General features: G+C 62.1%; 47 protein-coding genes and 1 tRNA gene (2 of these 48 running past the window's edge). 28 read left to right on the forward strand and 20 right to left on the reverse strand.

The window, feature by feature from the left end; genetic code table 11:
* On the forward strand, positions 1–394 hold the 3' portion of the coding sequence (gene plsY / locus ABCR88_RS29975) for a glycerol-3-phosphate 1-O-acyltransferase PlsY (protein ID WP_019094979.1). It extends 176 nt beyond the left edge of the window; 394 of the gene's 570 nt are visible here — the last part of the coding sequence; its start codon lies off the left edge, out of view; it ends in the stop codon at positions 392–394.
* A 45-nt stretch (positions 395–439) separates the two neighbouring features.
* On the opposite strand, the gene tsaD is transcribed toward plsY, so the two are convergent.
* Complete coding sequence (gene tsaD / locus ABCR88_RS29980; protein WP_011063838.1) at positions 440–1,465, reverse strand: tRNA (adenosine(37)-N6)-threonylcarbamoyltransferase complex transferase subunit TsaD; 1,026 nt, start codon at positions 1,463–1,465, stop codon at positions 440–442.
* A 200-nt stretch (positions 1,466–1,665) separates the two neighbouring features.
* On the opposite strand from tsaD, the gene rpsU reads away from it, so the two are divergent.
* The 5 genes from rpsU to ABCR88_RS30005 all read left to right on the forward strand — a co-directional run bounded on the left by rpsU (position 1,666) and on the right by ABCR88_RS30005 (position 10,205).
* Positions 1,666–1,881: a 30S ribosomal protein S21 gene (gene rpsU, locus ABCR88_RS29985; protein WP_002551877.1), complete on the forward strand. Its 216-nt coding sequence runs from the start codon at positions 1,666–1,668 to the stop codon at positions 1,879–1,881.
* A 483-nt stretch (positions 1,882–2,364) separates the two neighbouring features.
* Complete coding sequence (gene dnaG, locus ABCR88_RS29990) at positions 2,365–4,338, forward strand: DNA primase (RefSeq protein ID WP_350403787.1); 1,974 nt, start codon at positions 2,365–2,367, stop codon at positions 4,336–4,338.
* 67 nt (positions 4,339–4,405) lie between these two features.
* Positions 4,406–6,253 (forward strand): RNA polymerase sigma factor RpoD, encoded by a 1,848-nt coding sequence (gene rpoD / locus ABCR88_RS29995; RefSeq protein WP_011063840.1) that lies wholly within the window; start codon positions 4,406–4,408, stop codon positions 6,251–6,253.
* A gap of 116 nt (positions 6,254–6,369) precedes the next feature.
* Positions 6,370–10,113, forward strand: a complete 3,744-nt coding sequence (locus ABCR88_RS30000; protein ID WP_350403788.1) for an EAL domain-containing protein — start codon at positions 6,370–6,372, stop codon at positions 10,111–10,113.
* Positions 10,114–10,128: 15 nt separating this feature from the next.
* Positions 10,129–10,205, forward strand: a tRNA-Ile gene (locus ABCR88_RS30005).
* 681 nt (positions 10,206–10,886) lie between these two features.
* Here the strand turns inward: ABCR88_RS30005 and ABCR88_RS30010 are convergent.
* The 3 genes from ABCR88_RS30010 to ABCR88_RS30020 form a co-directional block, all read right to left on the reverse strand.
* The gene (locus ABCR88_RS30010) at positions 10,887–11,924 is read right to left on the reverse strand and encodes a fimbrial protein (RefSeq protein WP_077934877.1); all 1,038 of its coding nucleotides are present in this window, start codon (positions 11,922–11,924) and stop codon (positions 10,887–10,889) included.
* A 557-nt stretch (positions 11,925–12,481) separates the two neighbouring features.
* On the reverse strand, positions 12,482–12,787 hold the full coding sequence (locus ABCR88_RS30015) for a hypothetical protein (RefSeq protein ID WP_171820735.1): 306 nt from the start codon (positions 12,785–12,787) through the stop codon (positions 12,482–12,484).
* 219 nt (positions 12,788–13,006) lie between these two features.
* Positions 13,007–15,382, reverse strand: a complete 2,376-nt coding sequence (locus tag ABCR88_RS30020; protein ID WP_019094517.1) for a glucose/quinate/shikimate family membrane-bound PQQ-dependent dehydrogenase — start codon at positions 15,380–15,382, stop codon at positions 13,007–13,009.
* A gap of 208 nt (positions 15,383–15,590) precedes the next feature.
* Here ABCR88_RS30020 and ABCR88_RS30025 point away from each other — a divergent pair, with 208 nt between their 5' ends.
* From ABCR88_RS30025 to ABCR88_RS30070, 10 genes are all read left to right on the forward strand, one after another.
* Positions 15,591–16,052 (forward strand): Lrp/AsnC family transcriptional regulator, encoded by a 462-nt coding sequence (locus ABCR88_RS30025; RefSeq protein WP_011063845.1) that lies wholly within the window; start codon positions 15,591–15,593, stop codon positions 16,050–16,052.
* Between the two features lie 168 nt (positions 16,053–16,220).
* Complete coding sequence (locus ABCR88_RS30030) at positions 16,221–17,903, forward strand: NAD(P)/FAD-dependent oxidoreductase (RefSeq protein ID WP_041120105.1); 1,683 nt, start codon at positions 16,221–16,223, stop codon at positions 17,901–17,903.
* A 111-nt stretch (positions 17,904–18,014) separates the two neighbouring features.
* On the forward strand, positions 18,015–18,809 hold the full coding sequence (locus ABCR88_RS30035; protein ID WP_350403789.1) for a carbon-nitrogen hydrolase family protein: 795 nt from the start codon (positions 18,015–18,017) through the stop codon (positions 18,807–18,809).
* Between the two features lie 48 nt (positions 18,810–18,857).
* Positions 18,858–21,320 carry a pyrroloquinoline quinone biosynthesis protein PqqF gene (gene pqqF / locus ABCR88_RS30040; protein WP_350403790.1) on the forward strand — a complete coding sequence of 821 codons (2,463 nt, stop codon included), beginning with the start codon at positions 18,858–18,860 and terminating at the stop codon, positions 21,318–21,320.
* Positions 21,321–21,476: 156 nt separating this feature from the next.
* Positions 21,477–21,551 carry a pyrroloquinoline quinone precursor peptide PqqA gene (gene pqqA / locus ABCR88_RS30045; RefSeq protein ID WP_003194766.1) on the forward strand — a complete coding sequence of 25 codons (75 nt, stop codon included), beginning with the start codon at positions 21,477–21,479 and terminating at the stop codon, positions 21,549–21,551.
* A gap of 104 nt (positions 21,552–21,655) precedes the next feature.
* Complete coding sequence (pqqB, locus tag ABCR88_RS30050) at positions 21,656–22,567, forward strand: pyrroloquinoline quinone biosynthesis protein PqqB (protein WP_011063849.1); 912 nt, start codon at positions 21,656–21,658, stop codon at positions 22,565–22,567.
* Between the two features lie 92 nt (positions 22,568–22,659).
* On the forward strand, positions 22,660–23,412 hold the full coding sequence (pqqC, locus tag ABCR88_RS30055; protein ID WP_350403791.1) for a pyrroloquinoline-quinone synthase PqqC: 753 nt from the start codon (positions 22,660–22,662) through the stop codon (positions 23,410–23,412).
* Positions 23,409–23,684: a pyrroloquinoline quinone biosynthesis peptide chaperone PqqD gene (gene pqqD, locus ABCR88_RS30060; RefSeq protein WP_011063851.1), complete on the forward strand. Its 276-nt coding sequence runs from the start codon at positions 23,409–23,411 to the stop codon at positions 23,682–23,684. Before pqqC ends, pqqD begins: the two co-directional genes overlap by 4 nt.
* On the forward strand, positions 23,656–24,825 hold the full coding sequence (pqqE, locus tag ABCR88_RS30065) for a pyrroloquinoline quinone biosynthesis protein PqqE (protein WP_350403792.1): 1,170 nt from the start codon (positions 23,656–23,658) through the stop codon (positions 24,823–24,825). Before pqqD ends, pqqE begins: the two co-directional genes overlap by 29 nt.
* Entirely contained in the window at positions 24,791–26,623 is a 1,833-nt protein-coding gene (locus ABCR88_RS30070) for a S9 family peptidase (protein WP_350403793.1), read from the forward strand. Before pqqE ends, ABCR88_RS30070 begins: the two co-directional genes overlap by 35 nt.
* Positions 26,624–26,659: 36 nt before the next feature.
* Here the strand turns inward: ABCR88_RS30070 and ABCR88_RS30075 are convergent, their stop codons facing one another.
* The 4 genes from ABCR88_RS30075 to ABCR88_RS30090 all read right to left on the reverse strand — a co-directional run bounded on the left by ABCR88_RS30075 (position 26,660) and on the right by ABCR88_RS30090 (position 29,820).
* Positions 26,660–26,818 (reverse strand): YqaE/Pmp3 family membrane protein, encoded by a 159-nt coding sequence (locus ABCR88_RS30075; RefSeq protein WP_011063854.1) that lies wholly within the window; start codon positions 26,816–26,818, stop codon positions 26,660–26,662.
* 298 nt (positions 26,819–27,116) lie between these two features.
* Positions 27,117–27,842, reverse strand: a complete 726-nt coding sequence (locus ABCR88_RS30080; protein WP_232643814.1) for a type 1 glutamine amidotransferase — start codon at positions 27,840–27,842, stop codon at positions 27,117–27,119.
* A complete protein-coding gene (locus ABCR88_RS30085; RefSeq protein ID WP_350023301.1) occupies positions 27,842–29,125 on the reverse strand; it encodes an aminotransferase class III-fold pyridoxal phosphate-dependent enzyme in 1,284 nt (427 codons plus the stop codon). Before ABCR88_RS30085 ends, ABCR88_RS30080 begins: the two co-directional genes overlap by 1 nt.
* Positions 29,122–29,820: an MOSC domain-containing protein gene (locus ABCR88_RS30090; RefSeq protein ID WP_072443653.1), complete on the reverse strand. Its 699-nt coding sequence runs from the start codon at positions 29,818–29,820 to the stop codon at positions 29,122–29,124. Before ABCR88_RS30090 ends, ABCR88_RS30085 begins: the two co-directional genes overlap by 4 nt.
* A 102-nt stretch (positions 29,821–29,922) precedes the next feature.
* Here ABCR88_RS30090 and ABCR88_RS30095 point away from each other — a divergent pair, with 102 nt between their 5' ends.
* A complete protein-coding gene (locus ABCR88_RS30095) occupies positions 29,923–30,852 on the forward strand; it encodes a LysR family transcriptional regulator (RefSeq protein WP_152686493.1) in 930 nt (309 codons plus the stop codon).
* A gap of 237 nt (positions 30,853–31,089) precedes the next feature.
* On the opposite strand, the gene ABCR88_RS30100 is transcribed toward ABCR88_RS30095, so the two are convergent.
* From ABCR88_RS30100 to bioB, 10 genes are all read right to left on the reverse strand, one after another.
* Entirely contained in the window at positions 31,090–32,868 is a 1,779-nt protein-coding gene (locus ABCR88_RS30100; protein ID WP_350023303.1) for an acyl-CoA dehydrogenase C-terminal domain-containing protein, read from the reverse strand.
* Positions 32,869–33,051: 183 nt separating this feature from the next.
* Complete coding sequence (locus tag ABCR88_RS30105; RefSeq protein WP_350403794.1) at positions 33,052–34,848, reverse strand: acyl-CoA dehydrogenase C-terminal domain-containing protein; 1,797 nt, start codon at positions 34,846–34,848, stop codon at positions 33,052–33,054.
* A 91-nt stretch (positions 34,849–34,939) separates the two neighbouring features.
* Complete coding sequence (locus ABCR88_RS30110) at positions 34,940–36,232, reverse strand: GGDEF domain-containing protein (RefSeq protein WP_011063861.1); 1,293 nt, start codon at positions 36,230–36,232, stop codon at positions 34,940–34,942.
* 220 nt (positions 36,233–36,452) lie between these two features.
* Positions 36,453–38,258 (reverse strand): phenylacyl-CoA dehydrogenase, encoded by a 1,806-nt coding sequence (locus tag ABCR88_RS30115; protein WP_015637270.1) that lies wholly within the window; start codon positions 38,256–38,258, stop codon positions 36,453–36,455.
* Between the two features lie 296 nt (positions 38,259–38,554).
* Entirely contained in the window at positions 38,555–38,851 is a 297-nt protein-coding gene (locus ABCR88_RS30120; protein ID WP_041120120.1) for a hypothetical protein, read from the reverse strand.
* Positions 38,852–38,958: 107 nt separating this feature from the next.
* The gene (gene bioD / locus ABCR88_RS30125) at positions 38,959–39,639 is read right to left on the reverse strand and encodes a dethiobiotin synthase (protein WP_011063864.1); all 681 of its coding nucleotides are present in this window, start codon (positions 39,637–39,639) and stop codon (positions 38,959–38,961) included.
* Positions 39,636–40,448, reverse strand: coding sequence for a malonyl-ACP O-methyltransferase BioC (gene bioC / locus ABCR88_RS30130; protein ID WP_337154342.1), 813 nt, complete (start codon positions 40,446–40,448; stop codon positions 39,636–39,638). Before bioC ends, bioD begins: the two co-directional genes overlap by 4 nt.
* Positions 40,441–41,172, reverse strand: coding sequence for an alpha/beta fold hydrolase (locus tag ABCR88_RS30135; RefSeq protein WP_337154341.1), 732 nt, complete (start codon positions 41,170–41,172; stop codon positions 40,441–40,443). The genes bioC and ABCR88_RS30135 overlap by 8 nt, the downstream gene beginning before the upstream one ends.
* Entirely contained in the window at positions 41,165–42,343 is a 1,179-nt protein-coding gene (gene bioF / locus ABCR88_RS30140) for an 8-amino-7-oxononanoate synthase (RefSeq protein ID WP_011063867.1), read from the reverse strand. The genes ABCR88_RS30135 and bioF overlap by 8 nt, the downstream gene beginning before the upstream one ends.
* A 123-nt stretch (positions 42,344–42,466) precedes the next feature.
* Positions 42,467–43,522 (reverse strand): biotin synthase BioB, encoded by a 1,056-nt coding sequence (gene bioB / locus ABCR88_RS30145; protein ID WP_011063868.1) that lies wholly within the window; start codon positions 43,520–43,522, stop codon positions 42,467–42,469.
* 90 nt (positions 43,523–43,612) lie between these two features.
* On the opposite strand from bioB, the gene ABCR88_RS30150 reads away from it, so the two are divergent.
* The 5 genes from ABCR88_RS30150 (at position 43,613) to rarD (ending at position 49,432) form a co-directional block, all read left to right on the forward strand.
* Complete coding sequence (locus ABCR88_RS30150; protein ID WP_041120128.1) at positions 43,613–44,353, forward strand: ComF family protein; 741 nt, start codon at positions 43,613–43,615, stop codon at positions 44,351–44,353.
* Positions 44,354–44,418: 65 nt separating this feature from the next.
* Positions 44,419–45,183 (forward strand): TOBE domain-containing protein, encoded by a 765-nt coding sequence (locus tag ABCR88_RS30155; protein ID WP_041120130.1) that lies wholly within the window; start codon positions 44,419–44,421, stop codon positions 45,181–45,183.
* 84 nt (positions 45,184–45,267) lie between these two features.
* The gene (locus tag ABCR88_RS30160) at positions 45,268–47,172 is read left to right on the forward strand and encodes a PhoX family phosphatase (RefSeq protein WP_053160253.1); all 1,905 of its coding nucleotides are present in this window, start codon (positions 45,268–45,270) and stop codon (positions 47,170–47,172) included.
* 158 nt (positions 47,173–47,330) lie between these two features.
* Entirely contained in the window at positions 47,331–48,305 is a 975-nt protein-coding gene (locus ABCR88_RS30165; protein ID WP_011063872.1) for a serine/threonine protein kinase, read from the forward strand.
* Positions 48,306–48,544: 239 nt separating this feature from the next.
* Positions 48,545–49,432 carry an EamA family transporter RarD gene (gene rarD / locus ABCR88_RS30170; protein ID WP_011063873.1) on the forward strand — a complete coding sequence of 296 codons (888 nt, stop codon included), beginning with the start codon at positions 48,545–48,547 and terminating at the stop codon, positions 49,430–49,432.
* Between the two features lie 222 nt (positions 49,433–49,654).
* Here rarD and ABCR88_RS30175 read toward each other — a convergent pair whose 3' ends face one another.
* Complete coding sequence (locus ABCR88_RS30175) at positions 49,655–50,173, reverse strand: glycine cleavage system protein R (protein WP_011063874.1); 519 nt, start codon at positions 50,171–50,173, stop codon at positions 49,655–49,657.
* Here ABCR88_RS30175 and ABCR88_RS30180 point away from each other — a divergent pair.
* A complete protein-coding gene (locus tag ABCR88_RS30180; protein ID WP_325985306.1) occupies positions 50,172–50,474 on the forward strand; it encodes a hypothetical protein in 303 nt (100 codons plus the stop codon). The two genes, ABCR88_RS30175 and ABCR88_RS30180, sit on opposite strands and share 2 nt — an antisense overlap.
* Positions 50,475–50,727: 253 nt before the next feature.
* The gene (locus ABCR88_RS30185; RefSeq protein ID WP_011063875.1) at positions 50,728–52,905 is read left to right on the forward strand and encodes a malate synthase G; all 2,178 of its coding nucleotides are present in this window, start codon (positions 50,728–50,730) and stop codon (positions 52,903–52,905) included.
* Between the two features lie 79 nt (positions 52,906–52,984).
* On the opposite strand, the gene ABCR88_RS30190 is transcribed toward ABCR88_RS30185, so the two are convergent.
* Positions 52,985–53,431 (reverse strand): response regulator, encoded by a 447-nt coding sequence (locus ABCR88_RS30190; protein ID WP_015637278.1) that lies wholly within the window; start codon positions 53,429–53,431, stop codon positions 52,985–52,987.
* 258 nt (positions 53,432–53,689) lie between these two features.
* Between ABCR88_RS30190 and ABCR88_RS30195 the strand changes: the two genes are divergently transcribed.
* The 4 genes from ABCR88_RS30195 to ABCR88_RS30210 form a co-directional block, all read left to right on the forward strand.
* Positions 53,690–55,624: a putative nucleotidyltransferase substrate binding domain-containing protein gene (locus tag ABCR88_RS30195; protein WP_183001121.1), complete on the forward strand. Its 1,935-nt coding sequence runs from the start codon at positions 53,690–53,692 to the stop codon at positions 55,622–55,624.
* A complete protein-coding gene (locus ABCR88_RS30200) occupies positions 55,621–56,328 on the forward strand; it encodes a 3'-5' exonuclease (protein WP_041120139.1) in 708 nt (235 codons plus the stop codon). Before ABCR88_RS30195 ends, ABCR88_RS30200 begins: the two co-directional genes overlap by 4 nt.
* 269 nt (positions 56,329–56,597) lie before the next feature.
* On the forward strand, positions 56,598–57,116 hold the full coding sequence (locus tag ABCR88_RS30205; protein ID WP_011063879.1) for an RNA polymerase sigma factor: 519 nt from the start codon (positions 56,598–56,600) through the stop codon (positions 57,114–57,116).
* A protein-coding gene (locus tag ABCR88_RS30210) for a FecR family protein (protein WP_041120141.1) crosses the window boundary here: on the forward strand, positions 57,113–57,671 show its 5' portion. It continues 419 nt past the right edge of the window; 559 of the gene's 978 nt are visible here — the first part of the coding sequence; the start codon lies at positions 57,113–57,115; its stop codon lies beyond the right edge, outside the window. The genes ABCR88_RS30205 and ABCR88_RS30210 overlap by 4 nt, the downstream gene beginning before the upstream one ends.

The raw sequence follows: 57,671 nt of genomic DNA on the forward strand, positions 1-57,671 counted from the left end.
TCTGTGCAAAGGCCTGGTACCTGTGCTGATCGCCCACCTCGCGGGCTTGTCCCTGCAACAACAGGCCTGGGTGGGGCTCTATGCCGTCCTCGGCCATCTGTTTCCACTGTACTTCCGCTTCCGCGGCGGCAAGGGTGTTGCCACCGCCGCCGGCATGCTGCTGGGGCTCTACCCCCCGGCCGCGCTGCTGGCCATCGCCGCCTGGGCGCTGACCTTCTATCTCACTCGCACCAGTTCACTGGCCGCACTGATCGCCACCCCCCTGACCTTGCCACTGCTGGCCTGGCAGGAGCCGGAGGCGCTATTGCCGATGAGCGTGCTGACACTGCTGATCGTCTGGCGCCACCGCGGCAATTTACGCGACCTGTTTGCCGGGCGCGAACGGCATTTTTGAATCCCTCAGATGTAAAGGCCTCAGCCCGAGCCTCCCCGCATGAAATCAGAGAGCTGACAACTGCTCCATCGGCCAACGCGCCTGTACGCTGATCGCCAGGCTTTCCTGCTGCCCGGCCTGCAAACGCTGGCAACCGGCAAAGGCGATCATCGCTCCGTTGTCGGTGCAGAACTCGGGACGGGCGTAGAACACATTGCCCTTCATTTCAGCCAGCATCTTTTCCAGCGAAGCGCGCAATGCCTTGTTGGCACTTACACCTCCCGCAATAACCAGACGTTTGAGACCGGTCTGCTTCAAAGCACGCTTGCATTTGATGGTCAGAGTCTCCACCACCGCCTGCTGGAACGCGAGGGAGATGTCGCAACGGGTTTGTTCGCCGTCGTCTCCAGCGCTGACGCACTGCTGCCAGGTGTTCAAGGCGAAGGTTTTCAAGCCGCTGAAGCTGAAATCCAGCCCCGGGCGATCGGTCATCGGCCGCGGAAAGACAAAGCGCCCCGCTACGCCCTGAGTCGCCAGGCGCGCAATCTCGGGGCCGCCCGGATAATTCAGGCCGATCATCTTCGCCGTCTTGTCGAATGCCTCGCCTGCGGCGTCATCCAGGGTCTCGCCCAACAACTCGTATTGGCCGATACCATCGACCCGGACCAACTGGGTATGACCACCGGACACCAACAAAGCGACGAACGGGAATTGCGGAGGTTGCTCCTCCAGCATCGGCGCCAGCAGGTGGCCCTCCATATGGTGCACGCCCAGGGCTGGAATGCCCCAGGCAAAGGCCAGCGCCTGGGCGCAGGAAGCCCCCACCAGCAAGGCACCGACAAGGCCGGGGCCAGCGGTGTAGGCAATCGCGTCAATCTCGGTAGGCACGCAGTCGGCCTCGGCCAGCACCTGGCGGATCAAGGGCAGCATGCGCTTGACGTGATCCCGGGAGGCCAGCTCCGGCACCACGCCACCGTAGGCGCGATGCAGGTCGATCTGGCTGAACAGCGCGTCGGCCAGCAGGCCCCGCTCACTGTCGTATAACGCGACGCCGGTTTCGTCGCAGGACGTTTCTAATCCCAGTACTAGCATGGGTTTGCGCCTTGTAGAGGCTGAATTCGAAGGCGCGCATAATAGTCGCCACTCCCGCGCCCGACCAGCGGTTTTCGATCAGAGGCTTTGCATTCCGAGCGTTGAGGGGTTAACATCCGCAACCCTTAAAAACCGACGACCTCAGCCGCGATTTTTGCGACGAGAACGTTGACCCCGGTAATGAATGAAGGTAGCTCTGGATGCCAGCCGTCAAAGTTAAAGAGAACGAACCCTTCGACGTAGCTCTGCGTCGTTTCAAGCGCTCCTGCGAAAAAGCCGGTGTTCTGGCTGAAGTTCGTAGCCGCGAATTTTACGAGAAGCCGACTTCTGAGCGTAAGCGCAAAGCAGCTGCTGCTGTTAAGCGTCACGCCAAGAAAGTTCAGCGCGAACAGCGCCGCGCCGTACGTCTGTACTAATACACAGACGTTCGTTGCAAGCTTCTGCCAAGCCCGGCCCTCAGCCGGGCTAATGGCATTTGCGGAATACGCTTGATGCTTCACCGTCGAAGCCGCCCATGCGACCCAGACGATTCTGCTTCACCACGTCAGACCTGGCTTCTTGCCAGCGGTGCACGTCTTTTCTGACGAGCCTTCCAAGGCTACTGACGAGCACACCCTTATCTGATTCCTACAGACGATCAGCCCAAGGCGCCCTTCTCCAGCGCCCGCTTAATGAGCTATCCGAGGCCAGCCCAAAGCCACTGTCGGATTCAGCGCAACACCTTCAAATAGTCGAATACTGATTGAAACTAACGTCAGTGGACGTTCGGCAGATACACTTCCCGACTGCGATCACGCCGAAAACCAGGGTCGAGCCGCGTAACCTCACGCTTGGCCGCCACCTGAACTTTCGACAGTGTCGCCAGGGCTATCTTTGCGCGCAGTGATGACGAGAACGCCATGGCCGGGCTTATTCCCCAGAGCTTTATTGACGACCTTCTGAACCGCACCGACATCGTCGATGTCGTCAGTTCGCGCCTGCAAATCAAGAAAGCCGGCAAGAACTATACCGCCTGCTGCCCCTTCCACAAGGAAAAGACCCCCTCCTTCAGCGTCAGCCCCGACAAGCAGTTCTACTACTGCTTCGGCTGCGGCGCCGGCGGGAACGCCCTCGGCTTCATCATGGACCACGACAACCTGGACTTTCCCCAGGCCGTCGAGGAACTGGCGAAGGCGGCTGGCATGGAAATCCCCCGCGAAGAGAGCAGCCGCGCCCAGCGCAAACCTCGGCAACCCACCGACTCACCGCTGTATCCGCTGCTCACCGCCGCCGCCGACTACTACCGCCAGGCCCTGAAAAGCCATCCAGCGCGCAAGGCTGCGGTCGACTACCTGAAGGGGCGCGGCCTTACCGGCGAGATCGCCCGGGACTTCGGCCTGGGCTTCGCTCCGCCTGGCTGGGACAACCTATTCAAACACCTGAGCAGCGACACCCTGCAGCAGAAAGCCATGATCGATGCCGGCCTGCTGATCGAGAACGCCGAGACCGGCAAGCGCTATGACCGCTTTCGCGACCGGGTGATGTTCCCGATCCGCGACACTCGCGGTCGGATCATCGCCTTCGGTGGCAGGGTTCTGGGGGACGACAAGCCCAAATACCTGAACTCTCCGGAGACCCCGGTCTTTCACAAGGGCCAGGAACTCTACGGCCTGTTTGAAGCCCGCAAGAACAACCGCAACCTCGACGAAATCATTGTTGTCGAGGGCTACATGGACGTCATCGCCCTGGCCCAGCAAGGCCTGCGCAACGCCGTGGCCACCCTGGGGACCGCCACCAGCGAAGAACACCTCAAGCGCCTGTTCCGCATCGTACCCAACGTACTATTCTGCTTCGACGGTGACCAGGCTGGGCGCAAGGCCGCCTGGCGCGCCCTGGAGGCGACCCTGACCTGCTTGCAGGACGGGCGCCGCGCGCGCTTTCTGTTCCTTCCCGAAGGCGAAGATCCGGATACCCTGGTCCGCGCCGAAGGCACCGATGCCTTCCGCGCTCGAATCAACCAGCACGCACAGCCGCTGGCCGATTACTTTTTCCAGCAACTGATCGATGAAGCCGACCCGCGCTCACTGGAAGGCAAGGCCCATCTGGCGACCCTGGCCGCGCCCCTGATCGAGAAAATCCCCGGGGCCAACCTGCGCACCCTGATGCGCCAGCGCCTCAGCGAAATCACCGGCCTGACCAACGAAACGGTCAACCAACTGGCCCACAGCGCACCGCCCGAAGCGCCACCCGCCTACGACGCAGGCATCGATTACGACGCGATGCCGGATTATGCCGACTACCATGAGCCGCATCAGGAGGCGTACGCCCCACAACAAGAGTGGACGCCAAAGAAAAATGCCGGCGGCAAGAAATGGGAAAACAAACCCTGGGACAAGAACGGCAAGGGCAAGCGCCAGGGCGATCGCGACCAGCCACGCGGCCCGCGCATTCCCGCTGCAGTGGAACCGCCGACCCTTTCAGCCTTGCGCACTTTGCTGCATCACCCGCAACTGGCAGAAAAAGTTGAAGATGCCGGGCATTTTGCCGATGACGACAACACCAATACCCAGTTGCTGGTGGCTCTGATCGAAGCCGTGCAGAAAAATCCTAAGCTACGCTCTATTCATCAATTGATGGCGCGCTGGCACGGCACCCAGCAAGGGCATCTGCTCACCGCATTGGCGGAAAAAGAATGGCTGATCGACGGAGATAACCTTGAACAACAGTTTTTCGACACCATTAATAGTTTGTCAGCTCGCCAACGCGAGCGTGTTTTAGAGCAACTTCTCAGGAAATCGCGTCAAAGCGAGCTCAGCAGCGAAGAGAAAAAACAGCTGGTTGAGCTTCTAAAACGCAATGTTCCCGCATCAAACCCGACCTCAACTGGCGCGTGAGGTCATAGCTCGGGTATAATCCTCGGCTTGTTTTTTGCCCGCCAAGACCTTCAGTGGATAGGGTGTTATGTCCGGAAAAGCGCAACAGCAGTCTCGCCTCAAAGAGTTGATCAGCCGTGGACGTGAGCAGGGTTACCTGACTTACGCGGAGGTCAACGACCACCTGCCGGAGGATATTTCAGATCCGGAACAGGTGGAAGACATCATCCGCATGATCAACGACATGGGGATCAACGTATTCGAGAGTGCTCCGGATGCGGATGCCCTTTTGTTGGCCGAAGCCGATACCGACGAAGCAGCAGCTGAAGAAGCCGCCGCAGCGTTGGCGGCTGTGGAAACCGACATTGGTCGCACTACCGACCCAGTGCGCATGTATATGCGCGAAATGGGCACGGTAGAGCTGCTCACACGTGAAGGCGAAATCGAAATCGCCAAGCGTATCGAAGAGGGTATCCGTGAAGTGATGGGCGCAATCGCGCACTTCCCTGGCACGGTTGATCACATCCTCTCCGAGTACACTCGCGTCACCACCGAAGGTGGACGCCTGTCCGATGTTCTCAGCGGGTACATCGACCCGGATGACGGCATTACGCCGCCTGCCGCCGAAGTGCCGCCGCCTGTCGACACCAAGACCGCGAAAGCGGATGACGACAGCGAAGACGAAGAAGCGGAAGCGACCGAAGACGAAGAAGAAGCCGAAAGCGGTCCGGATCCGGTCATCGCCGCACAGCGCTTTGGCGCCGTCGCCGACCAGATGGAAGTCACCCGCAAGGCGCTGAAGAAACACGGCCGCGAGAACAAGCAAGCCATCGCCGAAATGCTGGCCCTGGCTGAACTGTTCATGCCGATCAAACTGGTTCCGAAGCAATTCGAAGGCCTGGTTGAACGTGTACGCAGTGCCCTGGATCGCCTGCGCCAGCAGGAACGCGCCATCATGCAGCTCTGCGTGCGTGATGCCCGCATGCCACGTGCCGACTTCCTGCGCCAGTTCCCGGGCAACGAAGTGGATGAAAGCTGGACCGACGCCCTGGCCAAAGGCAAGAGCAAGTACGCCGAAGCCATCGCCCGCCTGCAGCCGGACATCATCCGTTGCCAGCAGAAGCTGACCGCTCTTGAAGTCGAAACAGGCTTGAAGATCGCCGAGATCAAGGACATCAACCGTCGCATGTCGATCGGTGAGGCCAAGGCCCGCCGCGCGAAGAAAGAGATGGTTGAAGCCAACCTGCGTCTGGTGATCTCCATCGCCAAGAAGTACACCAACCGTGGCCTGCAGTTCCTCGACCTGATCCAGGAAGGCAACATCGGCTTGATGAAAGCCGTGGACAAGTTCGAATACCGTCGCGGCTACAAGTTCTCGACTTATGCCACCTGGTGGATCCGTCAGGCGATCACTCGCTCGATCGCCGACCAGGCCCGCACCATCCGTATTCCGGTGCACATGATCGAGACGATCAACAAGCTCAACCGTATTTCCCGGCAGATGCTGCAGGAAATGGGTCGCGAACCGACTCCGGAAGAGCTGGGCGAACGCATGGAAATGCCTGAGGACAAGATCCGCAAGGTATTGAAGATCGCCAAAGAGCCGATCTCCATGGAAACCCCGATCGGTGATGACGAAGACTCCCATCTGGGCGACTTCATCGAAGACTCGACCATGCAGTCGCCAATCGATGTCGCCACGGTTGAGAGCCTGAAGGAAGCAACTCGCGAAGTACTCTCCGGCCTCACTGCCCGTGAAGCCAAGGTACTGCGCATGCGCTTCGGCATCGACATGAATACCGACCATACCCTCGAGGAAGTCGGTAAGCAGTTCGATGTGACCCGTGAGCGGATCCGCCAGATCGAAGCCAAGGCGCTGCGCAAGCTGCGCCACCCGACGCGAAGCGAGCATCTGCGCTCCTTCCTCGACGAGTAAGCCCAAGACCCCCAGCCCAGCTGGGGGTTTTGCTTTTTGCAGTCCATCCTTCTTTCCTTCCCCGCCCCATAGCCGGTCTACACTCGAAACATTCCCCGTGCCATAACGAGACGGTTATGCCCAGACTGTCGGCCATGCTCCTGCTGGCGCTGCTCACCTGGACCGCAACGGCTGGCGCGCTGACTCTCACCGACGAAGAACGTAGCTGGCTCAAGACTCACCCGGAACTGCGCCTGGGTGTGGACGCTTCATGGCCGCCTTTCGAGTATCGGGATGAAGAAGGCCGCTATCAGGGCCTGGCCGCGGACTACATCCACCTGATCCAGGAACGCCTGCCCGTAAACCTCAAGCCCGTCGAGCCCGCCAGCTGGACCGCGGTGCTAGAGGACGCCAAGCAGGGCAAGCTGGACCTGCTGCCCGGGATCATGTCGACCCCCGAACGCCAGAGCTACATGGCCTTCACCCGGCCTTACCTGGACTTCCCCATCGTCATCCTCGCCCATGAAGGCGGCGCGCAACCCCACAACCTCAAGGAACTGTACGGTCTCAAGATAGCGGTGGTGGAAAACTACGCCCCTCACGAACTGTTGCGCACCCACCACCCGGACCTGAACCTGGTGGCCATGCCCAATGTCAGCTCGGCGCTGCAGGCCCTGGCCACCGACGAAGTGGACGCCGTGGTCGGCGACCTCGCCTCCAGTGTCTGGAGCCTGCGTCAGCTCAAGCTCGACGGTCTCTACGTCAGCGGCGAAACCCCCTATCGCTATCAGTTGGCGATGGGCGTCCCTCGGGAAAACAAGGTCCTGGTAAGCATTCTCGACAAGGTGCTCGCCGACCTCAGCCCCGAGGAAATCAGCACCATCCAGCAACACTGGGTGGGCAGCGTGCTCGACCACAGGACCTTCTGGTCGGATGTCCTGATGTATGGCCTGCCCGGTCTACTGCTGCTGGTGACCGTGCTGGCGGTGGTGATCCGTATCAACCGCCGCTTGAGCTCGGAAATTTCCCGGCGGGTCGCCCTGGAACAGGAACTGCGCAGCAGCGAATACCACTACCGCAGCCTGGTGGAAAGCCTGTCCGCGATTGCCTGGGAAGCGCGCATCAGCGACTTTACCTACAGCTATGTCTCGCCCCATGCCGAAGCCCTGCTGGGCTATCCCCTGGCCCATTGGCTGATTCCCGGTTTCTGGCGCAACATCATCCACCCCGCGGACCTGACCCGGGCCCAGGCCTTCTGCGACCACGAAGTGCAGGCCGGGCGGGATCACAGCCTCGATTACCGGGTGATCGCCGCCGACGGTCGCTGCCTCTGGGTGCGCGACATCGTCAGCCTGATCGAGCATGGCCACGAACCGGTGATGCGCGGGCTGATGATCGACATCAGCGAGACCAAGCACACCGAAGAGGCCCTGCGCCTGTCCGAACAGAAGTTCGCCTCGGTGTTCCAGCAATGTCCGGACATCCTGGTGATTGCCCGGCTGTCCGACGGCTGCCTGCTGGAAGTCAACAAGGCCTTCGAGGAGCAGATCGGCCTGAGCGCGCAAAGCGTGGTTGGCCAGACCGCCACCGAGCTCAATATCTGGGGCATCCCCGGGGTCGGGCCGGGGCTGCTGCAACGCTTGCAGGCCGGCAGCATCCGCAATCTGGAAATGCCCTTTCGCCGGCATAACGGCCAGTTGTTCACCGGCCTGATCTCCGCCGAGCCCTTCGACCTCGACACCACGCCAGCGCTGGTGGTAGTGGTACGCGACATCAGCCAACTCAAGGAGACCCAGCAACAACTGCAGACCTCCGAGGAGAAATTCGCCAAGGCCTTCCATGCCTCCCCCGATGGCCTGCTGCTGACCCGTCAGCGCGACGGGCTACTGATCGAGGTCAACGAAGGCTTCAGTCGCATCACCGGCTTCAACAGCGCCATGTCGCTGGACCGCTCGACCCTGGACCTGGGCATCTGGGTCAATCTCAATGAGCGCAAGCAGATGCTCGACCTGCTGCAGCGCGATGGTTTCGTCCGCGACTTCAACTGCCATATCAGGCGCAACGATGGCCAGATCCGCCTCTGCGAGCTGTCGAGCCGGCCACTGCCCATCGGCGGTGACGACTGCATGCTGACCATCGCCCGGGACATCACCGACCGACGCCTGATGCAGGAGAAGCTGCAACAGGCGGCGACCGTATTCGAAAGCACAGCCGAAGGCGTGATGATCACCGATACCCAGCAGCGCATCAGCGCAGTCAATCGCGCCTTCAGCGAAATCACCGGCTACAGCGAACGTGAAGCCCTGGGCCACACTCCGCGCCTACTTGCCTCGGGCCTGCATGACAGCGCCTTCTACGCCGCGATGTGGCATCAGTTGACCCTGGAGGGCCACTGGCAGGGTGAGATCTCCAACAGGCGCAAGAACGGTGAGCTTTATCCCAACTGGCTGACCATCAATGCGGTGCGCAACCGGGAAAACCAGATCACCCATTTCGTCGCGGTGTTCGCCGATATTTCCAGCCTCAAGCACGCCCAGGCGCGGCTCGACTACCAGGCTCACCACGACCCCCTGACCGGCCTGCCGAATCGCACCCTGTTCGAAAGCCGACTGCTCAGTGCTCTCAATAGCCAACAGGACAACGGCAGCCAGGGCGCGGTACTGTTCCTAGACCTGGACCGGTTCAAGCACATCAACGACAGCCTCGGCCACCCGGTGGGCGACCTGCTGCTCAAGGGCATCGCCGTGCGTCTAAAGGAACAGCTGAGGGATATCGACACCGTGGCCCGCCTGGGTGGAGACGAATTCATCATCCTGCTGCCGGGCCTGCACCAGGCCAGCGATGCCGATCACATCGCCACCAAGCTGCTGAACTGCTTTACCGCCCCCTTCCAGGCCGGCGAACACGAGTTTTTCATCAGCGCCAGCATCGGCACCAGCCTGTACCCCAAGGACGGCTGCGATGTCGCCACCCTGATCAAGAACGCCGACGCCGCCATGTATCGCTCAAAGGCCAAGGGCCGCAACCGCGTGGAGCGCTACACCCGCGACCTGACCGCCCAGGCCAGCGAACGGGTAGCCCTGGAGCACGAGCTGCGGCGAGCCATTGAGCGCAACGAGCTGTCGCTGTATTTCCAACCCAAGATCAGCCTCAGCAACCACGAGCTGGTGGGCGCCGAAGCCCTGATCCGTTGGCATCACCCCACTTTCGGCGATGTGCCCCCCGAGCACTTCATTCCCCTGGCCGAAGAAAACGGCATGATCCTGCTGATCGGCGACTGGGTACTGGAACAGGCCTGCCTGCAACTCAACAACTGGAACCGACGCTTTGAGGATTTCGGCCCCCTGTCGGTGAACCTCGCCGGCGCCCAGTTGCGCCAGCCCAACCTGCTGGGGCGCATCGAGCAACTGCTGCGCGACTATGACCTGCAGCCCGGAATGCTACAGCTGGAAATCACCGAGAACTTCATCATGAGCCAGGCCGAAGAAGCCCTGGAAGTGCTGCATCAGCTCAAGCGCCTGGGCGTGCAACTGGCCATCGACGACTTCGGCACCGGCTACTCGTCCCTCAGCTACCTCAAACGCCTGCCCCTGGACTTTCTCAAGATCGACCAGTCCTTTGTCCGCGGGCTGCCGGACGACCCCCACGACGTGGCGATTGTCCGCGCCATCATCGCCCTGGGGCGCAGCATGCAGTTCACGGTGATTGCCGAAGGTGTGGAAAACCAGGAGCAGCAGACTTTCCTCACCCTGGAAGGCTGCGAACAGATCCAGGGTTATATCGTCAGCCTGCCCCTTGAAGCCGAGGAGTTCTGTACGACCTTCCTGCGAATCCGAGTTTCCGATTTTTCGGATAGCACAGCCGAGAAACCATCGCTATAATCCGGCGCCTACTGAGGGCCTATAGCTCAGTTGGTTAGAGCAGAGGACTCATAATCCTTTGGTCCACGGTTCAAGTCCGTGTGGGCCCACCAAACAAGAAAGCCGCGCAATGCGCGGCTTTCGCTTTTCTGAATCGTTCAACAAATAGCCCCCTTTCCTTTCCACCCACACAAGCTCAGTTAACCCTGGACAGGGTTGGTATAGACCCTAGAAGCCCCTTCTGCCCTCATCGCCGACCGCCGATACATACAGTCAACTTCTACTGCCATAGCGCAACTTCATCAGTTGCACGGAGAGTTAAACCTCCACTAAAGACGTGCGGCGGATACTGGTCTGACGCGAACTGGCGGCGACCCTGACCGATCCGCCGCTCCTGAATCTGAAGCACGTCGTTCTGTGAGACGTCCAGATCCTGGCGCATGGTCAGAGCCTGCAAGCGCCAAACAGCTGGATCCGATCTAAGGACGTGAATCTATTCAAGATTGTTTGCAATACGCTCACCCCACTGGCAGGTATGAACACTCAACTCGCCGAGCATATTCATTAGCAGGCCCTGCCGCCGAGCAATGCTAATGCACTCAAATATACTCATGCGATTCCAAGCTTTAAAAAGTCAACTGACAACAAAACAATTAACATCACATTATCGACCAACTACAAGAGAGAGCCTAAATAGATATATCAATCAGCCAGAACGTTACAATCCAACAATCAAATATCAACGCAAAAATACCATCATGCATACCCATACAGCATTTACATCGCATTCACAATTAAAGCGAACTTATTATCAGCGTAAGCACCACCTGAATTCTTCCTGCTTCAATATTTTTAAAATCGCGCTCTAACCTAGCCAAAAAGTGGTGCGTTATTCTTTCTCCGCTCAGGCTATAATCACCACCTCTCATCAAATAAGATTTATTTAAATCAATCATTTTCCCCTTAGCATTTGCCACTGTGATCAATATGCCTTTGGCGCACCCCTCGCATCGGTCATTTTCCAGCCTTCCATCTGTTCGTATATTTTTCGACTGAAAATGGAAACTGGCAACGCTGTTGAATTCTTCGGCTGCGCTTTGGCTGCCACAACTCCCAAGCGTAAGATCAAATTTCTTTTCTACCATGCCGCCATCTGCAAGGTGATATGGATTCACTCCTTCGAAGTCAACTGTTTTGTTTGCGTCAACCATTCGGCAGTCTGCTACCAGCAGTTTGGCGGTTGAATAAAATGCATAGTTTCCCCAAATATTGCTATTGGTTGTACCTTTCCAGTATGAGGAGATATAGCTACTCGGAGGCAGTCGCAGCTCATGTAACCCTGGCCCGAGGGAGGTTCTCGGCTTGGTTTTAATGAACTCCACTGCTTGATCCAATGAGACCGCGTAGTACCCGCCTTTTTTTGGCTGGACCAGGAAAACTTCGTCCCAATGGTCACATGGTATGGCTCTACCATAAGCCGATCTATATCGCACTCCAACTCCATCAATCGGCGTACTGCAAATGTTCCCAGGCTCGCCTGTACCAGGACCAACTTGCAGACTAAAGCCCAACTTTCCGTAAGGTTCTTCTACAGCGTTACATGTCACGGCACCCACCAGCGCTGCGGTTCCGAGAACACCTCCAACTTCCACCTCAGAGAAAGGGCGTAAGTATCCGAGCTTAAAAGATATAGAGTTACTACCCAACTCCGCTCCGGAGTTACAGTAATTATTTCGATAATCCGCACTTACGAAACCGGAATAGATCACACAAACAAAAAATATTACAAGATAGCTCCGAAAAAAACTGTAACCGCCTAAATAGCTAATCATGACTTCATCGCCCTAGTCGCTTGAAAAACTCACCTCTTAAAATTCTATTTCATTCAAACCGACCACGATCTAAGGCAATTCTTAAAAAACACGCCTAAAGACAGATTTTCGGAGGTGGGACACACCTTGAACAAGTTAAATTCTTAGTGAGTGATACGGCACCCTGAAAACAAATAGAGCGCCCAAAAATTCGTATCTATCGACAAGATCGAATTTCCAACTGTGAAACATCCGACCGACCAAATCGCAGTTACTTAATGACGGGGAGGTAGTAGTGGGCGATAAACCTCCAGCTGCAAGCCTCCGCTCTCCGATGGACACTTTTTAAGGCAGCCACCGATGATAATCCGTATAGGTATACATTAGTAACCACACATAAATCGGATGTAGAAAGCATTCCCCCGCTCGCCGACGAGTTCTGCACTCACTTTTTTGCCCATCTCAAGATCGCGGCGCGTACCGACTGCAGAGGCGGCGGGGCGTATGTCTCGAAGCCCACCAAACACAAAATCCATGCAATGCGCAGCTCTGTGTTATTGCTTGAAAAGCAAACCTCATCAAGTCTTGTTCCGATAGCGCTCTTTCAACATGGGGCGAATTTTCAGGCGATCTTCCGGCGCCCACTCCCACACGGTTTCCAGTTCTTCGGTGACGGTTTGCACACTGATTCCCGGAAGCAGGACGACGAAGGTATTCCTTTGCAGGCAGTGCAATTCTGCACGGCCAGCGCCAGGTACATCCCCCTCCCTCTCCTGAAGGCTTTCATAGAAGGCCAGGGCCTCGACCACCGTGTGGAAATGCTCGACCGCATCCTGAAAGCCTGAAAGAGACAGCCTGTACGTCATGCCGAAATCCATATTCATTCCCACTATTTCGGGACCTGGAAAAGGCGGCTTTTTTAGCAAAATGCCCACAAACAGTATCTAAGACAGTTCTTATTTACACTCCCCTGCAGGCAACCACCAACGCCCTCCCGGAACATGCCCCTCCTTCCCCAAATCGCACGGGGCTGAAGCCCATTGCTTGCGCCCATGAAAAAGCCGCGCATTGCGCGGCTTTTTCATGGTGTTGCCAGGCTGCGCTTATTTCTTGGGCAACGCGTAAGCAATCACGTAGTCGCCACGATCCGTCGACTGCCGCGCACCGCCAGCGGTGAGCAGGATGTACTGGCGACCGGTCTTGGGCGACACGTAGGTCATGGGGCCCGACTGGCTGCCCACGGGCAGGCGCGCTTTCCAGATCTCATTGCCATTGCCGGTATCGAAGGCCCGCAGGTAGAAATCCTGGGTACCGGCGAAGAACAGCAGGCCGGATTGGGTAGCCAGGGACGCGCCCAGGGTCGGCATGCCAATCGGGATCGGCAGGTGCATGCGAATCCCCAGCGGGCCGGTGTCCTGCACGGTACCCACCGGCACTTGCCACACCAGCTTGCGGGTCTTCAGGTCGATGGCCGACATGGTACCGAACGGCGGCTTCTGGCAGGGAATGCCCGCCGCCGAGAGGAAGCGCTGGCGCATGGCGCCGAACGGCGTGCCTTCCTGGGGCACCACGCCCATCTCGATGCCACTGGCACCAGCGGCGATCTGGTCCCGGGGAATCATGTAGTTGGCCAGGCCCAGACGCATGTCGTTGACGAACATGTAGTTGCTGGTGGGGTCCACCGACACGCTGCCCCAGTTCATGCCGCCCAGGGAGCCCGGAAACTGCAACGCATGATCCAGGCCCGGCGGGGTGTACACACCCTCATGGCGCATGCCCTTGAACTGGATACGGCACATCAGCTGGTCGAAGGGGGTCGCGCCCCACATGTCGGACTCGGTCAGGGTCTGGTTGCCGATCGACGGCATTTCCACCGAGAACGGCTGGGTCGGCGAGTACCGCTCGCCCGGCACATTGCCCTGGGGCACGGGGCGCTCTTCCACCCGGGCAATCGGCTTGCCGGTCTCACGGTTGAGCAGGAATATCTCGCCCTGCTTGGTGACCTGGGCCAGCGCCGGCTGTACACCGCCCTTGTCGTCCGGAATGTCGTACAACAGCGGCTGTGCCGGCAGGTCGAAGTCCCAGAGATCGTGATGGGTGGTCTGGAAGTGCCAGCGAACCTGGCCGGTCTTCACGTCGATGGCGACGATGGAGGAGTTCCACTTGTCGTCGAACTCGGTGCGCTGGCCGCCGAAGAAATCCGGGGTGGCGTTGCCAGTGGGCAGGTACACCAGGCCCAGCTTGGCGTCATAGGACATTGCCGACCAGACGTTGGGCGTGCCACGGGTGTAGGTTTCACCCGCCGGCGGGCGCTTGGTGGTGGCCGGGTTGCCCGGGTCCCAGGCCCACATCAGCTCGCCGCTGCGCACATCGAAAGCCCGAACCACGCCCGGCGGTTCGCCGGTGGAGAAGTTGTCCGCCACCCGGCCGCCGACGATCACTACGGTGCCCGCCACCAACGGTGTCGAAGTCTGCTGGTAGTAGCCCGGCTTGATCTCACCCATGTCGGTTTTCAGATCGACCGTGCCCTGGTTGCCAAAGTCTTCACAGGGCTTGCCGGTTTCAGCGTTGATCGCGATCAGGCGCGCATCACCGGTCGGCAGGAACAGGCGCTTGGTGCAGGCCGCCGGAGCAGCAGGCGCCGAAGCATCGGCTACCGGGGTGGCAGAGGCGTCGAAATAACCCAGGCCGCGGCAGCGCTGCCAGTTTGGCGCGTAGCCCTGCGGGTCGAACTTCCAGCGCTCGGCGCCAGTGTCGGCGTCCAGGGCGAACACCTTGCCGTAGGCGGTGCAGGTGTAGACGGTATCGCCGATCTGCAGGGGTGTGTTCTGGTCTTCGGCACCAGCGCCGTTGCTTTCGGGCAGGTCACCGGTGCGGAAGGTCCAGGCCACCTGCAACTGGTCGATGTTGCCCTTGTTGATCTGGTCCAGTGCGGCGAAGCGGTTGCCCGCAGTGGTATTGCCCCAGTGGGCCCAGTCTTTCTGTTCCGTCCCGGGAGCCACCGGCTGGACCGCTGGCACCTTATCCGCCTTGACCACATGGGTCGGCACGAACATGTAGGCCAGGGTCGCGACCACACCGATCCCCAACAGCCCAGCCAGGCCATAGGCACCGCGCCCGGCATGGGCTCCGGAGGCGCGCACCAGGGTCGGGTAGATCAGCGCCACCACGAGGCCGATCACGGCGAAGGTCAGTACCCGCGAGACCAGCGGCCAGTATTCCAGGCCCGCATCCCAGACCGCCCAGATCGCCGTCAGCACCAGGGCCACCCCATACAGCCAGGCACCACGCGGGTTGCGCCGCGCGATCAGCAGCCCGGACACCAGCATCGCCAGGCCCATCAACAGGAAATAGGCACTGCCGCCCAGGCTCAGGAGGTAACCCCCGCCTGCGGCCAGGCCCAGCCCGATCAGGGCAATCAGGATACCCAGCCCCCCGAGCAACCATTTGCTGCCGGCGGCAGCCCCCGTGTTTTTCATCTTAAAAACTCTCCCATCTTCAAAACCTGACGGCGAGAATGTACTAACCAGTTACTTATGACAATCTGTCGCAGGTCATTTGTTTCAAAAAAATTCCCGACTTGCAGAGCGTAGCTGTCGCTTGCGCCATGTTCTCCGGGAGCTGCGGCGGGTGTTCACGGGAGCCTGTAACATGTGCGCTCCCCCGATAGCCGTGCTGGAGCCCACCTTGTCCGATAGCCGCCCTCCCGTTCTTGACGAAGTCGACCGTCAATTGATCGCAGCCTTGCAGATCAACGCCCGCGAAAGCGTGGCGATGCTGGCCCGGCAGTTGGGTATCGCCCGCACCACCGTGACCTCGCGCCTGGCCCGCCTGGAAAAGACCCGGGTCATTACCGGATATGGCGTGCGCCTGGGGCAGCGGGTAGTCGATGGCGGCTTGCAGGCGTATGTCGGCATCAAGGTCCAGCCGCGCTCTGGCAAGGAAGTGCTACGGCGCCTGAGCGGCATGGCGCAGGTCCAGCAACTGTGTGCGGTCAGCGGCGAATTCGACTATGTGGCCTGGCTGCGCACCGACTCACCGGAACAGCTGGACCAGTTGCTGGACCAGATCGGCAGCGTTGACGGCGTGGAGAAAACCACCACCTCGATCATCCTCAGCAGCAAGATCGATCGCGGGCACGCGCTGTAAGGCGCACCCTGCCAATCAGTCAATCTGACGCACAAATTCGTCATATCGATAAATAACCGAGCATAACGACGACAGTTTGCGTCTTATTTACGTGTTTCACCCTCTCTAGAATGGCTGCCATCTTTTCCTATACTCAGCACTCTGCTGAGCCGCCCGCCAAGGTCAGCCATGAACAAGAACAATCGCCATCCTGCAGACGGTAAGAAGCCGATCACCATTTTCGGCCCGGACTTCCCTTTCGCCTTCGACGACTGGATCGAGCATCCTGCCGGCCTGGGCAGCATTCCCCAGGCACGGCACGGCACCGAAGTGGCGATTGTCGGCGCCGGTATCGCCGGGCTGGTGGCGGCCTACGAGCTGATGAAGCTGGGCCTCAAGCCAGTGGTCTATGAAGCCTCGAAAATGGGCGGCCGCCTGCGCTCCCAGGCCTTTGAGGGAGCCGAAGGGGTCATCGCCGAGCTGGGTGGCATGCGCTTTCCGGTGTCGTCCACGGCCTTCTACCATTACGTCGACAAGCTCGGCCTTGAAACCAAGCCCTTTCCCAACCCGCTGACCCCGGCCTCGGGCAGCACCGTCATCGACCTCGAAGGCCAGACCCACTACGCCCAGAAACTCGCCGACCTGCCGGCGCTGTTCCAGGAAGTCGCCGATGCCTGGGCCGATGCCCTGGAAGATGGTTCGCGCTTCAGCGAAATCCAGCAGGCAATCCGTGACCGCGACGTGCCGCGCCTCAAGGAACTGTGGAACACCCTGGTGCCGCTGTGGGACGACCGCACCTTCTACGACTTCGTCGCCACCTCCAAGGCCTTCGCCAAGCTGTCTTTCCATCACCGTGAGGTGTTCGGCCAGGTGGGCTTCGGCACCGGCGGCTGGGATTCGGACTTCCCCAACTCGATGCTGGAAATCTTCCGCGTGGTCATGACCAACTGCGACGACCACCAGCACCTGGTGGTGGGCGGCGTCGAGCAGGTGCCCCTGGGCATCTGGCGCCACGTGCCGGAGCGTTGTGCCCACTGGCCGGCCGGTACCAGCCTCAGCTCGCTGCACCACGGCGCGCCGCGTACCGGGGTCAAGCGCATTGCCCGGGCCGCCGACGGCCGTTTCAGCGTCACCGACAACTGGGGCGACACCCGGGAATACGCCGCGGTGCTGACCACCTGCCAGAGCTGGCTGCTGACCACCCAGATCGAATGCGAGGAATCGCTGTTCTCGCAAAAGATGTGGATGGCCCTGGACCGCACCCGCTACATGCAGTCGTCGAAGACCTTCGTCATGGTCGACCGGCCGTTCTGGAAGGACAAGGATCCGCAAACCGGTCGCGACCTGATGAGCATGACCCTCACCGACCGCCTGACCCGCGGCACCTACCTGTTTGACAACGGCGACGACAAGCCGGGGGTGATCTGCCTGTCCTACTCGTGGATGAGCGATGCCCTGAAGATGCTCCCGCAGCCTGTGGAAAAACGCGTGAAGCTGGCCCTGGATGCGCTGAAGAAGATCTACCCCAAGGTGGATATCGCCAGCCGTATCATCGGCGACCCGATCACCGTCTCCTGGGAGGCCGACCCGCATTTCCTCGGCGCCTTCAAGGGCGCGCTGCCGGGCCACTACCGCTATAACCAGCGGATGTACGCGCACTTCATGCAGGACGACATGCCCGCCGAGCAGCGCGGTATCTTCATCGCTGGTGACGATGTCTCCTGGACTCCGGCCTGGGTCGAGGGTGCGGTGCAGACCTCGCTGAACGCGGTGTGGGGGATCATGAAGCACTTCGGTGGCGCTACCCACGCCGAGAACCCGGGCCCGGGGGATGTGTTCCACGAGATCGGGCCGATTGCCCTGGCCGACTGAAACCGGCAGCCGGGCAGGCGCTCGTTCCCGCAGGCTTGCCCTGCGGGGATGTCGTACGAACCTGCGACAGCGGCTACAGTGGCTGGTCTGTCAGTGAGTGGAGTGAAGACCATGCGCGTCGCCCTGTATCAGTGCCCGCCACGGCCGCTGGATGTGGCCGGCAACCTGCAACGCCTGCATCAGGTGGCCATGGAGGCCACCGATGCCGATCTGTTGGTGCTGCCGGAGATGTTTCTCAGCGGCTACAACATCGGCCTGGAAGCGGTAGGCGCTCTGGCCGAGGCCCAGGACGGCCCTTCGGCCCAGCGCATCGCCGCCATCGCCCAGGCCGCCGGCACGGCGATCCTCTATGGCTACCCGGAGCGCAGTGACGACGGCCAGATCTACAACGCCGTGCAGTTGATCGACGCCCAGGGGCAGCGCCTGTGCAACTACCGCAAGACCCACCTGTTCGGTGACCTCGACCATTCGATGTTCAGCGCCGGCGAAGATGACTTTCCGCTGGTGGAACTGGACGGCTGGAAACTCGGCTTTCTGATCTGCTACGACATCGAGTTCCCGGAGAATGCACGACGCCTGGCCCTGGCAGGCGCGGAGCTGATTCTGGTGCCGACCGCCAACATGATCCCCTACGACTTCGTCGCCGACGTGACGATCCGTGCCCGGGCCTTCGAGAACCAGTGCTACGTGGCCTATGCCAACTACTGTGGCCATGAAGAACAGATCCGCTATTGCGGCCAGAGCAGCATCGCCGCCCCCGACGGCAGCCGGATTGCCCTGGCCGGTCTCGACGAGGCCCTGATCATCGGCGCCCTGGACCGCCAACTGATGGGCGAATCCCGGGCGCTCAACCGCTACCTGTCCGATCGCCGCCCCGAGCTTTACGACGACCTGAGCAAGCGCTGATCCGGGGATATCCGCTAGCATGAGCGCTTCTCTGTTCTGGAAGTGCTCATGCCCGCGCCGAATCACCCTCTGCCCACACTGGAGACCCTGGCCAACGGCCTGCGGGTTTCCCTGCGTCATGCTCCCCATTTGAAACGCTGTGCCGCGACATTGCGCGTCGCCGCCGGCAGCCACGATGTGCCGCTGGCCTGGCCGGGCCTGGCGCACTTTCTGGAACACCTGCTGTTTCTCGGGACCGAGCGCTTTCCTGTCGAACTGGGGCTGATGGCCTATGTACGGGCCCAGGGCGGGCAACTGAACGCGCGAACCTGCGAACGTGCCACCGAGTTCTTTTTCGAGCTGCCGGCCAGCGCCTTTGCCGGTGGCCTGGAACGTCTGTGCGAGATGCTCGCTCAACCGCGCATGAGCCTGGAGGACCAACACCGGGAGCGGGAAGTCCTGCACGCGGAGTTCATCGCCTGGTCCCGGGATGCGACAGCGCAGCGTCAGTTCGCACTGTTTGACGGTCTTCATGCCGCGCACCCGCTAAGGGCCTTCCACGCCGGCAACCGCTACAGCCTGAACCTGCCCAATAACGCCTTCCAGCAGGCCTTGCAGCAGTTCCATCGCGAGTATTACCAGGCCGGGCAAATGCTCTTGAGCCTCGCCGGCCCCCAGCCACTGGAGGAGCTCCGAGCCCTGGCGGAACGCTACGGCAGTTGCCTGCCGAGCGGTCGACACCTTGAGCAGGCAGCACCTCCCGCCCTAATGGCCACGGGCAACCAGACTTACCAACAACTCAGCGGCCAGCGGCTGGACCTGCTGTTTGCTCTAGAGCGGCTGCCCGCGGGCGCGACTGCCGCTGTGGATTTTCTCTGCACCTGGCTGCAATCGGCCAAGCCCGGCGGGTTGCTGGCGGAACTCCAGCAGCGCCAACTGGCTCACAGCCTCAAGGCCACGCTCCTGTATGAGTTCGCCGGCCAGGCCCTGCTGCACCTGGAGTTCGATCTGAGCAGCGTGGCGGCATCAGCCCCGGCTCAGGTACGCGAGCTGCTGACAGAGTGGCTGGGGTTCTTCAGTGCCCAGGCCGACTGGGCACCGTTGCGCGAAGAATATGCCTTGCTGCAACAGCGCCAGCTCCAGGTTGCCAGCGCCCTGGAACTGTCTCGACGCGACAGCCGCCAAGCTGCCGATGGGCTGGATGAGTCGGGGCTGGACGCCCTCAAGCAGGTGCTCACGCAGTTGCAACCCCAGGCTGTGGAGCACTTCAGCCGCGACTGGCGCCTGCCTCCTGCCAACCCCTTTCTGCGCAGCACGATCGAGGCACCACGGGCCGGGTTGATTCGTGGGCAGACCAGCGCTCATCGCGGGCTGCGCACCTTTGCCCAGGATCGCTCCCGGGGCCGCAAGGAAAGCTCGGCCCTGAGCTTCAGCCAGGCGCTGCCAGCAGATCCTTCTGGTAGCGCCCTGACTCTGCGCTGGCAACTGGCCTCGCCTGCCCCGATGGGCTTGCATGCCCGGTTGCTGCGCAGCCTGGCGACATTGCGCGACGATGCCCGCCAGGCCGGCGTAGAGCTGAACTTCACCTCTTGTGGCAAAGACTGGCTGCTGAAACTGCACGGTTTGCCGTCCCCCATGCCCGCGGTGCTACTGCAAGCATTGAAAGCCCTGGGACGACCTGCCGAGTCGTTCTGGCAGGAGCAGGCAAGCGTCAATGCTGAAGCGCCCCTGCTGCCGATCCGCCAATTGCTCAAGGCATTCAGCGAACAGCCACAGCCCGACAGCCCGGCCCAGCCCGACCCAGAGGCCTTGCAAGCACTCTGGGCCAGCGCTCGCTGGGACGGACTGGGCCTGGCGCTGCCAGCCGCCATCCAGGAAGCCTTGAGCCGAACCCTGCAACAGATGCCCGGCACAGCGCACGCCACCCTCTGCCGGCCGGTGCCAGCAGGCACCGGCCAGCAGTGGCAGAACCTGCCCGGGAGTGCCGGCGAGCATGCCCTGCTGCTGTTCTATCCCGTGCCCAGCGCCAGCCTTGCCGATGAAGCCGCATGGCGCCTGCTCGGCCAGCTCTGCCAGACTCCGTTCTATCAGCGCCTGCGGGTGGAGCTGCAACTGGGTTATGGCGTCTTCAGTGCCGTTCGCCAGCGCAACGGCCGGACGGGTCTGTTGTTCGGCGTGCAATCCCCCGGCGCAACAGTCACCGAGATACTTCAGCACATCGCACAATTCTTTGAGCACCTGCCCGAACAACTCCAGGCACTCGACGAGCTCACTTGGAATGATCAGCGACAGGCCCTGGCTCAACAGTTGCAGCCCGCGACCCTGCCTCAGGAACAGGCCATGGAGCTGTTGTGGCAGGCAAAACTGGCCGGCCATTCGTCGGATTACCTGCCGCAGTTGCAAGGCTGCATAGAGGCCCTGACGCCCGCCATCGTGATCCAGGCCGCCCGCCAACTCAGAGAGGCTGCCGGCGGCTGCAGCGTGCTGGCCAACAGGCCGTGCCCGGGTGCACCCTGGCAAGTGGCAGAATGATCATTACCAGCGCTGCAATGAGCTTTCTTCAGAATTGCGGGCAACCTTCCGCGGGAATTTAGTAAGATAGCCTCCTAAGCATCTGAACATCTCCCGCCGGAGGTGGACTATATGTATAGGCAACACCCGTCCCACCCACCTCAAAGGAGCAATTTTATGACCTGGTCCAAACCTGCTTACACCGACCTGCGTATCGGCTTCGAAGTCACCATGTACTTCGCCAGTCGCTAATTTCTGCCTCTGGCCAGAAACGCAGCGCAACGCCTCGGCCCGTCCGGGGCGTTTTTATTTTCAGTTCTCCGTCCTTTTTTTAGTCTTGAGCCCAGGGAGCGTCCATGTTTGTCCAGATTCTAGGTTCCGCCGCCGGCGGTGGTTTTCCGCAGTGGAACTGCAACTGTGTGAACTGCGCCGGATTTCGCGACGGTAGCCTGCGGGCCCAGGCGCGCACTCAATCGTCCATCGCGATTTCCGATGACGGGGTGAACTGGGTGCTGTGCAACGCCTCTCCGGATATCCGCGCGCAGTTGCAAAGCTTCGCCCCCATGCAACCGGGCCGCGCACTGCGGGACACCGGCATCGGCGCCATCATCCTCATGGACAGCCAGATCGACCACACCACCGGCCTGCTCAGCCTGCGTGAAGGCTGCCCGCACCAGGTCTGGTGCACCGACATGGTCCATGAAGACCTGAGCACCGGTTTCCCACTGTTCAAGATGCTCAGCCACTGGAACGGCGGCCTGAGCTGGAACCGCATCGAGCTGGACCAGAGCTTCAGCATCCCCGCCTGCCCCAACCTGCGCTTCACGCCGCTGCCCCTGCGCAGCGCAGCGCCGCCCTATTCGCCACACCGTTTCGACCCGCACCCGGGGGACAACATCGGCCTGATCGTCGAAGACCTGCGCAGCGGCGGCAAACTCTTCTACGCGCCGGGCCTGGGCAAGGTCGACGCGCCACTCCTGGAGATCATGGCCGCCAGCGATGTGCTGCTGGTGGACGGCACCCTGTGGGAAGACGATGAAATGCAGCGTCGTGGCGTGGGCACCCGTACCGGCCGGGAAATGGGCCACCTGGCGCAGAACGGCCCCGGCGGCATGCTCGAAGTGCTGGAACAGTTGCCCCGCCAGCGCAAGGTGCTGATACATATCAACAACACCAACCCGATCCTCGATGAAGACTCCGCCGAACGTGCCGAACTGGTACGCCGAAAGGTGGAAGTGGCTTACGACGGAATGAGTATTGAGCTGTAGGGCGAATCGCCCACAAGCTCGCCCCACGAGCCTTGGCCCCTTTGCGCAGGAGCGGGCTTGCCCGCGAAAGGGCTGCCCCCCGGAGAACACACATGACCGACACCCCGCTGTCCGCCGCCGAATTCGAGCAGGCACTGCGCGCCAAAGGCGCCTACTACCACATCCATCACCCTTATCACGTGGCGATGTATGAAGGCCGGGCGAGCCGCGAGCAGATCCAGGGCTGGGTCGCCAACCGCTTCTATTACCAGGTGAACATCCCCATGAAGGACGCGGCGATCCTCGCCAACTGTCCGGACCGGGAGATTCGCCGCGAATGGATCCAGCGCCTGCTGGACCATGACGGCGCCCCGGGCGAGGACGGCGGCATCGAGGCCTGGCTGCGCCTGGGCCAGGCCGTGGGCCTGGACCCGGACCAGTTGCGCTCCCAGGAACTGGTGCTGCCCGGTGTGCGCTTTGCCGTGGACGCCTATGTCAATTTTGCTCGCCGGGCCAGTTGGCAGGAGGCGGCCAGCAGCTCGCTGACCGAACTATTCGCGCCGCAAATCCACCAGTCGCGCCTGGACAGCTGGCCCCAGCATTACCCATGGATCGACCCCACTGGCTACGAGTACTTCCGCACCCGCCTGGGCCAGGCCCGCCGCGATGTCGAGCACGGCCTGGCGATCACCCTACAGCACTACACCACCCGTGCTGGCCAGGAACGCATGCTGGAAATTCTCCAGTTCAAACTGGACATCCTTTGGAGCATGCTCGACGCCATGAGCATGGCCTATGAACTGAACCGCCCGCCCTATCACAGCGTCACCAATCAGCGGGTCTGGCATAAGGGGATCACCCTATGAGTTTCGACCGCAGTAAAACCCCACGCTGGCGCCCCGGCTACCGCTTCCAGTATGAACCGGCGCAAAAGGGCCACGTCCTGCTGTACCCCGAGGGCATGATCAAGCTCAACGACAGTGCCGCCCTGATTGGCGGCCTGATCGATGGCGAACGTGACGTGGCGGCGATCATCAGCGAGCTGGAAATCCAGTTCCCGGGGGTGGCCGAGCTCGGTGAAGATATCGAGCAGTTCATGGAGGTCGCCCGTGCTCAGCACTGGATCGAACTCGCCTGAACCGGCGGTTCTGCCCGGCAAACCGGAAGTTGGCCTGCCGCTGTGGCTGCTGGCCGAGCTGACCTACCGCTGCCCGCTGCAGTGCCCCTACTGCTCCAACCCCCTGGACTTCGCCGAGCAGGGCAAGGAGCTGAGCACCGAGCAGTGGATCAAGGTATTTCGCGAAGCGCGGGAAATGGGTGCAGCGCAGCTGGGTTTCTCCGGCGGCGAGCCGCTGGTGCGCCAGGACCTGGCCGAACTGATCGGCGAGGCGCGCAAGCTGGGCTTCTATACCAACCTGATCACCTCCGGCATCGGCCTCACCGAGCAGAAGATCAGCGACTTCAAGAAAGCTGGCCTGGACCATATCCAGATCAGCTTCCAGGCCAGCGACGAACAAGTGAACAACCTGCTGGCCGGTTCGAAAAAAGCCTTCGCGCAGAAGCTGGAAATGGCCCGTGCGGTCAAGGCCCACGGCTATCCGATGGTGCTGAACTTCGTCACCCACCGGCACAACATCGACAAGATCGACCGCATCATCGAGCTGTGCATCGCCCTGGAAGCCGATTTCGTCGAGCTCGCCACCTGCCAGTTCTACGGCTGGGCCCAGCTCAACCGCGTGGGCCTGCTGCCGACCAAGGAACAACTGTTGCGCGCCGAGCGCATCACCAACGAATACCGCGCCAGGCTGGAAGCCCAAGGGCATCCCTGCAAGCTGATCTTCGTCACTCCGGACTACTACGAGGAGCGCCCCAAGGCCTGCATGAATGGCTGGGGCAGCATCTTCCTCACCGTGACTCCGGACGGCACCGCACTGCCTTGCCACGGCGCGCGGCAGATGCCGGTGCAGTTCCCCAATGTGCGCGACCACAGCATGCAGCACATCTGGTACGACTCATTCGGTTTCAACCGCTTTCGCGGGTACGACTGGATGCCCGAACCCTGCCGCTCCTGCGACGAGAAGGAAAAGGACTTCGGCGGCTGTCGCTGCCAGGCCTTCATGCTCACCGGAGATGCCAGCAATGCCGATCCAGTGTGCAGCAAATCGCCACACCATGGGATGATCCTCCAGGCCCGTGAAGAATCTGAAACGGCCACCCACACCATCGAGCAACTGGCTTTTCGCAATGAACGAAACTCCCGCCTCATCGCCAAGGGTTGAGCCCTTCAGCGCCAGCCAGGCCACTACGGCCGGGGTCGATTTTGCCGAACTGCAACTGACGACCCACGGCCTGTTCTGGAATGAATATCGTCCCGAGGACGGCCGCTGCCGGATCTGGCAGTGGCATCAGGGCCAGGCCCACTGCCTGACGCCAACCGGCTTCAGCGTGCGCAGCAGGGTCTATGAATACGGTGGTGGCGCCTTCTGCCTCAGCGATGATGCCCTGCTGTTCGTCAACGAGGCGGACCAGCAGCTGTATCGCCAGCCCCTGGCCGGTGGAGCGCCCAGCGCCTTGACTCAAGGCACGTGCCGCTACGGTGACCTGCGATGCCACTCTGGCCAGGTGCTGGCCGTCGAGGAGTGCGCCGAGCAACACCAACTGGTGAGCATTGACAGCATCACCGGTCAACGCCGGCTACTGGCTGCCGGGGCCGACTTCTATGCCGCTCCTACCCTCAGCCCCAATGGGCTGCGCCTAGCCTGGATCGAGTGGGACCGGCCCCATCAACCTTGGACCAGCACCCGCCTGATGCTTGCTGAGCGCCTGGGCAACGGGACCTGGGGACATCCCCGCTGCGTGGCGGGCGATGGCGAGCCAGAGTCACTGCAACAGCCGCGCTTCGACCAGCACGATCATCTGTATTGTCTCAGCGATCGCGGCGGTTTCTGGCAACCCTGGACCGAGTCGAGCGATGGTTTGCGGCCGTTGCCCAGCACCGCCGCGGACCATGCCCCGGCGCCTTGGCAACTGGGAAGTTGCACTTGGCTGCCCCTGGGCGGCGATGCCTGGTTTGGCAGCTGGACCGAGCAGGGTTTTGGCCGCCTCGGGCTGCGTCAGGACGACGGTTTCCAGCAGGACTTTAGCGGCAACTACAGCCGCTTCCGCAGCCTGGCCCTGGACCAGCACTACCTGTACTGCATCGCGGCATCGCCTGTCAGCCCCTCGGCCGTTATCGCCATAGACCGCAAGACCCGGCAGGTCCAAGTCCTGGCAGGAGGGGTTGCCCCTCTGCCGGCGGAACACATCAGCCGCCCGCAGACCCTGTGCTACCCCAGCGGCGACGGCCAGGCCCATGGTTTCTTCTACCCGGCCATGAACGGTGTCAACCGGCCGCCCCTGGTGGTGTTCATCCACGGCGGCCCGACTTCGGCCTGTTACCCGATACTCGACCCGCGTATCCAGTTCTGGACCCAGCGCGGCTTTGCCGTGGCCGACCTGAACTACCGCGGCAGCACTGGATATGGTCGGGCCTATCGCCAGGCCCTGCACCTGCGTTGGGGCGAGGTGGATGTGCAAGACGCCTGCGCCGTGGTGGCCCACCTGGATGAGCAGGGGCTGATCGATCCGCAACAGGCATTCATACGCGGCGGCAGCTCGGGGGGCTACACCACCCTCTGCGCCCTGGCCTTCGCCAAGGTCTTCTGCGCCGGAGCCAGCCTCTACGGAGTCAGTGATCCGATCAGCCTGGCCCGCGCCACCCACAAGTTCGAAGGCGACTACCTGGACTGGCTGATCGGCGATCCTGAACGCGACAGCGAACGTTATCTGGCCCGTACTCCCCTGGCCCACGCCAGCAGCATCGGCGTGCCGGTGGTGTTTTTCCAGGGCGAGCAGGATGCGGTGGTGGTGCCCAAGCAGACCCGCGACATGCTCAAGGCACTACAGGACCAGGGCATCGCCGCCGAAGCCCACTACTACCCCGATGAGCGCCACGGCTTTCGCAAGGCCAGCAACCAGGCCCACGCCCTGGAGCAGGAGTGGCGGTTTTACCGCCGAGTGCTGCAGGCACAGCACTGATCAGCTACTGCCCGTTCCCCTGGAACGGGCAGACCATCAGCGTTTGGCGATGATGTACACCGCATGCACGATCCCCGGAATGTAGCCGCACAGGGTCAGCAGGATGTTCAACCAGAAAGCGCCGCCAAACCCCACTTGCAGGAAGACCCCCAGGGGCGGCAAGAGAATGGCGAAGATGATGCGGATCAAGTCCATGGGCAGCTCCTGATAACAATCGGCTCGAATGAGCCTTACCTGCAATCGACCTTGGCCATACGCCAGGGTTCAGAGCAATTCGAGGCCGCGCAGCCACTCGGGCGAGGATCTGGAGGCCATGTTCCTGCACCACGCTCAACAGCTTGAGGGCCATGGCGCCCGTACAACGAGCCGGTACTTGAAGGAGGTTGCAAGAACAAAGAGGGGGGTTTGAAAAAACTGGAGATAAAAAAACGCCCCGTGCGAAAAATCGGACACGGGGCGATGCGTTATACCGCGAGACGGTTCAGGAAGTCAGTCAACGTAAGGTCGCATGTGGCCCGGAAAGGTAATCCAGCACCCGGAACAGAGTGGGTGCCAGACCACTGCAATGCGGGATTCCGGCGAGAATCGCCTGTTGATCCTCGACGCTATCGGGCTCGGCGCTGTGTTCAGCGCTCAGCCAACCGTTGGGGCGCGCCTGCAAAAGTGCCTCGATGCTGTGCAAGTCGCTCTGCAACAGGCATTGCAAGCCGATGGCCCGCTCCTGCCAGATAAAGCCCTGGTGATCGCAGGCCGCCGAGCGATAGAGCGGCAACGCGCCCTTGGGCAGATCGAAGCTTTCGCCGTGCCAATGAAAGGCCATCAGACGTTCCGGCAAGGCCAGCCCCAGAGGCGAGTCCTGGGCATTGGGGTACTTTTCCACAGGCCACCAGCCAATCTCCCGCGCTGCACTGGGGCGAACCTGCGCCCCCAGCGCCTGCGCCAGGAGCTGGCCACCCAGGCCGATGCCCAGCACGCGCTTGCCGGCAGACAGGGCCTTGCGCAACAGGCGTTTTTCCGCAGCCAGCCACGGAGTCTGGGCATCGTCGTGCACACTCATGGGCCCACCCAGAGCGATCAGCAGGTCGAAACTGTCGAGCCGCGGCAAACGTGCCTGGGCATACAGATGGCAGATGTGCACGGCGCTCGCCCGCTCCAGCAGCCACTGGTTGATCCGCCCCGGCCCGGAGGCAGGCGAATGTTGCAGGATCAGTACACGCATCAGACGGCCACTCCCTTGCGACAGTGCAATTGCGCCGTGCGCACCCGGGAAAAAGCCCGAGCCAGGCGCAGGAGCATCTCGTCGATATTGCCTTTGCTGACACTCAATGCCGGGGTAAAACGCAGGCAGTCCGGTTGCGGCGCGCTGAGCAGCAAGCCTTCATGCAAGGCGGCCTTGACCACCGCGTCGGCGGACTCATCCGCCAGGGTCATGCCCCAGAACAAACCCTGCCCCCGCACTTGGCCCTGGGCATACCGGCTCGCCAGGCAGGTCAGTTCCTGCCCCAGGTACTGGCCGTTACGGCGCGCCTGCTGAAGAAAGCCATGCTCCTGCAGGCTGTCCAGAACCGCCAGGCCGGCCGAGGTCATCAGCGCATTGCCATGGTGAGTGCCATCCAGCTCGCCCGCCTCGAAACAGCAGGCCTTGCCCCGTGCCAGCAACGCCGCCAGTGGCACGCCACCGCCGAGCCCCTTGCCCAGAGCGATGATGTCGGCACGCACGCCATACAGCTGTTCGGCCAGCAGGGTCCCGCAGCGGCCGATGCCAGTCTGGACCTCATCGAGAATCAGCAGGATGCCCAGTTCACGGCACAGGCGCTCGACACCCTTGAGGTAATGCTCGGTCGCCGGAATGACACCAGCCTCACTCTGGATCGGCTCCAGCATGATCGCCACGGTTTGCGCATCCACCGCCGCGTGCAAGGCCGGCAGATCGTTGAACGGCACCTGGCTGAAACCCGGCAGCCCGGGGCCGAAACGATTACCCGGAGCGTCGCTGCCAGCCGCCGACAACGCAGCAAAGCCACGCCCATGGCAGCTCTGGCTGGCAGTGATGATGCCAGCCGCGCCGCCACGATGCAGTTGCCCCCATTTACGCGCCAGCTTGATTGCGGCCTCGCAAGCTTCAGTGCCGCTGCTCAGCAGGTAGGCCTGGTCGCTGCCGGTGCTGCGGCACAGGCGATCGGCCAGCTTGAGCATGCCACGGTTGTAGAACCCGGAACCCGGGTTGATCAGCGACTGCGCCTGCTCGGCAAGCGCGGCGACCAGGACCGACGGGCTGTGGCCAAGACTGTTGGCGGCCCCGGCCTGGGTGAAGTCCAGGTAAGTACGGTCTTCACTGTCCCATAGCCAAGAGCCCTGGCCGCGCACGAAGACCGGTTGCGGACGCTGCACACTGGGCATCAGGCACTCGTTGGAAAAGGCCGGGGCCGAAGCGTTTGCATAGGGCTCGGCGGCCAGATCTTCCAGGCTCGGCACAGTGCGGCGCAGGTTGAACAGATTCATGCCCGCAGGCCCTCCAGCGGCAGCCCCAGCAGGCGCGCGGACCAGTCTTCAACCCGGCCAGTACGCATGCGCTTGATAGCGATATCACGCCAGCGCGAGGAAAGCGCCGGGCAATCAATGAGGGTTTTCAAGCCAGCATGCTCCAGAGGTTCCTGGAAAAAACAGCGCAGGGCCCAGGCCACAGTGAGGCCGGGGTAACTGCGCTGAATCAGTTCAAAAGGTTCATCCGCTTGTACGAAACCTGGCTTGAGGACCCGGTAAAACCAGCCGCAACGACCATTGTCCTGGGCCTGTTGCGGCAGATTGGCCAGGCCCCAGCGATGGCTCAGGCGATAGCAGGGCGAACGCGGCTGGCTGACCTGCAATAGCGCACCGCCCCAGCGAAACAGATCGCCCAGGCACACCTGTTCTTCGGTGAGGCCATGGGTGGACAGGTTTTCACCGAAGGCCGGCGCGCACCAGGCGAACTGTGGGTAACGTTTGCGCCAGTGGTCATAGTGTTCAGCGGGGTAATGATGCAAGGCGCGCTCGGGACCGGTGTGAAAGCGCGGATCGCCGTGCTCATCGCTGCCCAGGCCTTGTGGCCACAACCAGAGTCGGTTGGCAACCGGGTACTTGTCAGTGTCGCTGACCAGACCCTGGCCGAGATTTTTTGCCTTGCCTATGTAAACACCATCGACGCAAACGGTATTCATCGCCCTTCGTGGCCCTGTAAGCCTTGTGAATAGGCGCTAGACTAGGCCCCTCCGGGGCTTCGGGCCATTTCGTTTTTTAAGCTTTTTCGATAAGAAATACTTATGGATTTTAAGCAGCTGCGTTATTTCGTCGCGGTGTATGAAGAAGGTCATGTGGGACGTGCCGCCGAACGGCTGTCGATCTCGCAACCGGCGCTTTCCCAGCAGATTCGCCAGCTGGAACAGAACCTCGACGTCAGCCTGTTCGAGCGCAGCAGTAAACGCCTGTTGCCGACACTGGCGGCGCATACGCTGTACAACCACGCCCTGCCCCTGCTCGACGGCTTGCAACAGGCCCGCGAAGCCTTGCGCAACTTCAAGGGCCAGGCGCTGCGCACCTTGGCGATCGGCGTACTGCAAACCGTGCATACCAGCCTGGTGCCGCAGATGCTTGAGCGTGTACGCAAGGCCCAGCCCCATCTTGTGGTGCAGATCTATGAATTGACCGGCCTGGAGATCGAAAGGCGCCTGCTCAATGGCTCGCTGGATATCGGCATCAGCTACTTGCCGCCACGCCAGCCAGGTCTGCATGGGGTACCGCTGTACGAAGATGAACTGACTCTGGTCATCCCGGAGCAGCATCCGCTGCGCGAGTTCAAGAAGGTCTCCATGAGCCAGGCAGCAGAGTTGCCGATGCTGTTGTTGGGAGAGGAGTTCCAGATCCGCCAGATCTGGCAGGCTCAACTGGCCAATCTGGGGCGGCGCCCGCAGGTGCAGGCGGAGCTGAACAACATGGCCGGCATTCTCGACAGCCTGCCCCATACACGGCTGGCCACCGTGCTTCCCGGGCGCTCCCAACAGCAGCACAGCAACAAGGAACTGTTGTGGAAGCCGCTGAGCGAACCCAGGGTGCCGCTAAAGGTGGGGTTGGTCTGCCGGGATCTGCAGCGTCAACAGGGGACGCTGGAGCTGCTGCGCAGCTTGTTGGAAGACTCGATGAATGCGCAGGAACCGCGCCTGGGGGGAACTTCCGCCGTGGAGGTGCCGGGATAAGCCCGCCAAAATAAAAAACCCGGACAAAAGAAAACCCCGCCGAAGCGGGGCTTTGCAGACTGTTTCCCTGACATCCTTTTCACTCCACCATCCTGGCGGAATCCTACGTGTCCGTGTTGTTGCTTTGCGCTTCCTGCGCGACGTCCATGTGAAGTAGATTAGCTTCAGCCGTCATCTACCGATATGGACGATCAGCAGCACGTTATGTAAGAGATGACTTACAAACGCCCTTGCTGGTTAAAACTGCTCAGCCTGCAACAGGAACAGCGATTCGCTACCGGCCTTGACCGAGGCGCTAAGCGAGTGGATACGCGGCAGCAGGCGGGCGAAGTAGAACCGCGCCGTCCCCAGTTTGCTGGCATAGAAGTCGTCTTCCTGCTCCTTGCCCAACGCAGCCTTGGCCATCAGTGCCCACATGTAGGCGTAGGCGGTGTAGCCAAATACCTGCAGGTATTCCACCGAGGCTGCCCCGATTTCGTTGGGGTTGCTGGCGGACCGGTCCAATACCCAGGCGGTCAGCTCATCCAGATTGTCCAGCGCCGCGTTCAGCGGGCGGGTGAACTCCCTCCATTGCTCATCCGCCGTAGCGGTGAAATGGCGGATCTCGTCGGCGAACAGCTTATAGAACGCACCGCCGCTCCCGACGATCTTGCGTCCCACCAGATCCAGAGCCTGGATACCGTTGGTGCCCTCGTAGATCTGGGTAATCCGCACATCGCGCACCAGTTGTTCCTGGCCCCACTCACGGATATAGCCATGGCCGCCGAAGATCTGCTGGCCATGAACCGTGGTTTCCAGACCCAGGTCGGTCAGGAAAGCCTTGGCCACCGGGGTCAGCAATGCCACCAGGCTTTCTGCCCGCTTGCGGGTATCCGGATCTTCGCTGAACTTGGCGGTATCCAACTGCATCGCCACGTAGGTGGAAAATGCCCGGCCGCCTTCGTTTGCAGCCTTCATGGTCAGCAGCATGCGCCGCACATCCGGGTGCACAATGATCGGGTCGGCTACCTTGTCCTTGGCTTGCGGGCCGGTAGGCGAGCGGCTCTGCAGGCGATCACGGGCATATTCAATAGCGTTCTGGTAGGAACGCTCGCCAGTGGCCAGCCCCTGGATACCTACCCCCAAACGCTCGTAGTTCATCATGGTGAACATGGCCGCCAGGCCCTTGTTCGGTTCACCCACCAGGTAACCGATGGCCTGATCGAAGTTCATCACGCACGTGGCCGAAGCCTGGATGCCCATCTTGTGCTCGATCGAACCACAGGTCACCGGGTTGCGCTCGCCCAGGCTGCCATCGGCATTGACCATGAACTTGGGCACCAGGAACAGGGAAATACCCTTGGGACCAGCCGGCGCATCCGGCAGTTTGGCCAGCACCAGGTGAATGATGTTTTCCGTCAGGTCATGCTCACCACCGGTAATGAAGATCTTGGTTCCGCTGATGGCATAGGAACCGTCGGCCCGAGGCTCGGCCTTGGTGCGGATAATCCCCAGATCGGTACCGGCATGGGGCTCGGTCAGGCACATGGAGCCTGCCCAGACACCGGCATACATGTTCGGCAGGTAGGTGGCTTTCAGCTCTTCGCTGGCATGGGCGTTGATCGACAGGCAGGCCCCGGCAGTCAGCATCGGGTACAGGCCAAAGGCCAGGCTCGCGGAGTTGACCATTTCCTCGACCTGGGCGGACACCGCCTTGGGCATGCCCATGCCGCCGAACTCGGGATCGCCACCCACGCCGACCCAACCACCTTCGGCATAGGTCTGATAGGCCTGTGGGAAACCTTCAGGGGTGGTCACCACGGTGTTGTCCCAGTGGCAACCTTCCTCGTCGGCACCGCGACTCAGCGGAGCAATGCTTCTGGCGGTGACTTTGCCCGCTTCCTCCAGAATCGCCTCGACCGTCTCGACATCCACAGTCTCAGCCAGAGCCGGCAATTGGGCCCAGAGTTTGGCGACCTCGAAAACTTCATTGAGGACGAAGCGCATATCGCGCAAGGGCGCTTTGTAGTCAGCCATGGCAAACCTCGCAAGAACTAAAAAAGCGGGCCGAAACGAACCCATTTAGAAAACCAGAGTGTACCCGAACAACTTTTGCGACACATAGGGTCAACTAGTGACCTTTATGTAATTTTTAGTCACAGACATTCCCAAGCACGAAAAAACCCGCGGCAGCGGGCTTTATCCGTGCCGCCCTAGCAGTTACAAGGCGAACAGCTGCGCGGGAAGCTTCATCAGGCAATCACTGCCGGCCTCGATAGCCGCCCGATGAGCCCCCGTACGGGGCAGCAGGCGCTTGAAATAGAACTCGCAAGTGATCAGCTTGGCGGTGGCGAAGTCCTGGTCGCCCTGCCCGGCGTCCAGTTGCTGCTGTGCAACCAGAGCCATGCGCAACCAGAAATAGGCCAGGACGATGTAGCCGCTGTACATCAGGTAATCCAAGGCCGCGGCCCCCACTTCGTCGGGGTTGTTCATGGCTGCCATGCCGACCTTGGTGGTCAACTCGCCCCACTGACGGTTCAAGGCATCAAGTTGCGCGACATAAGCCTGGAGCTGCGGATGCTCGGCATGCGCGCCGCAGAACTTGTGCACAATCCGGGTAAAGCCCAGCAGCAGCTTGCCCTGGCTGCCCAGCACCTTGCGGCCCAGCAGGTCCAGGGCCTGGATGCCATTGGTACCTTCATAGATCGGCGCAATGCGGCAATCACGTACCAACTGCTCCATGCCCCATTCGCGAATAAACCCATGACCGCCGAACACCTGCATGCCGTGGTTGGTCACTTCCAGCCCGGTCTCGGTCATGAAGGCCTTGCAGATCGGGGTGAGGAACGCCAGGAGGTTCTCGGCGTCCTGGCGCTGTGCTTCATCGCGGCTCAGATGCGCCACATCCAGCAACTGGGCGGTGAAGTAGGCCAGGGCCCGGTTGCCTTCGTTGAACGCCTTCATGGTCAGCAGCATGCGCCGCACATCAGGGTGGACGATGATCGGGTCCGCCGCCTTGTCCGGAGACTTGGGGCCGGTCAGCGACCGCATCTGCAAACGATCGTTGGCGTATCTGATCGCCCCCTGGAAGCTGGTTTCACCCAGACACAGGCCCTGCATTCCGGTCCCCAGGCGGGCGTGGTTCATCATGGTGAACATGCAGTTCAGGCCTTTGTTGGCCTGACCAATCAGAAAGCCCCTGGCACCGTCGAAGTTCAGTACACAGGTCGCGGACGCCTTGATCCCCATCTTGTGCTCGATGGAGCCGCAGCTCACGCCATTGCGCTCGCCGGCCTCACCTGCCGCATCCGGCAGGAACTTGGGCACGATGAACAGCGAAATACCCTTGGTTCCGGCCGGCGCGTCCGGCAGCTTGGCCAACACCAGGTGAACGATGTTCTCGCTCATGTCGTGCTCGCCGGCGGAGATGAAGATCTTGCTCCCCGTCACCGCATAGCTGCCGTCTGCCTGGGGCACCGCGCGAGTCTTGATGATGCCAAGATCAGTGCCGCAATGGGCTTCGGTCAGGCACATGGTGCCGGTCCATTGCCCGGCGGTGAGCTTGCCCAGGTACAACTGCTTCTGTTCCGCGCTGCCATGGGCATGAATAGCCGACATGGCACCGTGGGTCAGGCCTGGGTACATGCCCCAGGAGGTGTTGCTGGAGCCCACCATCTCGCTGATCACCAGCCCCAGCGAGTGGGGCAGTCCCTGGCCGCCATAGGCCGGATCGGCGGCCAACCCGTGCCAGCCGCCTTCAACGTACTGGGCGAAGGCCTGCTTGAAGCCCTTGGGCGTGGTGACCACGCCGTTATCAAAGTGGCAACCTTCCTCGTCACCGGAACGGTTCAACGGGGCCAGGACGTTTTCGCAGAATTTCGCGCCTTCCTCGAGGATGGCACTGACCATGTCCGGGCTGGCGTCAGTGGCCCCCAACGCCGCGTAACTGGCATGAAAGTCGAAGACGTGATCGATCAGAAAGCGCATGTCGCGCAAGGGGGCTTGATACTCGGGCATGGTGGTTTCTCCGGCAGCAGATCAGACCAACCTACTGCCGCCGCCCTCAGCCTGCCAATGACTGTGCAGGCGCTGAATGCGCCATCATCACTCAACCCGCAGCTGTATCCATGCGCACCGCACCGCGGCGGTTCTGCCCGAATGCAATGACACAGTTACGCCCCGCCCCCTTGGCGCTGTAGAGCGCCTGGTCTGCAGCCTTGAGCACTTCCTCCGGAGTCCGGTGCTCTGCCAGCCGCTCGGCGACGCCGATACTGATGGTCACCGAGACACTGGACGCGGCAGCGACACCGCGACGCTGGCGACCCTGCTGGTCGTCCTGAGGGCGGTTGTCCTGATTACGCAGTTGAATGTTGTAGGTGGCGATGATCTCGCGAATCATCTCCAGATGCGGCATGCATTCGTCCATGGTCTTGCCGGCGAACACCACGGCAAACTCCTCGCCTCCGTAACGGTAGGCCCGGCCGCCCCCGGTGACTTTCGAGAGCTTGCTGGCCACCAGGCGCAACACCTGGTCGCCCACATCGTGCCCGTGGGTGTCATTGAATTTCTTGAAGTGATCGACGTCGGTCATCGCCAGCACATAGTTGCGCCCCAGGCGCTGCATGCGCTCGTTAAGCGCCCGGCGTCCCGGCAGGCCGGTCAGCTCGTCGCGGAACGCCATCTGGTAGGCCTCGTGGGCTACAGCAGCAGCGATCATCAGCATCACCTGGCTGCACATGATGTTCAGGGTGAAGGGCAGGATGAAGGTCTTGGGCAGCATCCAGAACAGCCCCAGGAGCCCCACCAGCTGCGCCGCGTGCAGCGGACGCGGGCTGCGCCAGTACTGGATCGCCAGCAGCAGGAAGGCTGCGAAGAACACTGGATACGACAACTGGATCAAACTCATCCAACTGCCATGCAGGGCCGGCCAGCGAATCTCCGCCAACCAGTTCAGCAGAGCCTGCGGGTAACTCTGCTCGAGCCCCAGAGCCACACTGCCGAAGGCCAGCAGCACGGCAAAACGCGCCACCATGTCCTGGAACAGGTGCGTGCGCTCCTGCCAGGCAGCGAACAGGCCGAACAACAGCGGCAGCAACAGGCAGCAGAGATGGAACACCACCGCCGCGTCTTCCCGGACCCTGCCGTTGTCCCGGTAGTAGTCGGTCTGGGTGTCCAGCAGGAAATAGGCGATGTACACAGTGACCATCAAAAACAGTTCGCGCTGGCGCCGATACACCGCGCAATACGCCCCGCCCAGCAACAGCACCAAGGTTGGCAGCACGTTGAACAGCGAGGTGAAGAAGACGTTGAGGTCCTTGACGTAGGCGGCCGCCAGCCCCGCAAGCAGAAGCAGTAAAGACGGTACAAAGTGACTGAAACGTACAGCGAAAGAACGCGGCAAGGGTAAAACTCCGACCCGGCTGATCAATGAATGGCATTGTGCCTTCATTTGTTGAAGTTAAGCACACGCGGTGTGATGGACATCACATTGCCATCTCTTTAACGGCAGGAAATCGCTTCTGCTTAGCGATTTAGTCGGGAATTTTCATGAAGGTTCTGCGGGCATAAAAAAACCGCTCGCCCCAAGGGGCGAACGGCTTTTCGAACCACTGCGGTCGGGCTTAGTAAGCCAGGCCGAAGTCTTCTTCCTTCATGTCCATCAGGTTGTTGGCACCCGAAAGCATGGTTGCAACGTGAGTGCGGGTACGCGGCAGGATGCGCTGGAAGTAGAAACGCGCGGTCTGCAGCTTGGCGGTGTAGAACGCCTCTTCGGTGGTGCCGGCTGCCAGCTTTTCAGCCGCCAGGCGTGCCATGTCGGCCCAGAAGTAGGCCAGGCAGGCATAACCGGAGTACATCAGGTAGTCCACGGAGGCCGCGCCGACTTCTTCGCGATCTTTCATGGCAGCCATACCGACCTTCATGGTCAGCTCGCCCCATTCTTTGTTCAGTGCAGCCAGGGGTGCGACGAATTCCTTGACGGCTTCGTTGCCTTCGTTGTTCTGGCAGAACTTGTGGACGATCTTGGTAAAGCCTTTCAGAGCCTCGCCCTGAGTCATCAGCACTTTACGGCCCAGCAGGTCGAGTGCCTGGATACCGGTGGTGCCTTCGTACAGCATCGAGATACGGCTGTCGCGAACGTTCTGCTCCATGCCCCACTCGGCGATGAAGCCGTGGCCGCCATAGATCTGCACACCGTGGTTGGCGGATTCAAAACCAACTTCAGTCATGAACGCCTTGGCGATTGGAGTCATGAACGCCAGCAGTGCGTCGGCTTTCTTCTTCTCTTCTTCATCCACACCGTACTTGACGATATCGACCTGCTTGGCAGTGAAGTAGACCATTGCCCGGTTGCCTTCGGCGAAGGCCTTCATGGTAAGCAGCATACGGCGCACGTCAGGGTGCACGATGATCGGGTCGGCAGCCTTGTCCGGCGCTTTCGGGCCAGTCAGGGAGCGCATTTGCAGGCGATCGCGAGCGTACTTCAGGCCGCCCTGGAAGCCGATTTCGGCATGGGCCAGGCCTTGCAGAGCGGTACCCAGGCGCGCGGTGTTCATAAAGGTGAACATGCAGTTCAGGCCTTTGTTCGCCGGGCCGATGAGGAAACCGGTGGCCGCGTCGAAGTTCATCACGCAGGTGGCGTTACCGTGGATCCCCATCTTGTGCTCCAGGGAACCACAGCTCACGGCGTTGCGCTGACCTACGCTGCCATCAGCGTTAGGCAGGAACTTGGGCACGATGAACAGCGAAATACCCTTGGTACCGGCCGGTGCGTCCGGCAGGCGGGCCAGAACGATGTGGACGATGTTGTCGGCCATATCGTGTTCACCGGCAGAGATGAAGATCTTGGTGCCAGTGACTTTGTAGGAACCATCGGCCTGAGGTTCGGCCTTGGTGCGCAGCATGCCCAGGTCGGTGCCGCAGTGCGGCTCGGTCAGGCACATGGTGCCGGTCCATTCGCCGGACACCAGCTTGGTCAGGTAGGCCTCTTGCTGCTCGGCAGTACCGTGTTCGGAAATGGTGTTCATCGCGCCATGGGACAGGCCTGGGTACATGCCCCACGACCAGTTGGCTTCGCCAACCATTTCACTGACCGCCAGGCCCAGGGATTCAGGCAGGCCCTGACCACCGTGCTCAACGTCGTGAGCCAGGCTTGGCCAGCCGCCTTCGACGAATTGCTTGTAGGCTTCCTTGAAGCCGGTGGGGGTCTTAACGCCGGATTCACTCCAGGTGCAACCTTCCAGGTCGCCCACACGGTTCAGCGGAGCCAGCACCTGCTCACAAAACTTGGCACCTTCCTCGAGAATGGCGTCAACCATGTCTGGAGTGGCGTCCTGGCAAGCCGGGAGGCTCTGATAATGCGCCTCATAGCCGAGCAGCTCGTCACGAACGAAGCGAATATCACGCAAGGGGGCCTTGTAGTCAGGCATAGCGATAAACCTCTGCTGATGTAACCGGGAATGAACAACCGCGTTGAGTTTTTATAGCGGTCAAACAGTTGTTTGAAACATACGTTTACGCCCAAATCTTGTCAAGCGTCGCGCCAATGCCTTTCGTCATCGAAACAAAATGCATACGCAGGCGAACACCCACGGCACTGCCATGAAGTGTAGAAGCCGACGCACCGGCAATCAGTCAGGGAAAGGAATCAGCGAGAGCCGCTATCAACAGAAAAGGCATGAAAAAGCCCGGTCTCTTTGGGAGGCCGGGCTTTTGCAGAGGGTAATCAGGCGTAGGTATCGATCAGGGTGCCGAGGACTTCATCCGAGGCCTTGGCGACATTGACGCCCAGTTCTGCCTGGATCTTGCCCATGGACATCTCCACCATGCTGCTGGCCAGATCCGATTCCTGGCTGCGATCCACAGCGCGCAGGCGGTCAACCTGGACATCCGACGACTGGCTGCCGGCAGAGCGTTCAACCGCATTGCTGGCAATCTGGCCGGCGGCTTGATCGACGCGATTCTGCCCGGTCTGGATAGCGTTCAGCCCGGCGTAGAAAGCGGTGTTCCCGGAGATTTGCATGGGAGAACTCGACCTTGAGAATGAGTGACAGGTGTCATTGAAGCAGACCCGTCAAGAAAACACCCGTCAAAAACACTAATGGCAATATGCCCTGCAATAGGCAAAATCTAGTCCAGCAGATCCAGTTGCAAATGCTCGGCCACCGCCTCGGCGCTGGCCGGCTTGAGTTTCGGCACCCTGCCCAGGCACGGGGCCGGCAAGCGCTCGGCCAGGGTTGCGAGGTTTTCCTCCAGACGAGAGGTCTTTGGATCGATGATATTGGCCACCCACCCCGCCAGTTGCAGGCCGTCCTGAGCGATGGCTTCGGCCGTCAGCAACGCATGATTGATGCAACCCAGACGCACGCCCACCACCAGGATCACCGGCAACCCCAGCGCCATGGCCAGATCCGACAGATTGTCCTGGTCTGCCAGGGGGACCCGCCAACCACCCGCGCCTTCGATCAGCGTGAAGTCCGCGCCCTTGGCCAGCAGATGGCGCATGGGCGTCAAGAGCGACTGCACGGTCAGCGCCACCCCGGCCTCTCGCGCTGCCAGATGAGGGGCGATGGCCGGTTCGAAGGCAACCGGATTCACTTCTGCATAGGCCAACGGCAACGAAGACTGCGCCTGCAATGCCAGGGCATCGGCGTTACGCAGGCCCTTGGCCGTCAGCTCGCAACCCGAAGCCACCGGCTTGCCCGCAGCAGTACTCAGGCCGGCCAGACGCGCCGCATGCAGCAAGCCGGCCGCAATGGTGGTTTTCCCCACATCGGTATCGGTACCCGTAATGAAGTAGGCAGGGCTCATAGCGGTTTCTCCAGCACGGCATAGACCACTTGATAAGTCGCCGGCAGGCCCTTGGCCTGTCGGAAACCCTCGTAGGCATCGATCAACCCGGCGATCCGCGCCCGTCCGGTCAAGCCGCCCGGGCGTCCGGGATTGAGGTTGTGCGCGCCCAGGGCTTTCAACTCATGGGTCAGGCTGCGCACATCCGGGTAATACAGGACATGGGGCGCCTTTTCCAGACTGCGCACTTGCAAGCCACTGGCTTCACACAGCTGTCGATAACGTTCGAACTCACGGAAGCGATTGACGTGAACCTGGCCATCGACCTGCGCCCAACTATCGCGCAGTTCCTGCAAAGTACCCACGCACAGGCTGGCAAAAGCCAGCACGCCGCCCGGCTTGAGCACCCGCATCGCTTCACTGAGCACGGCAGAGAAATCGTCGCACCACTGCACCGCCAGGCTAGAGAAGATCAATTGGCAACTGTCGCCTTGCAACGGCAGGCGTTCAGCATCCCCAGCGATGAAATGGTCCGCGCCACCCAAAGGCCGGGCGTGATTGAGCATGCCCTCGGCAATATCCAGGGCCAGCCCCTGGGCAGCACGGAAACGCTGCCCCAGCACCCGGCTGAAATGCCCGGTGCCGCAGCCCAGGTCCAGCCAGCACCGTGGCTCAAGGCCCGGGGGCAGACGGCTGAGCAATTGTTGCCCAACCGCACGCTGCAGCTCCGCGACACTGTCGTAGCTGGCCGCCGCGCGGGAGAACGAAGCCGCGACCTGGCGCTTGTCAGGCAGGCGACCGGGAAAGGCATTCAGAGAAAGATCAGTCATCACCGGACTCATGCAAGAAAGCCTGGATCGCTCCCGCCACTCCATGGGGGTCCTCCAGGAGAAATCCGTGGCTGGCGTGTTCAATCAGGCCAACTTCAATATCCGGCAGCAAGGCCAGCAATTCACCGGCCGCCTCGGCAGGCACCAGAGCATCGAGCCCGGCAAACAAGTGCAACTGCGGCCCGCGAAAGCCTTGCAAGGCTTCGCGGGTATCCAACTGCGCCAGCAACTCCAGCCCGGCCATCAGCACCGCCGGCGCCGTGGTCGGCGCGCCGCTCAGGAGCAACCGCGACAGGCCTCGCGTGTCCGCGGCGCCCTGGGCGCAGAGCAAGGCAAAACGCTTGAGGGTGGTTCGCGGATCGACCGCGCAGCCGGCCAGGAAGCCGTCGAAGATTTCCCCGGCCATGGCACTGGCCCATTGTTCATGGGCGACAAAACTGGGATTGCTGGCCAGGGTCAGCAGGCCGCAGCAGCGCTCACCACGGCGCGCCGCCAATTCCGAAGCCAGCATGCCGCCGAGGGACCAGCCACCCAGCCAGGCATTGTCCGGCACGGCGTCATCGAGTTCGTCCAGCCAGTCCTGCGGGTCGCTGGAGGTCAACTCCGGCAAGGGCTCGATCTCCACCCGCAAGTGTTCATCCAGCCCCTGCAAGGCCGCCGCCAGAGGTTCCAGCGGCGACACGCCCAAGCCCCAGCCCGGCAACAGAATCAGTCGATCACGCATGGCTCGGCTCCGCTTGCAGTTCTCTGAAACAGTCTGCCAACGCGCTTAACAATAGCTGCACCTGAGCCTCGCTGTGGGCCGCGGACAAGGTCACCCGCAGCCGCGCGCTGCCGGCCGGCACGGTAGGCGGGCGAATGGCGCTGACCATGATTCCCCGTTCACGCAGCATCTGCGACAGACGCACGGCCCGAGCACTGTCGCCCACCAGGATCGGCTGGATCGGGGTGAAACTGTCCATCAGCTGCAGGCCGATCTGCTCGGCGCCCTGGCGGAATTGACGGATCAAGGCCGCCAGGTGCTCGCGCCGCCAATGCTCGCTGCGCAGCAGCTCCAGGCTTTTCAGGGTGGCGCAGGCCAGGGCTGGCGGCTGACTGGTGGTGTAGATATAAGGCCGGGCAAACTGGATCAGGCTTTCGATCAGATCCTCGCTGCCGGCGACAAAGGCCCCGGCGGTGCCGAAAGCCTTGCCCAGGGTGCCCACCAGTACCGGCACCTCATCCAGCCCCAGGCCGAAATGCTCCACCAGCCCGCCGCCATTGGCCCCCAGCGGCCCGAAACCATGGGCATCGTCCACCATCAGCCAGGCGCCACGGGCCTTGGTTGCCCGAGCCAGGGCCGGCAGGTCGGCGACATCGCCATCCATGCTGAACACCCCATCGGTGACCACCAGGGTATTGCCGGTGGCCTTTTCCAGACGCTTGGCCAGGCTGTGCGCATCGTTGTGCAGATAACGGTTGAAGCGCGCGCCGGAAAGCAGCCCCGCATCGAGCAGCGACGCGTGGTTGAGACGATCCTCCAGCACCGTATCGCCCTGCCCCACTAGCGCCGTGACCGCCCCCAGGTTGGCCATGTAGCCGGTGGTAAACAACAGCGCCCGAGGGCGGCCAGTGAGTTCGGCCAGCGCCTCTTCCAGGGCGTGATGGGGCGTGCTGTGGCCGATCACCAGATGGGAAGCACCACCGCCCACGCCCCAGCGGCTGGCACCGGAGCGCCAGGCTTCGATCACTTGCGGATGGTTGGCTAGGCCCAGGTAGTCGTTGTTACAAAAGGCCAGCAATGGCTGACCGTCGACCACCACTTGCGGCCCCTGGGGGCTCTGCAGCAGCGGGCGCTGGCGATAAAGGTGTTCGGCACGGCGGGCAGCAAGGCGCGCGGCGAGATCAAAAGACATGCAGGCCTCGATGTTGGCTTACGGACAGTTCTTCGCCAGGAGCTGGCTTGCCGGCGAAGCAGGCGACGCGAAATCCCTGAGGCTCGCGAGATTCGCCGGCAAACCGGCTCCTACGGCAGAAGGTCAGACGGCGGCGTTGTAGAACTGCTCGCTGCTTTTCTGCTCCACCAGGGCCTGTTCGATGGCGGCCTGGTGCACCTCGTCGGCGTGTTCTTCGCGGGCTTCGGGCTGGATGCCCAGGCGCGCGAACAGCTGCATGTCCTTGTCGGCCTGCGGGTTGGCGGTGGTCAGCAACTTGTCGCCGTAGAAAATCGAGTTGGCGCCGGCGAAGAACGCCAGGGCCTGCATCTGCTCGTTCATCGCCTCACGGCCAGCCGATAGCCGCACATGGGATTGGGGCATGAGAATCCGCGCCACCGCAAGCATGCGGATAAAGTCGAAGGGGTCTACCTCTTCGGCATTTTCCAGCGGCGTACCCGCCACCTTCACCAGCATGTTGATCGGCACCGACTCCGGATGCTCCGGCAGGTTGGCCAGCTGGATCAGCAGGCCGGCGCGGTCATCCAGGGATTCGCCCATGCCGAGAATGCCGCCGGAACAGATCTTCATGCCCGCGTCACGCACATAGGCCAGGGTCTGCAGGCGCTCGCTGTAGGTGCGGGTGGTGATGATGTTGCCGTAGAACTCCGGCGAGGTATCGAGGTTGTGGTTGTAGTAGTCCAGGCCGGCCTTGGCCAGCGCCTCGGTCTGGTCCTGATCGAGACGGCCCAGGGTCATGCAGGTTTCCAGGCCCATGGCCTTCACGCCTTTGACCATCTCCAGCACATAGGGCATGTCCTTGGCCGAAGGGTGCTTCCAGGCCGCGCCCATGCAGAAACGAGTAGAACCGATGGCCTTGGCCCGGGCGGCCTCTTCCAGGACCTTCTGCACCTCAAGGAGCTTTTCCTTTTCCAGGCCGGTGTTGTAGTGACCGGACTGCGGACAATATTTGCAATCTTCCGGGCAGGCGCCGGTCTTGATCGACAGCAGCGTGGAAACCTGGACCCGATTGGCGTCGAAATGCGCGCGGTGCACCGTCTGCGCCTGGAACAGCAAGTCATTGAAGGGCTGGACGAACAAGGCTTTGACTTCAGCCAAAGTCCAGTCATGACGCAGGGTGGCGGTGGTGCTGGCGCTCATGGGCGATTCCTTGATTATGCTTGGCAAGCGGCGCAGGACAGGAAAGCCCACAGCCGCGACACGGATGTTCGGCATATTTAAGGAAGAGCCATGCACTGTCAACCCAGGTACAAAGGACCGGTTTACATCTGGCTAAAAAACAATCAAACATGTTTATTGTGTGACGAACCCAGCGATTCGGCCCTGGCCCTGTGTGCTCCCTGCCTGGACGAGTTGCCCTGGCTCGGCGCCCAGTGTTCAGTCTGCGCCCTGCCCCTGCCTGGGCCCGGCCTCACCTGTGGCCAGTGCCTGCAAGAGCCGCCGGCGTTTCAGCGGGTGATCGCACCCTGGCGCTACGATTTCCCGGTGGACAGCCTGATCAGCCGTTTCAAGCACCATGAAAAATGGCCTTTTGGCCGGCTGATGGCCGAACTTCTCGGCCAGTTCCTCCACTATCGCTTCGATGAAGGCCTGCCACGGCCTGATTCCCTGCTGCCGGTGCCACTGTCCCGCAGGCGGCTGCGCCAGCGCGGCTTCAATCAGGCAGGCATGCTGGCCCAGTGGCTGGGCGCTTCGTTGCAATTGGTGGTGCAACCCAAGCTCCTCCTGCGCACCCAAGACACCCCCGCCCAGCAGGGCCTGGACGCCCGGGCCCGCCAACGCAACCTGCGCCAGGCCTTCGCCCTTGCAGATCAGGCCCAGGTTGCAGGACGACACCTGGCCCTGGTGGACGATGTCCTGACCACCGGCGCCACCGCCCAGGCGCTAGCCCGTTTGCTGATCAACGCCGGTGCCCGTCGGGTGGATATCTACTGCCTGGCCAGGACCCCAAGCCCCGGCACCGGCGACTGACTTGACTCTCGTCGCCCAAGCCGCAAACTCCCAGTCCACCCCCAGTGATCAAAGCGCCCCCCGCCATGTCCTTGCCCACTCTGTTGACCCAGCACATCGTCCGCCGCCCGCAACGCATTGCCTTGCTGCAACACATCGCCGAACAAGGCTCCATCACCCGCGCGGCAAAAAGCGCCGGCCTGAGCTACAAGGCAGCCTGGGATGCCATCGACGAACTGAACAACCTGGCCCAGAGCCCGCTGGTGGAGCGCAGCGTCGGCGGCAAGGGCGGCGGCGGCGCCAAGCTGTCCGCCGAGGGCGAACGAGTGCTGCGTCTTTACCAGCGCCTGCAAGCTCTGCAGGCCCAGGTACTGGAAGCGGCGGAAGACACCAGCGACCTCGACTTGCTCAGCCGCCTGATGCTGCGCACCAGCGCGCGCAATCAGTTGCATGGCAAGGTCCGGGCTGTAGAAAGCCAGGGCTGCAACGACCTGATCGTCCTGGAGCTGCCCGAGGGCCTGCAACTCCAGGCGCAGATCACCCACGACAGCACCCTGCGCCTGGAACTGCTGCCGGGGACCGAAGTGGTGGCACTGATCAAGGCTGGCTGGCTGGACGTACAAGCCGCGGGCGCCCAAGTAACAACTGGACACAATTGCCTGAGGGGCACGATCGAGCAGATTCTCGACGCCGAGGACGGCCCCTGCGAGGTGCGAATTGCCCTGCCCAATGGTCAGACGTTGTGCGCCCTGGCCGAGCCGTTGCTGCTCAAGACCCTGAAGTTGAAGGAATCCTCGACCGTCCAGGTGCAGTTCCCACCGTCCCACGTGCTGATCGGAACCCCGCTCTGACCAAGGCTCCACCGCCATTTCACTGCAACATATTCGTCATGGGGGCTCATTAAGGTGGCTGCAAAAACCTGCAGGGAGCCTGATATGAGCCTGTTACTAGAAGAAGACCAACCCACCGACCTGGAACAGATGGTCGGCCTCAGCCGCCGCGGTTTCATCGGTGCCGGCGCCCTGTGCGGTGCAGCGCTGTTCCTGGGCGGCAACCTGTTGAGCCGCAGCGCCCTGGCCGCCAGCGTCAGCGCCGGCACCAGCCAGTTGCTGGGCTTTGCCGGCATCCCTGCCGCCACCAGCGACAGCATCACCTTGCCACCTGGCTACAAGTCCTCGGTACTGATCAGTTGGGGCCAGCCCCTGGCCAAGAACGGCCCGGCCTTCGACCCCAGCGGCAATGGCACCGCCCGGGCCCAGGAAGTGCAGTTTGGCGACAACAACGACGGCATGAGCCTGTTCGCCTTCCCGGACGACCGCCACCGCGCGCTGATGGCCATCAATAACGAATACACCAACTACCGCTACCTCTACCCCCATGGCGGCTTGCCGCAATCCGCCGAAGACGTGCGCAAGGCCCAGGCCAGCGAAGGCGTGTCGGTGATTGAAGTGCAGCGCAAGAATGGCCAGTGGCAGTTCGTCCAGGGCTCACGCTACAACCGACGGATCCATGGCAACACGCCGATCCGCCTGAGTGGCCCCGCAGCCGGTCACGATCTGCTCAAGACCAGTGCCGACCCCAAGGGCAAGAAAGTCCTCGGCACCTTCCAGAACTGTGCCAACGGCAAGACCCCATGGGGCACCTACCTGACCTGCGAAGAGAACTTCACCGACTGCTTCGGCAGCAGCAACGCCGAGCAGAAATTCGACGCCGCGCAGAAGCGCTACGGCGCCGTGGTGGCTAGCAAGGAGATCAACTGGCACCTGCACGATCCGCGGTTCGACCTGGCGAAGAACCCCAACGAACTCAACCGTCACGGCTGGGTGGTGGAAATCGATCCGTTCGACCCGCAATCGACCCCGGTCAAGCGCACCGCCCTGGGTCGCTTCAAGCACGAAAACGCCGCCCTGGCCGAAACCCGCGACGGCCGCGCCGTGGTCTACATGGGCGACGACGAGCGTGGCGAATTCATCTACAAGTTCATCAGCCGCGACAAGATCAACCACCGCAACCCCAAGGCCAACCGCGACCTGCTGGACCACGGCACCCTTTACGTGGCGCGCTTCGATGCCGGCGACGGCAACCCGGACCACCCCAAGGGCCAGGGCCAGTGGATCGAGCTGACCCACGGCAAGAACGGCATCGACGCCAGCAGCGGCTTCGCCGACCAGGCCCAGGTGCTGATCCAGGCTCGCCTGGCCGCCAGCGTGGTCCAGGCCACGCGCATGGACCGCCCGGAATGGATAGTGGTCAGCCCCAAGGACGGCCAGGTCTATTGCACCCTGACCAACAACTCCAAGCGTGGCGAGGACGGCCAGCCGGTAGGCGGCCCCAACCCGCGGGAGAAGAACGTCTACGGGCAGATCCTGCGCTGGCGCACCGGCGGCGACGATCATGGTGCCATGAGTTTTTCCTGGGACCTGTTCGTAGTGGCCGGCAACCCGGGGGTGCACGCCGGCCAACCCAAGGGTGGGTCGTCCAACATCACCCCGCAGAACATGTTCAACAGCCCCGACGGGCTGGGTTTCGACAAGGCCGGGCGCCTGTGGATCCTCACCGACGGCGACTACAGCAACAGCGGCGACTTCGCCGGCATGGGCAACAACCAGATGCTCTGCGCCGACCCGGACAGCGGTGAGATCCGCCGTTTCATGGTCGGGCCGGTGGGTTGCGAAGTCACCGGCATCGCCTTCGCCCCGGACCAGAAGACCCTGTTCGTGGGTATCCAGCACCCTGGGGAAAACGGCGGTTCGACCTTCCCCGAACACCTGCCCAACGGCAAGCCACGCTCCTCGGTCATGGCCATCACCCGGGAAGACGGCGGCGTCATCGGCGCCTGACCCCGCCTCGCGCCCGGCCGGCTTCTGCACCCGCAGGAACCGGCTGGGCGGCGAACCCGACGCACGGCCGAACCACCGGCAAACCCTCCCCCGCTGGCTCCCCGTCTGCGTTACCATGCTTGGCCGGACGCGGCAGCCTGCTGCGCGCAGGAGTAAGCATGTCGCACCCGTTTGAAACACTGACCCCCGATCTGGTCCTGGACGCCGTTGAAAGCATCGGCTTTCTCAGCGACGCCCGCGTGCTGGCGCTCAACAGCTACGAAAATCGCGTCTATCAAGTCGGCATCGACGAAAGCGAGCCACTGATCGCCAAGTTCTACCGGCCCCAGCGCTGGACCAACGAAGCGATCCTGGAAGAACACCGCTTCACCTTCGAACTCGCCGAATGCGACGTGCCGGTGGTGGCGCCGATCATTCACGACGGCGCCAGCCTGTTCGAACACGCGGGCTTTCGTTTCGCCCTGTTTCCCCGCCGCGGCGGGCGTGCCCCGGAGCCAGGCAACCTGGACCAGCTCTACCGTCTCGGCCAGTTGCTGGGCCGCCTGCACGCGGTGGGTGCCACCCGCCCGTTCGAACACCGCGAAGCCCTGGGGGTGAAGAACTTCGGTCACGATTCCCTGGCAACCCTGCTGCAGGGCAACTTCATCCCCAAGAGCCTGCTGCCAGCCTACGAGTCGGTGGCCCGGGACCTGCTCAAGCGGGTGGAAGAGGTCTACCAGGCCACGCCACACCAGAACATCCGGATGCACGGCGACTGCCACCCCGGCAACATGATGTGCCGCGACGAGATGTTCCATATCGTCGACCTGGATGACTGCCGCATGGGCCCGGCGGTGCAGGACCTGTGGATGATGCTCGCCGGCGACCGCCAGGAATGCCTGGGCCAGTTGTCCGAGTTGATGGATGGCTACAGCGAGTTCCATGATTTCGACCCGCGGGAGCTGGCCCTGATCGAACCACTGCGAGCCTTGCGCCTGATGCACTACAGCGCCTGGCTGGCACGACGCTGGGACGACCCGGCGTTCCCCCACAGTTTCCCCTGGTTCGGCAGCGAGCGTTATTGGGGCGATCAGGTGCTGGCCTTGCGCGAACAGCTGGCGGCCCTCAACGAAGAACCCCTCAAGCTGTTCTGACCCGGCCTGCAGGAGCCGGCTTGCCAGCGAAGGGGACCCGAGAAATCGCCTTCGCCGACAAGCCGGTACCCACACAAGGGCGCCAGCCGTAGGAGCTGGCTTGCCAGCGAAAGGGCCCGAGAGATTGCCCTCGTCGGCAAGCCGGCGTCCACAGTGGGCAGCGGGGTAAAAGTCAGGACAGGTCTAGACAATTGTCCTTACAATTGCGGCTTTGTTAGCTGCCTAAGCAAGGATTCTGCATGCAAGCCGCCAACCCGCGCCGCGGGTACATCCTGGGTCTGACCGCCTACATCATCTGGGGTCTGTTCCCGCTCTATTTCAAAGCTATCGCCAGCGTTCCCGCGGTCGAGATCATCATCCACCGGGTGCTCTGGTCGGCGCTGTTCGGCGCCCTGCTGCTGATGGTGTGGAAGCACCCCGGCTGGTGGCGCGAACTGCGGGACAACCCCAGGCGCCTGGCGATCCTGGCCCTGAGCGGCACCCTGATCGCCGCCAACTGGCTGACCTACGTCTGGTCGGTAAACAACGGGCGCATGCTCGAAGCCAGCCTGGGCTACTACATCAACCCACTGGTCAATGTGCTGCTGGGCATGCTGATTCTTGGCGAACGCCTGCGGCGCATGCAGTGGCTGGCGGTGATCCTGGCGGCGGTGGGCGTGGCCCAGCAAGTGTGGCAGGTAGGCAGCCTGCCCTGGGTCTCGCTGATGCTGGCGCTGAGCTTCGGCTTCTACGGGCTGATCCGCAAGCAGGCGCCGGTCAAGGCCCTGCCCGGCCTGGTGGTGGAAACCTGGATGCTGGTGCCCATCGCTCTGGGTTGGCTGCTGCTGCACCCCGATGCCAGCAGTGCCCATGCCGAGTTCTGGAGCAGTTCCCAGGCCTGGTGGCTGGTGGCCGCCGGCCCGGTGACCCTGGTACCTCTGGTGTGCTTCAACGCTGCCGCACGGGACCTGCCCTATACCACCCTGGGTTTCCTCCAGTACCTGGCTCCCACCCTGGTGCTGCTGCAGGCCGTGCTGCTGTTCGACGAGCACCTGTCCTCCAGCACCCTGCTGGCCTTCATGTTTATCTGGGCCGGCCTGGCGGTATACAGCGTGGATGCCTGGCTCAGCCTACGCGGGCGTCGCTGATCAATAAACGTACAAAGCCCTGCAGACCACGTTTTTCGTGGCTTGCAGCGGTTCTTCCCAAGGTTATCCACAACCTGATCCCCGCCCTTTGTGCACAAGCCCTTGAAACTGCTGGTTTTTTGATCAACTGGAGCAACGCCGTGCTGGCTCTGGGCCAGGGCCTGGTCTCTACAGGTTATCCACAGGCACATGCACGGTTTACTGGGATAACCCTCACAAGGCTCAGGGCTCGCTGCGCAGGACCAATTCCACCATCAAGTCGTCCGCCAGGGTTTCCAGGCGCGCCTGCAGCACTTCCAGGGACAGGGTCAGGGGCACCGCAAGGATCGCCTCGGCGTGGAACAGCGGCTCGCTGCTCATGGGCGCTGGGCGCACCTCGGTCACCAAGCGCTCCAGGTTCACCCCCTGCTCGGCCAGCAGCCGGGTGATGTCGCGCACGATTCCCGGGCGGTCGTTGCCCACCAGTTCCATGGCGATGGGTTTCCAGGTGCAGGACTGCTCCACGCCGCTTTCGGCGATCAACACGCGAATGCCCTGGGCCGACAAGCCTTGCAGGGCATCCACCAGTTCATCGTAGGCTTCGGCCGGCACTGCCACCCGCAGGATCCCGGCGAACTGCCCCGCCATGCGTGACAGGCGGCTTTCCAGCCAGTTGCCGCCATGCTCGGCGATGCACTGGGCAATGCGCTCGACCTGGCCGGCCTTGTCCGGGGCGAATACCGTGAGAACGAGATGGTCCATGGCGCAGCCCTCTTTGAGCAATGAAAGATCCAGTATAGGCAGCCTCATTCCCCGCGCCTTCCAGCCCATACAGCAGCAGCTTGCGCAGGAGTTGGCTTGCCAGCGAATGCGCCCGCAAGGCCGACGCAAACCCCGAAGGCCCATTCGCCGGCAAGCCGGCCCCTACGAGGGGGCGCAAGGCAAAACACAAATCGTGTACAACTTTTTGTATTTATATGGAACAATCCACCAGCTTTTTGAGAACATCGCATTCCCCTGCGTGACCGCACTGCACTTTAAAGTCGCGGAACGACGCTTTTAGTCTAATTTTCACAACCGCAGTTCATCATGTAGTATGCCGCAGCGCGCACTACATAACGTTGGAACGATGTCCGCCAAGGCCTGATCGCAACCCCCGCAACAGCCCGTCAGCAAGGCTCCGCCGTTGATTGGAAGGACCCAGCCGCCAGCGATGGCATGTACTGGAGAACAGGGTTGTGCTTTAAATGGCCGCCGGCTTCATTGTTAATTTGAAGAGCTGAAAAGCGAAATAGCTGAGCAGAGTGAGGCAAGCAATGACTGAGCACGTTCAAGTCGGTGGCCTGCAGGTCGCCAGAGTCCTGTTCGACTTCGTGAACAACGAAGCCATTCCCGGTACCGGCCTCACCGCCGACTCGTTCTGGGCCGGTGCAGACAAGGTCATTCACGACCTGGCGCCGAAGAACAAAGCCCTACTCGCCAAACGCGATGACTTCCAGGCACGTATCGATGCCTGGCACCAGTCCCGTGCCGGCCAGGCGCATGACGCTGTGGCTTATAAAGCCTTCTTGCAAGACATCGGTTACCTGCTGCCAGAAGCGGCGGATTTCCAGGCCACGACGCAAAACGTCGATGAAGAGATCGCCCACATGGCCGGCCCGCAGCTGGTGGTGCCGGTGATGAATGCGCGCTTCGCCCTCAACGCTTCCAACGCTCGCTGGGGCTCGCTGTACGACGCCCTGTACGGCACCGATGCCATCAGCGAAGCCGATGGTGCGGAAAAAGGCAAAGGCTACAACAAGGTCCGCGGCGACAAGGTCATCGCCTTCGCCCGCGCCTTCCTCGATGAATCCGCGCCGCTGACTGCCGGCTCCCACGTGGACTCGGTGAGCTACAAGATCGTCGGCGGCAAGCTGGTGGTCGGCCTCAAGGGCGGCAGCAACAGCGGCCTGCGCAACGACGCGCAACTGATCGGCTACCAGGGCGACGCTGCGGCCCCTACCGCGATCCTGCTCAAGCACAACGGCCTGCACTTCGAGATCCAGATCGACGCCACAAGCCCGGTCGGCCAGACCGACGCCGCCGGGGTCAAGGACCTGCTGATGGAAGCGGCCCTGACCACCATCATGGACTGCGAAGACTCGGTCGCCGCAGTGGATGCCGACGACAAGGTGGTGATCTACCGCAACTGGCTCGGCCTGATGAAGGGCGACCTGGCGGAAGAAGTTTCCAAGGGCGGCAAGTCCTTCACCCGCACCATGAACGCCGACCGCGAATACACCGGGGTCAATGGCGAGCCGGTGAAACTGCACGGTCGTTCGCTGCTGTTCGTGCGCAACGTCGGCCACCTGATGACCATCGATGCGATCCTCGACAAGGATGGCAACGAAGTGCCGGAAGGCATCCTCGACGGCCTGGTCACCAGCCTGGCGTCGATCCACAACCTCAACGGCAACACGTCGCGCAAGAACAGCCGCACCGGCTCGATGTACATCGTCAAGCCGAAGATGCACGGCCCTGAAGAAGCGGCGTTCACCAACGAGCTGTTCGGCCGCATCGAAGAGGTGCTGAACCTGCCGCGCAACACCCTGAAAGTCGGGATCATGGACGAGGAGCGCCGCACCACGGTCAACCTCAAGGCCTGCATCAAGGCGGCCAGCGAGCGCGTGGTGTTCATCAACACCGGCTTCCTCGACCGCACCGGCGACGAAATCCACACCTCCATGGAGGCCGGCGCCATGGTGCGCAAGGCCGACATGAAGGCCGAGAAATGGATCGGCGCCTACGAGAACTGGAACGTCGATATCGGCCTGAGCACCGGCCTGCAAGGTCGCGCGCAAATCGGCAAGGGCATGTGGGCGATGCCGGACCTGATGGCAGCGATGCTCGAACAGAAAATCGCTCACCCACTGGCCGGTGCCAACACTGCCTGGGTTCCATCCCCGACCGCCGCTGCGCTGCACGCGCTGCACTATCACAAGGTCGACGTATTCGCCCGCCAGGCCGAACTGGCCAAGCGTGCCCGCGCCTCGGTGGATGACATCCTGACCATCCCGCTGGCGGTCAACCCGAGCTGGACGCCGGAGCAGATCAAGAACGAACTGGACAACAACGCCCAGGGCATTCTCGGTTACGTGGTGCGCTGGATCGACCAGGGCGTGGGCTGTTCGAAAGTGCCGGACATCAATGACGTCGGCCTGATGGAAGACCGCGCCACCCTGCGTATCTCCAGCCAGCACATCGCCAACTGGCTGCGCCACGGCGTGGTCACCCAGGAGCAGGTGCTCGAAAGCCTCAAGCGCATGGCTCCGGTGGTTGACCGGCAGAACGCCAGCGACCCGCTGTACCGCCCCCTGGCACCGGACTTCGACAGCAACATCGCCTTCCAGGCCGCCCTGGAACTGGTGATCGAAGGCACCAAGCAGCCAAACGGCTACACCGAGCCGGTCCTGCACCGCCGGCGTCGCGAGTTCAAGGCCAAGAACGGTCTGTAAGCCCGCGTAACCAGCAGTAATTAAAAAAGCCCCGGTCGCAAGGCCGGGGCTTTTTTTCGCCTGTGTGGCAAGGGATCGGCTAGAGCACCACGCCCAGCTCGTGCTTGACCAGGGCCAGCAGCTTGGTGGTGTCGATCGGCTTGAGCAGGAAGTCCACCACGCTCAGGTGCATGGCGGCGATGGCATCGCGGACATCGGCGTCGCCGGAAATGATGATGATCGGCAGCGCCGCCCGCTCCGATTCACGCACCTGGCGGATCAGGTCCAGGCCATTGCAGGGCGCCATGCGCAGATCGGTGATCAACAGGCCGATGGATTTATTCGATTCAAGCAACTCAAGTGCGGCCTTGCCACTGGCCGCCGTGATGCAACGGATGCCATCCAGGCCAAGAATCTCCGCAAGCAGCTCCCGTGCATCCTTGTCGTCATCGGCGATCAGCACCCGCTGGGGCGGCAGATCCGGTTCCAGCATGACCGCACTCAGGGCCTCGCGCTCGGCGTCACTCAAAATATCGTGGTCGGGCATACATTTCTCTACATGAACAGATCAATCCCCTAGCACAGTGGTCAGACATCGCTAAGCAGGCCTCCAATGTGCACTTCGTCGGAAAAATTGCCAAGAGTCTTGATCAGAGCTTTTTCGCATTGATTGCCGACGCTTCAAAGCCAAATGTCCGGCCCCTGGGGCGCTACCTAGACTTACGTCCAATGGGCACCCCAGACGTTGCAGCCGACCATGCCGTGATCCGACCACAACAAATCCAAAAAGACTGCGGTAATCGTTATGAGTAAAGCGGACGCCTTCACCCAGGCCGGGAAGACCGCGGTGTTGCAGAACATCCAGGGGACCGTGCAGTTCCTACAACGGTTCCCGCCGTTCAACCAGATGGAGCAGCTGCATCTGGCCTACCTGGTAGAACAATGCCAACTGCGCTTCTACGGCCCCGGCGACAGCATCATCAAGCCGGCCGACGGCCCGGTTGAGCACTTCTATATCGTCAAGCAGGGCCGCGTGGTGGGCGAACGCACACACGCCGCCAAGGGCAGCACCGAGACCACCTTCGAAATCACTTCCGGCGAGTGTTTCCCCCTGGCCGCGCTGCTGGGCGAGCGCGCGACCCGCACCGAGCATCGCGCCGCCGAAGATACGTTCTGCCTGCAACTGAACAAGGGCGCTTTCATCAAGCTGTTCGCACTGTCCGCGGAGTTTCGCGACTTCGCCCTGCGTGGAGTCAGCAGCCTGCTGGACCAGGTCAACCAGCAAGTCAAACACAAAGCCGTGGAAACCCTCGGCACCCAGTATTCCCTGAACACCCGCCTGGGCGAGCTGGCCATGCGTCATCCGGTGGCCTGCTCACCGCAGACGCCGCTGCGCGAAGCCGTGGCGCTGATGCATGAGCAGCAGGTAGGCAGCATCGTGGTGGTGGACGAACGCAAGGCCCCGCTGGGGATCTTCACCCTGCGCGACCTGCGCCAGGTGGTGGCCGACGGCACCCAGGACCTCAACCAGCCCATCGAACAGCACATGACCCAGGCGCCGTTCTTCCTCAGCCCGGACCACAGCGCCTTCGACGCCGCCATCGCCATGACCGAGCGGCATATCGCCCACGTCTGCCTGGTGAAAGAACAGCGCCTGTGCGGCGTGGTTTCCGAGCGCGATCTGTTTTCCCTGCAGCGAGTCGACCTGGTGCACCTGGCGCGGACCATCCGCAACGCGCCCCGGGTCGAACACCTGGTGGCGCTGCGGGGCGAGATTGGCCAATTGGTGGAGCGCATGCTGGCCCACGGCGCCTCCTCGACCCAGATCACCCACATCATCACCCTGCTCAACGATCACACCGTGTGCCGGGTCATCGAACTGACCCTGGCCGACAAGGGCGACCCCGGCGTGCCTTTCAGCTGGCTGTGCTTTGGCAGTGAAGGCCGACGCGAACAGACCCTGCACACCGACCAGGACAACGGCATCCTGTTCGAGGCCCGGGACGCGGCCCACGCGGCAGAAATCCGCGGCAAGCTGCTACCCATCGCCCAGCAGATCAACCAGAGCCTGGCCATGTGCGGTTTCACCCTGTGCAAGGGCAACATCATGGCCGGCAACCCCGAGTTGTGCCTGTCCCGTGCTGAATGGGCCCGGCGCTTCGCGGCCTTCATCCGTGAGGCCACCCCGGAAAACCTGCTGGGTTCGAGCATCTATTTCGACCTGCGGGTGGTCTGGGGCGATGAACAGAGCGCCGAACAACTGCGTCGGGGCATCCTCGACCAGGTGGCGGACAACCGTCTGTTCCAACGCATGATGGCGGAAAACGCCCTGCGCCAGCGCCCGCCCGTGGGGCGTTTTCGCGAGTTCGTGCTGGCCAGGAAAAATGGCGAAAAGGCCACCCTGGACCTCAAGGTCCAGGGCCTCACCCCCTTCGTCGACGGTGCCCGTCTACTGGCCCTGGCCAACGGCATCGGCGCGATCAATACCCTGGAGCGCCTGCGCCAGCTGGTGTCCAAACAAGTGATCGAGCCCCTGGACGGCGCCGCCTATGAAGAGGCCTATCACTTCATCCAGCAGACCCGCATGCAGCAGCACCAGCGCCAGACCCGGGAGAACCAGCCCTATTCCAACCGGGTCGACCCGGACAGCCTGAACCACCTGGACCGGCGCATCCTGCGTGAATCCCTGCGCCAGGCCCAGCGCCTGCAAAGCAGCCTGGCCTTGCGGTACCAGCTATGAGCCTGTTTGCCTGGTTCCGCCCCGCAGTCAGCCTGCTGAGCGCCGAGCAGCAACAGCGTCGCGATCGGCTACCGGCCTTCACCGAGCTGAATGAAAGCAGCCTACGAGAGCAGCGCTGGGTAGTGGTGGACGTGGAAACCACCGGCCTCAACCTCAACCGCGACCAGGTGCTGTCCATTGGCGCGGTGGTGATCGAAGACGGTGCCATCGACTTCAGCCAGCAGTTCGAGCGCACCCTGCAACGCGAGGGCCACAAGCTCAGCCCCAGCGTACTGATCCACGGCCTGGGGCCCAGCGCCATCGCTGCCGGCTGTGATCCGGTGGAGGCCCTGCTGGATTTCATGGAGTTCGTCGGCGACAGCCCGCTGCTGGCCTTTCATGCCCCGTTCGACCAGCACATGCTCGGCCGGGCGCTGAAGGACAGCCTGGGCTACCGCCTGCAACACAGCTTCCTCGATGTGGCGGACATGGCGCCGCTGCTGTGTCCCCAGGCCCAGATCCGCCAAGCCGGGCTGGACGACTGGGTGCGCTGGTTCAACCTGCAAGTGGTGGAGCGGCATAACGCGGCGGCCGATGCCCTGGCCACCGCGGAGCTGGCGCTGATCCTGTTCAACCGCGCCCGCCAGCAGCAGATCCACAGCCCGCTGAACCTGCAACAGCGCCTGGGCCAGTGGAAACGCCGGCAGCAGGCACCTTCGTTCTGAGCCACCACATTGTGGCGAAGGAGCTTGCTCCCGCTTGGCCGCGCAGCGGCCGTAGAACCTGAGTACTGGATCTAACAGATACAACGCCTTGGGCGTGCTGCGCACGCCAACGGGAGCCAGTTCCCTCGACACAACTGGCTCCTTGTCTTGGGCACCCACCCTCTTTCAGCCACAAGGCAGCCGACCAGCGTCAATTGCGCCACTGTTTCGCCTCTGCCACAATCGCGAATAATTCTCGTTAGTTTAAACTTCTCGATTGGTGAGTTCCGTTGTCGTCAGTCCAAAGCCCTCACAATGAGCTGGTTGGTGCGTTGTATCGCGACCATCGTGGTTGGCTGTTGGCCTGGCTACGGCGCAACGTTGCCTGCAGCCAGCGGGCCGAGGACCTGAGCCAGGACACCTTCGTGCGCCTGCTGGGCCGCGACGAACTCAAGGCGCCCCGGGAGCCGCGGGCGTTTCTGGTGGCCATCGCCAAGGGTCTGCTGTTCGACTATTTCCGGCGCGCCGCGCTGGAACAGGCTTACCTCAGCGAACTGATGCTGATCCCCGAAGGCGAACAACCGTCGCCCGAAGAACAGCAGATGATCCTCGAAGACCTCAAGGCCATCGACCGCCTGCTGGGCAAGCTCTCCAGCAAGGCGCGCATGGCCTTCCTCTATAACCGCCTCGACGGCCTGAGCCACGCCGAGATCGCCGAACGCCTGGGGGTCTCGGTGCCAAGGGTGCGCCAATACCTGGCCCAGGGCATCCGCCAGTGCTACATCGCCCTGTACGGGGAGCCGCTATGACCCCCATGAGTTCCAAGCCGGTGTCGGCCCAGGTGCTGGATGCCGCCATCGCCTGGCAGCTGTCGCTGGATGGCGGCGCCAGTGCCGTGGAGCGCGAAGAGTTTGCCAAGTGGCACGCAGCCCATGAAGAACACGCCCGCGCCTGGCGCCAGTTGGGCATGCTCGACCAGCACTTCAGCGTGGCCACCGGCCCGGCCCGCAGCGCCTTGCTGCAATCGCGCGAAGGCCTGCGCCGGCGCGTACGCAAGCTGGGGCGCGGGGTCGCCAGCATCGTGCTGTTCGGCGGTCTGGCGCTGTTTGCCGGGGAGCGCTACCTGCCGGTGGACTACTGGCTGGCGGACCAGCGCACCGCCACCGGCGAGCAGCGCACCCTGCGCCTGGTCGATGGCACGGTGATCAACCTCAATACCCACAGTGCGCTGGATGTGCGCTTCGATGAGAAGCAACGGCGGATCGTGCTTCAGGAAGGCGAGATCCTGATCGAGACCGGGCACAACGACAGTCGGCCGTTCATCGTCGAAACCCGCGACGGCCGAATGCGCGCCCTGGGCACAC

The organism is Pseudomonas sp. W17 (assembly GCF_040268305.1).
GTDB lineage: Bacteria > Pseudomonadota > Gammaproteobacteria > Pseudomonadales > Pseudomonadaceae > Aquipseudomonas > Aquipseudomonas protegens.

What these genes read in the sequence shown, in the direction of transcription:
- ABCR88_RS30120 (WP_041120120.1), bottom strand. Translation starts at nt 38,851, where the DNA reads ATGCAAATCTCCGGGAACACCGCTTTCTACGCCGGGCTGAACGCTATC.
- ABCR88_RS30190 (WP_015637278.1), bottom strand. Translation starts at nt 53,431, where the DNA reads ATGCCCGACCACGATATTTTGAGTGACGCCGAGCGCGAGGCCCTGAGT.
- ABCR88_RS30185 (WP_011063875.1), top strand. Translation starts at nt 50,728, where the DNA reads ATGACTGAGCACGTTCAAGTCGGTGGCCTGCAGGTCGCCAGAGTCCTG.
- ABCR88_RS30160 (WP_053160253.1), top strand. Translation starts at nt 45,268, where the DNA reads ATGAGCCTGTTACTAGAAGAAGACCAACCCACCGACCTGGAACAGATG.
- dnaG (WP_350403787.1), top strand. Translation starts at nt 2,365, where the DNA reads ATGGCCGGGCTTATTCCCCAGAGCTTTATTGACGACCTTCTGAACCGC.
- ABCR88_RS30195 (WP_183001121.1), top strand. Translation starts at nt 53,690, where the DNA reads ATGAGTAAAGCGGACGCCTTCACCCAGGCCGGGAAGACCGCGGTGTTG.
- rpoD (WP_011063840.1), top strand. Translation starts at nt 4,406, where the DNA reads ATGTCCGGAAAAGCGCAACAGCAGTCTCGCCTCAAAGAGTTGATCAGC.
- ABCR88_RS30180 (WP_325985306.1), top strand. Translation starts at nt 50,172, where the DNA reads ATGGCGCAGCCCTCTTTGAGCAATGAAAGATCCAGTATAGGCAGCCTC.
- ABCR88_RS30135 (WP_337154341.1), bottom strand. Translation starts at nt 41,172, where the DNA reads ATGCGTGATCGACTGATTCTGTTGCCGGGCTGGGGCTTGGGCGTGTCG.
- ABCR88_RS30015 (WP_171820735.1), bottom strand. Translation starts at nt 12,787, where the DNA reads ATGAATATGGATTTCGGCATGACGTACAGGCTGTCTCTTTCAGGCTTT.
- ABCR88_RS30085 (WP_350023301.1), bottom strand. Translation starts at nt 29,125, where the DNA reads ATGAATCTGTTCAACCTGCGCCGCACTGTGCCGAGCCTGGAAGATCTG.
- ABCR88_RS30030 (WP_041120105.1), top strand. Translation starts at nt 16,221, where the DNA reads ATGAACAAGAACAATCGCCATCCTGCAGACGGTAAGAAGCCGATCACC.
- pqqF (WP_350403790.1), top strand. Translation starts at nt 18,858, where the DNA reads ATGCCCGCGCCGAATCACCCTCTGCCCACACTGGAGACCCTGGCCAAC.
- ABCR88_RS30080 (WP_232643814.1), bottom strand. Translation starts at nt 27,842, where the DNA reads ATGCGTGTACTGATCCTGCAACATTCGCCTGCCTCCGGGCCGGGGCGG.
- ABCR88_RS30175 (WP_011063874.1), bottom strand. Translation starts at nt 50,173, where the DNA reads ATGGACCATCTCGTTCTCACGGTATTCGCCCCGGACAAGGCCGGCCAG.
- pqqC (WP_350403791.1), top strand. Translation starts at nt 22,660, where the DNA reads ATGACCGACACCCCGCTGTCCGCCGCCGAATTCGAGCAGGCACTGCGC.
- ABCR88_RS30000 (WP_350403788.1), top strand. Translation starts at nt 6,370, where the DNA reads ATGCCCAGACTGTCGGCCATGCTCCTGCTGGCGCTGCTCACCTGGACC.
- ABCR88_RS30200 (WP_041120139.1), top strand. Translation starts at nt 55,621, where the DNA reads ATGAGCCTGTTTGCCTGGTTCCGCCCCGCAGTCAGCCTGCTGAGCGCC.
- ABCR88_RS30155 (WP_041120130.1), top strand. Translation starts at nt 44,419, where the DNA reads ATGTCCTTGCCCACTCTGTTGACCCAGCACATCGTCCGCCGCCCGCAA.
- ABCR88_RS30115 (WP_015637270.1), bottom strand. Translation starts at nt 38,258, where the DNA reads ATGCCTGACTACAAGGCCCCCTTGCGTGATATTCGCTTCGTTCGTGAC.
- ABCR88_RS30150 (WP_041120128.1), top strand. Translation starts at nt 43,613, where the DNA reads ATGCACTGTCAACCCAGGTACAAAGGACCGGTTTACATCTGGCTAAAA.
- ABCR88_RS30020 (WP_019094517.1), bottom strand. Translation starts at nt 15,382, where the DNA reads ATGAAAAACACGGGGGCTGCCGCCGGCAGCAAATGGTTGCTCGGGGGG.
- rpsU (WP_002551877.1), top strand. Translation starts at nt 1,666, where the DNA reads ATGCCAGCCGTCAAAGTTAAAGAGAACGAACCCTTCGACGTAGCTCTG.
- ABCR88_RS30105 (WP_350403794.1), bottom strand. Translation starts at nt 34,848, where the DNA reads ATGCCCGAGTATCAAGCCCCCTTGCGCGACATGCGCTTTCTGATCGAT.
- ABCR88_RS30070 (WP_350403793.1), top strand. Translation starts at nt 24,791, where the DNA reads ATGAACGAAACTCCCGCCTCATCGCCAAGGGTTGAGCCCTTCAGCGCC.
- ABCR88_RS30165 (WP_011063872.1), top strand. Translation starts at nt 47,331, where the DNA reads ATGTCGCACCCGTTTGAAACACTGACCCCCGATCTGGTCCTGGACGCC.
- rarD (WP_011063873.1), top strand. Translation starts at nt 48,545, where the DNA reads ATGCAAGCCGCCAACCCGCGCCGCGGGTACATCCTGGGTCTGACCGCC.
- bioC (WP_337154342.1), bottom strand. Translation starts at nt 40,448, where the DNA reads ATGACTGATCTTTCTCTGAATGCCTTTCCCGGTCGCCTGCCTGACAAG.
- ABCR88_RS30100 (WP_350023303.1), bottom strand. Translation starts at nt 32,868, where the DNA reads ATGGCTGACTACAAAGCGCCCTTGCGCGATATGCGCTTCGTCCTCAAT.
- bioF (WP_011063867.1), bottom strand. Translation starts at nt 42,343, where the DNA reads ATGTCTTTTGATCTCGCCGCGCGCCTTGCTGCCCGCCGTGCCGAACAC.
- bioB (WP_011063868.1), bottom strand. Translation starts at nt 43,522, where the DNA reads ATGAGCGCCAGCACCACCGCCACCCTGCGTCATGACTGGACTTTGGCT.
- ABCR88_RS30090 (WP_072443653.1), bottom strand. Translation starts at nt 29,820, where the DNA reads ATGAATACCGTTTGCGTCGATGGTGTTTACATAGGCAAGGCAAAAAAT.
- pqqD (WP_011063851.1), top strand. Translation starts at nt 23,409, where the DNA reads ATGAGTTTCGACCGCAGTAAAACCCCACGCTGGCGCCCCGGCTACCGC.
- ABCR88_RS30035 (WP_350403789.1), top strand. Translation starts at nt 18,015, where the DNA reads ATGCGCGTCGCCCTGTATCAGTGCCCGCCACGGCCGCTGGATGTGGCC.
- ABCR88_RS30010 (WP_077934877.1), bottom strand. Translation starts at nt 11,924, where the DNA reads ATGATTAGCTATTTAGGCGGTTACAGTTTTTTTCGGAGCTATCTTGTA.
- tsaD (WP_011063838.1), bottom strand. Translation starts at nt 1,465, where the DNA reads ATGCTAGTACTGGGATTAGAAACGTCCTGCGACGAAACCGGCGTCGCG.
- bioD (WP_011063864.1), bottom strand. Translation starts at nt 39,639, where the DNA reads ATGAGCCCTGCCTACTTCATTACGGGTACCGATACCGATGTGGGGAAA.
- ABCR88_RS30095 (WP_152686493.1), top strand. Translation starts at nt 29,923, where the DNA reads ATGGATTTTAAGCAGCTGCGTTATTTCGTCGCGGTGTATGAAGAAGGT.
- ABCR88_RS30075 (WP_011063854.1), bottom strand. Translation starts at nt 26,818, where the DNA reads ATGGACTTGATCCGCATCATCTTCGCCATTCTCTTGCCGCCCCTGGGG.
- pqqB (WP_011063849.1), top strand. Translation starts at nt 21,656, where the DNA reads ATGTTTGTCCAGATTCTAGGTTCCGCCGCCGGCGGTGGTTTTCCGCAG.